This is a genomic window from Pseudomonas sp. NPDC089752 (assembly GCF_044748725.1).
Lineage (GTDB): Bacteria > Pseudomonadota > Gammaproteobacteria > Pseudomonadales > Pseudomonadaceae > Aquipseudomonas.
In genome coordinates this window covers 1-57,582 of sequence record NZ_JBIVGP010000021.1, presented here as the reverse complement: position 1 = coordinate 57,582, position 57,582 = coordinate 1, and the positions used below count along the sequence as shown (strand labels likewise).

General features: G+C 61.8%; 48 protein-coding genes and 2 pseudogenes. 28 read left to right on the top strand and 22 right to left on the bottom strand.

Annotation, left to right across the window (positions count from 1 at the left end):
* The first annotated feature begins 334 nt into the window (after nucleotides 1-334).
* Both rhtA and ACIPZF_RS24600 read left to right on the top strand, forming a co-directional pair.
* A complete protein-coding gene (rhtA, locus tag ACIPZF_RS24605; RefSeq protein ID WP_400804287.1) occupies nucleotides 335-1,222 on the top strand; it encodes a threonine/homoserine exporter RhtA in 888 nt (295 codons plus the stop codon).
* Between the two features lie 187 nt (nucleotides 1,223-1,409).
* A complete protein-coding gene (locus ACIPZF_RS24600; RefSeq protein WP_400804284.1) occupies nucleotides 1,410-1,691 on the top strand; it encodes a hypothetical protein in 282 nt (93 codons plus the stop codon).
* Nucleotides 1,692-1,744: 53 nt separating this feature from the next.
* On the opposite strand, the gene ACIPZF_RS24595 is transcribed toward ACIPZF_RS24600, so the two are convergent.
* Nucleotides 1,745-3,553, bottom strand: coding sequence for an aminopeptidase P family protein (locus ACIPZF_RS24595; protein ID WP_400804283.1), 1,809 nt, complete (start codon nucleotides 3,551-3,553; stop codon nucleotides 1,745-1,747).
* 220 nt (nucleotides 3,554-3,773) lie between these two features.
* Between ACIPZF_RS24595 and ACIPZF_RS24590 the strand changes: the two genes are divergently transcribed.
* Nucleotides 3,774-4,892 (top strand): DUF3182 family protein, encoded by a 1,119-nt coding sequence (locus tag ACIPZF_RS24590; RefSeq protein WP_400804281.1) that lies wholly within the window; start codon nucleotides 3,774-3,776, stop codon nucleotides 4,890-4,892.
* Nucleotides 4,876-5,646: an alpha/beta hydrolase family protein gene (locus tag ACIPZF_RS24585; RefSeq protein WP_400804279.1), complete on the top strand. Its 771-nt coding sequence runs from the start codon at nucleotides 4,876-4,878 to the stop codon at nucleotides 5,644-5,646. Before ACIPZF_RS24590 ends, ACIPZF_RS24585 begins: the two co-directional genes overlap by 17 nt.
* On the opposite strand, the gene ACIPZF_RS24580 is transcribed toward ACIPZF_RS24585, so the two are convergent.
* Nucleotides 5,625-6,005 carry an antibiotic biosynthesis monooxygenase gene (locus tag ACIPZF_RS24580; protein ID WP_400804276.1) on the bottom strand — a complete coding sequence of 127 codons (381 nt, stop codon included), beginning with the start codon at nucleotides 6,003-6,005 and terminating at the stop codon, nucleotides 5,625-5,627. The genes ACIPZF_RS24585 and ACIPZF_RS24580 overlap by 22 nt on opposite strands.
* 85 nt (nucleotides 6,006-6,090) lie before the next feature.
* Between ACIPZF_RS24580 and soxR the strand changes: the two genes are divergently transcribed.
* Nucleotides 6,091-6,543, top strand: a complete 453-nt coding sequence (gene soxR / locus ACIPZF_RS24575) for a redox-sensitive transcriptional activator SoxR (RefSeq protein WP_400804275.1) — start codon at nucleotides 6,091-6,093, stop codon at nucleotides 6,541-6,543.
* A 15-nt stretch (nucleotides 6,544-6,558) separates the two neighbouring features.
* Here the strand turns inward: soxR and ACIPZF_RS24570 are convergent, their stop codons facing one another.
* Nucleotides 6,559-7,122 (bottom strand): helix-turn-helix domain-containing protein, encoded by a 564-nt coding sequence (locus ACIPZF_RS24570; RefSeq protein ID WP_400804273.1) that lies wholly within the window; start codon nucleotides 7,120-7,122, stop codon nucleotides 6,559-6,561.
* Between the two features lie 83 nt (nucleotides 7,123-7,205).
* Between ACIPZF_RS24570 and ACIPZF_RS24565 the strand changes: the two genes are divergently transcribed.
* The 7 genes from ACIPZF_RS24565 (at nucleotide 7,206) to ACIPZF_RS24535 (ending at nucleotide 14,358) form a co-directional block, all read left to right on the top strand.
* Complete coding sequence (locus tag ACIPZF_RS24565) at nucleotides 7,206-8,150, top strand: DMT family transporter (RefSeq protein ID WP_400804270.1); 945 nt, start codon at nucleotides 7,206-7,208, stop codon at nucleotides 8,148-8,150.
* A gap of 150 nt (nucleotides 8,151-8,300) precedes the next feature.
* A complete protein-coding gene (locus ACIPZF_RS24560; protein WP_400804269.1) occupies nucleotides 8,301-11,216 on the top strand; it encodes a monovalent cation/H+ antiporter subunit A in 2,916 nt (971 codons plus the stop codon).
* On the top strand, nucleotides 11,216-11,560 hold the full coding sequence (locus ACIPZF_RS24555; protein ID WP_003250128.1) for a Na+/H+ antiporter subunit C: 345 nt from the start codon (nucleotides 11,216-11,218) through the stop codon (nucleotides 11,558-11,560). The genes ACIPZF_RS24560 and ACIPZF_RS24555 overlap by 1 nt, the downstream gene beginning before the upstream one ends.
* Nucleotides 11,557-13,236: a monovalent cation/H+ antiporter subunit D gene (locus tag ACIPZF_RS24550; protein WP_400804267.1), complete on the top strand. Its 1,680-nt coding sequence runs from the start codon at nucleotides 11,557-11,559 to the stop codon at nucleotides 13,234-13,236. The genes ACIPZF_RS24555 and ACIPZF_RS24550 overlap by 4 nt, the downstream gene beginning before the upstream one ends.
* Nucleotides 13,233-13,721 (top strand): Na+/H+ antiporter subunit E, encoded by a 489-nt coding sequence (locus tag ACIPZF_RS24545; protein WP_400804265.1) that lies wholly within the window; start codon nucleotides 13,233-13,235, stop codon nucleotides 13,719-13,721. The genes ACIPZF_RS24550 and ACIPZF_RS24545 overlap by 4 nt, the downstream gene beginning before the upstream one ends.
* Complete coding sequence (locus tag ACIPZF_RS24540; RefSeq protein WP_110639073.1) at nucleotides 13,718-13,996, top strand: K+/H+ antiporter subunit F; 279 nt, start codon at nucleotides 13,718-13,720, stop codon at nucleotides 13,994-13,996. Before ACIPZF_RS24545 ends, ACIPZF_RS24540 begins: the two co-directional genes overlap by 4 nt.
* Nucleotides 13,993-14,358 (top strand): Na+/H+ antiporter subunit G, encoded by a 366-nt coding sequence (locus tag ACIPZF_RS24535; protein ID WP_400804262.1) that lies wholly within the window; start codon nucleotides 13,993-13,995, stop codon nucleotides 14,356-14,358. Before ACIPZF_RS24540 ends, ACIPZF_RS24535 begins: the two co-directional genes overlap by 4 nt.
* Before the next feature lie 52 nt (nucleotides 14,359-14,410).
* On the opposite strand, the gene ACIPZF_RS24530 is transcribed toward ACIPZF_RS24535, so the two are convergent.
* The 3 genes from ACIPZF_RS24530 to ACIPZF_RS24520 form a co-directional block, all read right to left on the bottom strand.
* Nucleotides 14,411-14,881 (bottom strand): hypothetical protein, encoded by a 471-nt coding sequence (locus ACIPZF_RS24530; RefSeq protein ID WP_039602828.1) that lies wholly within the window; start codon nucleotides 14,879-14,881, stop codon nucleotides 14,411-14,413.
* A gap of 361 nt (nucleotides 14,882-15,242) precedes the next feature.
* Nucleotides 15,243-15,437 carry a hypothetical protein gene (locus tag ACIPZF_RS24525; RefSeq protein ID WP_400804259.1) on the bottom strand — a complete coding sequence of 65 codons (195 nt, stop codon included), beginning with the start codon at nucleotides 15,435-15,437 and terminating at the stop codon, nucleotides 15,243-15,245.
* A 183-nt stretch (nucleotides 15,438-15,620) separates the two neighbouring features.
* On the bottom strand, nucleotides 15,621-16,025 hold the full coding sequence (locus ACIPZF_RS24520) for a TraR/DksA C4-type zinc finger protein (RefSeq protein WP_027596552.1): 405 nt from the start codon (nucleotides 16,023-16,025) through the stop codon (nucleotides 15,621-15,623).
* Nucleotides 16,026-16,356: 331 nt separating this feature from the next.
* On the opposite strand from ACIPZF_RS24520, the gene ACIPZF_RS24515 reads away from it, so the two are divergent.
* On the top strand, nucleotides 16,357-20,913 hold the full coding sequence (locus ACIPZF_RS24515; protein WP_400804256.1) for a hypothetical protein: 4,557 nt from the start codon (nucleotides 16,357-16,359) through the stop codon (nucleotides 20,911-20,913).
* 35 nt (nucleotides 20,914-20,948) lie between these two features.
* Here the strand turns inward: ACIPZF_RS24515 and ACIPZF_RS24510 are convergent, their stop codons facing one another.
* From ACIPZF_RS24510 to ACIPZF_RS24475, 8 genes are all read right to left on the bottom strand, one after another.
* Nucleotides 20,949-21,722, bottom strand: coding sequence for an enoyl-CoA hydratase (locus ACIPZF_RS24510; RefSeq protein ID WP_400804254.1), 774 nt, complete (start codon nucleotides 21,720-21,722; stop codon nucleotides 20,949-20,951).
* Between the two features lie 13 nt (nucleotides 21,723-21,735).
* A complete protein-coding gene (locus tag ACIPZF_RS24505) occupies nucleotides 21,736-22,863 on the bottom strand; it encodes an acyl-CoA dehydrogenase (RefSeq protein ID WP_400804251.1) in 1,128 nt (375 codons plus the stop codon).
* A gap of 8 nt (nucleotides 22,864-22,871) precedes the next feature.
* Nucleotides 22,872-24,065, bottom strand: coding sequence for an acetyl-CoA C-acyltransferase (locus ACIPZF_RS24500; protein WP_400804249.1), 1,194 nt, complete (start codon nucleotides 24,063-24,065; stop codon nucleotides 22,872-22,874).
* Nucleotides 24,066-24,076: 11 nt separating this feature from the next.
* On the bottom strand, nucleotides 24,077-24,844 hold the full coding sequence (locus ACIPZF_RS24495; protein WP_400804247.1) for an SDR family NAD(P)-dependent oxidoreductase: 768 nt from the start codon (nucleotides 24,842-24,844) through the stop codon (nucleotides 24,077-24,079).
* Between the two features lie 13 nt (nucleotides 24,845-24,857).
* Nucleotides 24,858-26,504, bottom strand: a complete 1,647-nt coding sequence (locus ACIPZF_RS24490) for an AMP-binding protein (RefSeq protein WP_400804244.1) — start codon at nucleotides 26,502-26,504, stop codon at nucleotides 24,858-24,860.
* 138 nt (nucleotides 26,505-26,642) lie between these two features.
* Entirely contained in the window at nucleotides 26,643-31,175 is a 4,533-nt protein-coding gene (locus ACIPZF_RS24485; protein WP_400804242.1) for an NEL-type E3 ubiquitin ligase domain-containing protein, read from the bottom strand.
* Nucleotides 31,176-31,240: 65 nt separating this feature from the next.
* Entirely contained in the window at nucleotides 31,241-32,278 is a 1,038-nt protein-coding gene (locus ACIPZF_RS24480; RefSeq protein ID WP_400804240.1) for an AraC family transcriptional regulator, read from the bottom strand.
* Between the two features lie 63 nt (nucleotides 32,279-32,341).
* Nucleotides 32,342-33,205: a LysR substrate-binding domain-containing protein gene (locus ACIPZF_RS24475; RefSeq protein ID WP_400804238.1), complete on the bottom strand. Its 864-nt coding sequence runs from the start codon at nucleotides 33,203-33,205 to the stop codon at nucleotides 32,342-32,344.
* Between the two features lie 112 nt (nucleotides 33,206-33,317).
* Between ACIPZF_RS24475 and ACIPZF_RS24470 the strand changes: the two genes are divergently transcribed.
* Both ACIPZF_RS24470 and phnX read left to right on the top strand, forming a co-directional pair.
* Complete coding sequence (locus ACIPZF_RS24470; RefSeq protein ID WP_400804235.1) at nucleotides 33,318-34,424, top strand: 2-aminoethylphosphonate--pyruvate transaminase; 1,107 nt, start codon at nucleotides 33,318-33,320, stop codon at nucleotides 34,422-34,424.
* 34 nt (nucleotides 34,425-34,458) lie between these two features.
* Nucleotides 34,459-35,286, top strand: a complete 828-nt coding sequence (phnX, locus tag ACIPZF_RS24465) for a phosphonoacetaldehyde hydrolase (protein ID WP_400804228.1) — start codon at nucleotides 34,459-34,461, stop codon at nucleotides 35,284-35,286.
* A 47-nt stretch (nucleotides 35,287-35,333) separates the two neighbouring features.
* On the opposite strand, the gene ACIPZF_RS24460 is transcribed toward phnX, so the two are convergent.
* Nucleotides 35,334-35,894, bottom strand: a complete 561-nt coding sequence (locus tag ACIPZF_RS24460) for an NADPH-dependent FMN reductase (RefSeq protein WP_400804227.1) — start codon at nucleotides 35,892-35,894, stop codon at nucleotides 35,334-35,336.
* Nucleotides 35,895-36,052: 158 nt separating this feature from the next.
* Here ACIPZF_RS24460 and ACIPZF_RS24455 point away from each other — a divergent pair, with 158 nt between their 5' ends.
* Nucleotides 36,053-36,271 carry a hypothetical protein gene (locus ACIPZF_RS24455; RefSeq protein WP_400804224.1) on the top strand — a complete coding sequence of 73 codons (219 nt, stop codon included), beginning with the start codon at nucleotides 36,053-36,055 and terminating at the stop codon, nucleotides 36,269-36,271.
* On the opposite strand, the gene ACIPZF_RS24450 is transcribed toward ACIPZF_RS24455, so the two are convergent.
* From ACIPZF_RS24450 to ACIPZF_RS24435, 4 genes are all read right to left on the bottom strand, one after another.
* Nucleotides 36,255-38,504 (bottom strand): Orn/Lys/Arg decarboxylase N-terminal domain-containing protein, encoded by a 2,250-nt coding sequence (locus ACIPZF_RS24450; protein ID WP_400804290.1) that lies wholly within the window; start codon nucleotides 38,502-38,504, stop codon nucleotides 36,255-36,257. The two genes, ACIPZF_RS24455 and ACIPZF_RS24450, sit on opposite strands and share 17 nt — an antisense overlap.
* 171 nt (nucleotides 38,505-38,675) lie before the next feature.
* On the bottom strand, nucleotides 38,676-39,434 hold the full coding sequence (gene dnaQ / locus ACIPZF_RS24445; RefSeq protein ID WP_400804222.1) for a DNA polymerase III subunit epsilon: 759 nt from the start codon (nucleotides 39,432-39,434) through the stop codon (nucleotides 38,676-38,678).
* A 51-nt stretch (nucleotides 39,435-39,485) separates the two neighbouring features.
* Entirely contained in the window at nucleotides 39,486-39,932 is a 447-nt protein-coding gene (gene rnhA / locus ACIPZF_RS24440) for a ribonuclease HI (RefSeq protein ID WP_012315304.1), read from the bottom strand.
* Between the two features lie 13 nt (nucleotides 39,933-39,945).
* Nucleotides 39,946-40,719 (bottom strand): class I SAM-dependent methyltransferase, encoded by a 774-nt coding sequence (locus ACIPZF_RS24435; protein WP_400804219.1) that lies wholly within the window; start codon nucleotides 40,717-40,719, stop codon nucleotides 39,946-39,948.
* A gap of 85 nt (nucleotides 40,720-40,804) precedes the next feature.
* Between ACIPZF_RS24435 and gloB the strand changes: the two genes are divergently transcribed.
* From gloB to ACIPZF_RS24385, 10 genes and pseudogenes are all read left to right on the top strand, one after another.
* Nucleotides 40,805-41,584, top strand: coding sequence for a hydroxyacylglutathione hydrolase (gene gloB, locus ACIPZF_RS24430; RefSeq protein ID WP_400804216.1), 780 nt, complete (start codon nucleotides 40,805-40,807; stop codon nucleotides 41,582-41,584).
* Nucleotides 41,585-41,684: 100 nt separating this feature from the next.
* Entirely contained in the window at nucleotides 41,685-43,115 is a 1,431-nt protein-coding gene (locus ACIPZF_RS24425) for a transglycosylase SLT domain-containing protein (RefSeq protein ID WP_400804214.1), read from the top strand.
* Nucleotides 43,116-43,339: 224 nt separating this feature from the next.
* Nucleotides 43,340-45,169: an extracellular solute-binding protein gene (locus ACIPZF_RS24420; protein ID WP_400804212.1), complete on the top strand. Its 1,830-nt coding sequence runs from the start codon at nucleotides 43,340-43,342 to the stop codon at nucleotides 45,167-45,169.
* On the top strand, nucleotides 45,166-47,001 hold the full coding sequence (locus ACIPZF_RS24415) for an extracellular solute-binding protein (protein ID WP_400804210.1): 1,836 nt from the start codon (nucleotides 45,166-45,168) through the stop codon (nucleotides 46,999-47,001). The genes ACIPZF_RS24420 and ACIPZF_RS24415 overlap by 4 nt, the downstream gene beginning before the upstream one ends.
* 1 nt (nucleotide 47,002) lies before the next feature.
* Entirely contained in the window at nucleotides 47,003-48,076 is a 1,074-nt protein-coding gene (locus ACIPZF_RS24410) for a microcin C ABC transporter permease YejB (RefSeq protein ID WP_400804207.1), read from the top strand.
* Between the two features lies 1 nt (nucleotide 48,077).
* Nucleotides 48,078-49,097 carry an ABC transporter permease gene (locus ACIPZF_RS24405; protein ID WP_400804205.1) on the top strand — a complete coding sequence of 340 codons (1,020 nt, stop codon included), beginning with the start codon at nucleotides 48,078-48,080 and terminating at the stop codon, nucleotides 49,095-49,097.
* Nucleotide 49,098: 1 nt separating this feature from the next.
* Nucleotides 49,099-50,709, top strand: a complete 1,611-nt coding sequence (locus ACIPZF_RS24400; RefSeq protein ID WP_400804202.1) for an ABC transporter ATP-binding protein — start codon at nucleotides 49,099-49,101, stop codon at nucleotides 50,707-50,709.
* 760 nt (nucleotides 50,710-51,469) lie between these two features.
* A pseudogene (locus tag ACIPZF_RS24395) lies at nucleotides 51,470-51,712 on the top strand (hypothetical protein).
* Between the two features lie 81 nt (nucleotides 51,713-51,793).
* Nucleotides 51,794-52,060 carry a DUF3077 domain-containing protein gene (locus ACIPZF_RS24390; protein WP_400804200.1) on the top strand — a complete coding sequence of 89 codons (267 nt, stop codon included), beginning with the start codon at nucleotides 51,794-51,796 and terminating at the stop codon, nucleotides 52,058-52,060.
* A gap of 50 nt (nucleotides 52,061-52,110) precedes the next feature.
* Nucleotides 52,111-52,338: pseudogene (locus tag ACIPZF_RS24385) on the top strand (excisionase family DNA-binding protein); the annotation flags it as partial.
* A 59-nt stretch (nucleotides 52,339-52,397) separates the two neighbouring features.
* Here the strand turns inward: ACIPZF_RS24385 and ACIPZF_RS24380 are convergent.
* The 3 genes from ACIPZF_RS24380 to ACIPZF_RS24370 form a co-directional block, all read right to left on the bottom strand.
* On the bottom strand, nucleotides 52,398-53,114 hold the full coding sequence (locus ACIPZF_RS24380) for an SDR family NAD(P)-dependent oxidoreductase (RefSeq protein WP_400804197.1): 717 nt from the start codon (nucleotides 53,112-53,114) through the stop codon (nucleotides 52,398-52,400).
* 69 nt (nucleotides 53,115-53,183) lie between these two features.
* Nucleotides 53,184-55,376 carry a TonB-dependent receptor gene (locus ACIPZF_RS24375; protein ID WP_400804195.1) on the bottom strand — a complete coding sequence of 731 codons (2,193 nt, stop codon included), beginning with the start codon at nucleotides 55,374-55,376 and terminating at the stop codon, nucleotides 53,184-53,186.
* A 317-nt stretch (nucleotides 55,377-55,693) separates the two neighbouring features.
* A complete protein-coding gene (locus ACIPZF_RS24370; RefSeq protein ID WP_400804194.1) occupies nucleotides 55,694-56,089 on the bottom strand; it encodes a GFA family protein in 396 nt (131 codons plus the stop codon).
* 219 nt (nucleotides 56,090-56,308) lie between these two features.
* Here ACIPZF_RS24370 and ACIPZF_RS24365 point away from each other — a divergent pair, with 219 nt between their 5' ends.
* Nucleotides 56,309-57,268 carry a hypothetical protein gene (locus tag ACIPZF_RS24365; protein ID WP_400804191.1) on the top strand — a complete coding sequence of 320 codons (960 nt, stop codon included), beginning with the start codon at nucleotides 56,309-56,311 and terminating at the stop codon, nucleotides 57,266-57,268.
* Nucleotides 57,265-57,582: toxin VasX (locus tag ACIPZF_RS24360; RefSeq protein WP_400804189.1), on the top strand; the 318-nt coding region annotated here is incomplete at its 3' end. The genes ACIPZF_RS24365 and ACIPZF_RS24360, both read left to right, overlap by 4 nt.

Genomic DNA, 57,582 nt, shown 5'->3' with positions numbered 1-57,582 from the left:
TCAAACACTTGGCTCGCTGCGATCTCTCGTAGCGGGAGGCGAATTCTACAGCGTTTGGAAGCGCTGTCAACCACCATTTCAACCGCTTGCGATCAAATCGATAGGAGCGCTTTCAGCAGCTTCGGTATTAAGTAACTAATTGAATTTCAAGAAGTTTCTCGTTCCGATGTCGCTGGAAGTGGGGCGCATTATAAGCGGATTCCGGGGTGTGTCAATGATTGATTTCACAAAAGAGAAACCAGGGAAGGCGATGCACATGCCTTGCGCCGCTGCGTCGTAATTGCGCACTATATTGCACACACTCGCCCCCCCGTTAAAGGAATGCCGCCCACCCATGAACACCCAGCCCCGCAGCCTGGCCGCTACGCTGTTTCCCATAGGCCTGTTGCTTATCGCCATGGCATCGATTCAGTCCGGCGCTTCGTTGGCCAAAAGCATGTTTCCCATCATCGGTGCACAAGGCACCACGACCCTGCGCCTGGTCTTCGCCAGCATTATCATGCTGCTGATACTGCGCCCATGGCGTGTTCGCATGACGGCCGGCACGCTGCGCAATGTGATCATCTATGGCATGGCGCTGGGCGGCATGAATTTCCTCTTTTATATGGCGCTGCAGACGACGCCGCTGGGGATCGCGGTAGCGCTGGAGTTCACCGGCCCGCTGGCGGTGGCACTGTTTGCCTCGCGGCGCGCTATCGACTTCCTGTGGATTGCCCTGGCAGTTGCGGGTCTATTGTTGCTGCTTCCCGTCGGCCATGGTGGCCAGCCACTCGATTTGCTGGGTGCCGCCTACGCGCTCGGTGCGGGTGTATGCTGGGCGCTGTATATCCTCTTTGGCCAACGCGCTGGCGCGGAGCATGGCATCCAGAGCGCAGCACTCGGCGTTGTGGTCGCAGCCGTCTTCGTCGCTCCAATTGGCATCGTGCATGCAGGGAGCGCGTTGCTCACTCCAGCACTCATCCCGCTAGCGCTGGGCGTCGCCATACTTTCCACTGCCCTGCCTTATAGCCTCGAAATGGTCGCGCTTACCCGAATGCCAGCGCGAACATTCGGCACCCTGATGGCGATTGAGCCTGCCATCGGCGCATTGTCCGGCCTGTTGTTCCTCGGTGAACTGCTGAGCGTTACCCAGTGGCTGGCAATTCTCGCAATCATAGCCGCGTCGGCAGGCGCTACGCTGTCTCTGCGCAAAGAGGTGAATCCACCGGTAGCGGCTGACTGATTTGAGAAATATTTACATTTGAGGCAGTAATTATCGTTGTGATGACCCGCCTCGCTGATTAAGCTGTCACAAAATCATAATCTTCAAGCTATCTACTTGACTGAACATGGACGCTGGGGAAATTCAGGAAGAACCGATACGATAACGACAGGGTCTGACTACTGATCAGCTCTGCATAAGGACAGGAATGAAACGTATTTTGCTCATCCTGGCCGTCTTGGCCATTGCCGGATGCGCCGCAACGGCCAAGACCGAGGTCAAACAGGGAAAGAAGGGTGTGCATATCAATTGCTCAGGCCTTTCCTCCTCATGGGACAAGTGCTACAGCAAGGCCGCCACGTCTTGCAGCAAGCGCGGCTATAGGGTGATCGCGCGTTCCGGAGACACCGACGAGGAGCCAGGTGATTACCTGTTCGGCATCAACCCGGCCGGCTATACCAGCCGCAGCATGATCGTCATCTGCAAGTAAACGAAAGGGCAGCCCGTGAGCTGCCCTTTTTCATACCCGGCAGTCTCGGCCGATCACAGCGATACCGTGCGGGCTTCGAGCCAGACCAGCGCATCGCCGGTCAGCAATGGTGCAAGACGCTCCCGCACCGTTGCATGATACTGGTTAAGCCAGTCGCGCTCATCCTTCGCCAGCAAGTCTGCATCCAGGCAACGGGTATCTATAGGGCACAGCGTCAAAGTCTCGAAATTGAGAAAATCGCCAAACTGCGTCTTGCCGAGCTCGCGATTGACCACCAGGTTCTCGATACGTACCCCCCAAGCGCCTGGACGATAAGTGCCTGGCTCGATCGAACTGATCATCCCCACCTGCATGGCGGTCTGCGGCGTGGTTGCAGCCTGATAGGCAATGACCTGCGGACCTTCGTGCACATTCATGAAGTAACCCACGCCGTGACCGGTACCGTGACCATAGTCGACCTGGTCCGCCCATATCGGCGCCCGCGCGATGGCGTCAAGCAGCGGTGAAAGTATGCCGCGGGGGAACGTAGTGCGTGACAGCGCGATCATGCCTTTGAGTACCCGCGTGCAATCCCGTTTCTGCTCGTCGCTCGGGCTCCCTACCGGCACCATTCGCGTAATGTCGGTGGTACCACCCAGATACTGCCCACCCGAGTCGATCAACAGCAAACCGTCGCCCTCGATCACCGCATGGGACTGCTCGGTGGCACGGTAATGGGGCATCGCGCCATTGCCATTGAATGCTGCGATGGTAGAAAAGCTGAGAGACACGAAGCCGGGCCGACGCGCGCGCGCGGCACTCAGCTGCTCATCGATGGTCAGCTCGGTGATCACCTCCTCGCCCTGCCGTGCTTCAAACCAGGCGAAAAATTCGCACAAGGCCGCACCATCCTGTTCCATGACCTGCCGGATATGTACCAGCTCGTCTTCGCGCTTGCGTGATTTGCTCAAAGTGGTCGGGTTAAGCCCTTCGATCAACTCGACCTCAGCACCCAGGTTACCCAACAGGCCGCAGGTCACCCGCGCAGGGTCCAACAGCAATCGACTGCCAGGCGCAATCCCCGCAAGCGCATTGGCTACCTCAGCATAATCGCGCACTTCAATGCCATCGACTTGCAACACGTGGCGCAAATGGTCATCAACCTTTTCAGCCCCAATGAACAAGGTCGCCCGGCCTTTACTGATCAACGCAAAGGATACGAACACCGGGTTGTAGGACACGTCACTGCCACGCAGATTGAACAGCCATGCGATGTCATCCAGCGTCGCAATGAAGTGCCAGTCCGCGCCCTTCTCTGCCAAGGAACTACGCAGCTGGGCAAGTTTCTCGGCCCGGCTGACGGTGGCATGGGGCGGCAAGTGTTGATAAACAGGATTACTCGGCAGCGCTGGACGCCCGACCCAAACTTCTGCCAGCAAGTCACGATCAGTGCGCAATCGGATCTCGCGGGCTTTCAAACGCTCTTCAAGCTGACGTGCCGAGGCCAGGGCCATGACTGCGCCATCCACCGCCACTACACCGCTAGCCCGAACGTTATCCCCCAGCCACTCAAGCGCACCCGGTTTGCCTGGGTGCAGCTTCATCAGCTCGATGCCACTTCCCGCCAGCTCCCTGTCAGCCTGCTCCCAATAACGGCTGTCAGCCCACAAACCAGCGAAGTCGGCAGTGACTACCAGGGTGCCCACCGAACCATCGAAGCCAGACAACCACCTACGCCCTTGCCAGTAACCCGGCAGGTACTCGGAAAGATGAGGGTCAGCCGAAGGCACCAGCAAGGCATCGACATCCTCCTTGGCCATTACCTCGCGCACACGCGCCAGGCGCTCGGGTACACGCTGCTCGATGGGGGTCTGAACGTTCATGCGCACTCCTGCGGTCACATCTTGGTTGATCCAGAGGCACGATAATGGAGCAGCCACCATTGCCCTGCAATCGCAACGGCCAAGTTACGGCATGCAATGCCCATGACGTCACCTGCAATCAAGACGCTTCCTACAAGTGGCCGGAGACCATCGATCACCTCCAGCTGAACTTCCCGCTTGTCGGGGCTTCACAACCAATACATTCATTGCCGACAGGCAGATGCCCATGCCCAACGCCTGCGAAGCCAAGAATGGTGTCGTGCTGCTGGACACCCGCGAGCACACGCCGGAGCATGAACATGCAGTGCACCTGAAGATGGCCACTGGGCTGGCTGAGCTACTGGGTTGCGCCCACGTTCATCCCGACCAGCCTCCCACTGCAGCCGACAATTTCTATTACCTTCCTACCGAAACCTTGATCGACCCGCAGCGCCACGCATCGATGGGCATCTGCACCGTACAGGACTTGTTCGGCGGTTTGGTCAGCCAGCCTTACATGGCGACCAAGGCAATCTCACATCCGCTGCCAGCCAATGCCAGCTTTCCACCCGGCTGGACCGATGCATTCGCTCGACAGGCAAGCGATGCTCTGCTGCGCGGCTACACGGTGTTCAGCAAAGCCGATGCCCGTCGAGCCGCCCAGCTGCTGATGGGCGACGGCCCCTTGCGACTCAAACCGGTCTTGGCCTGCGCCGGACGCGGGCAACAGGTCATCGAGGAAATGGACGAGTTGGAACCCCTGCTGGCGGGCATGGATGACCAAGATCTGGCGCTATGGGGGCTGGTGCTTGAGGAAGACCTCAGTGAGGTTGAGACTTTCAGCGTCGGCCAGGTCCGCGTCGCCGGCCTGACCTGCAGCTACCACGGTACCCAGCAACTGACCCGCGACCACCAGGGCACGGAAGTCTACGGCGGATCCGACCTGGTAGTGGTGCGCGGCGATTACCAGGCCCTGTTGCAGCTCCCACTGGAAGATCACCTGCGCTTGGCGATTACCCAGGCCATGATTTATGAACAGGCGGCCGAGCGGCACTTTCCCGGCTTTGTCGCCTCTCGCCGCAACTACGACATCGCCCGCGGCACCGACCCGCAAGGCCATCTGCGCAGCGGCGTGCTAGAGCAGTCCTGGCGAATAGGCGGGGCCAGCAGCGCTGAACTCCTGGCGCTCCAGGCGTTTGCCAAAGACCCGGCACTGCAGCGTGTGCGCACCTCCACCCATGAAGTGTTTGGCACGCCCGACCTTCCCACTGACGCCACCCTCTTCTACCAAGGAAACGACAGTGAACTCGGACAACTCAGCAAATTCGCGCGGATCCGCGAGCATGACCATCCAGAGTGAAACCGTAGAGCTGCAGGTCGAAAACGACAGCATCGTCGGTACCCTGGTCAGCCCCGGCAGCAAGATGCCCGGCATTTTATTCGTCCATGGCTGGGGCGGCAGCCAGCAACGCGACCTGGCCCGAGCCCGCCATATCACTGGCTTGGGCTGCGTGTGCATGACCTTCGACCTGCGCGGCCACGAAAAGACCGAGAGCCAACGCCTCACCGTGACTCGCGAGCAGAATCTTCAGGACCTGCTGGCCGCTTACGACCGCCTGGTCAACCATCCGGCCGTGGACAGTAGCGCGATCGCTATCATCGGCAGCAGCTACGGTGGCTACCTGGCCACATTGCTCACCCTGCAACGGCCAGTAAAATGGCTGGCATTGCGCGTACCGGCGATGTACTGGGACGACGAGTGGGACACCCCTAAGCAGACACTCGACCGTCAGCGCTTGAACGCCTACCGCCAGCGCTTGCTCGGCCCGGCCGACAACCGCGCGTTGGCCGCCTGTGCCGAATTTGCCGGCGATGTCCTACTGGTGGAGTCGGAGCAAGACGACTATGTACCGCACACTACGCTGATGAGCTATCGCTCGGCTTTCGTCAACGCCCATTCGCTCACTCACCGCATTGTCGATGGTGCCGACCACGCGCTTTCCAGTGAACAAAGTCAAAAAGCCTATAGCTCAATACTTGCTTCGTGGGTCGGTGAGATGGTGGTCGGCGCCCGCCTGGATCGCTATCCGCATTATGCACCCTGGTATGCCTGAGGCTCGCCGACCTGGCAGTGCAAGCCACCGTCGGCCGTGTAAACCAAACTGCGCAGCGCCTGATATGCAGCGAAATTGACGCTGCGCGCCTGATGCACCCGCACCAGGTCGAGAAATGGCTCTTCGACAAAACGTTCCGCTGCCGCCGCCCACGCCTGGCGCGATTGCCACTGCAAATACTGCAGAACACGGCTGCCGTCATCGCTGGCCTGAATGCTGACCCCTTGCAGGCCCGCGCAGCGCGTGGCCAGTTCTTCACTGCGCAGGACCAGCGCTTGGGCCAGCGCTGCCTGGCGCGAAGCAGGCACCTCATACTCGATCATCTGGGTGAACCACAGGGGATGCGGCGCGGCGATCATGAACAGTCTCCTTGCTTCGGACGCTTGCAGTGTGATGGCCTGCAGGGTAAACCTCCAGTTAACTCAAGGTCAAGAGCTTTTTCACATGCCCAGATCAACCCTGGTCGCTCCGGACAAACTGCTCAGTGTCGGCCAGCTGGCCACACGCAGTGGCGTGGCCGTGACCGCCCTGCACTTCTATGAAACCAAGGGGCTGATCCACAGCACGCGCAACGCAGGCAATCAGCGCCGCTATCCGCGAGCTATGCTGCGCCGTGTGGCTGTGATCAAGATGGCACAGCGCCTGGGCATCCCGCTGGCCGATATCGCATCGGCCTTGTCGGCACTGCCCAATGACCATATCCCTACAGCAGAGGATTGGCGACGATTGTCGCAGGGTTGGCGGGCAGACCTCGATCGCCGTATCGACGAGATGATTCGCCTACGCGATCAGTTGGACGGCTGCATCGGTTGCGGTTGCATGTCCCTGAAGGAATGTCCGCTACGCAACAAGCAGGATCACCTGGGTGATGAAGGGCCTGGTCCGCATCTACCCTGAGCGCTGCATGCCCGCTCAGATCACTACATTGCGCACAAAACGCGTAGGCACGGCGCCGTCATTGCGGTAGGCGTAGCGGCGGTTGCTGGGAAAGACATGGAACTGACCGACGTCAAGGCGATGCTCGGCCCCTTCTATGATCAACGTCAGTTGCCCTTCAGCTACGTAAATTTGCTCGCGCCAACCTTCAGCATCGGCTTCGCTGGCGTAGCATTCGCCCGGTGCCAGGGTCCATTCCCAGATCTCCACCTCTCGCCGAGCGCTGCTGCTGGCCAGCAGAACCGCCTTGCTCTGCGGATGCTCACCCGCCCAGGCCAGTTCGTCGATACGGCTGGTATCGCGCTGGTCGGGTGCCTGGATCAACGTGCTGAAGGCCACCCCCAACGCTTCGGCGATCAGGTCGAGCGTGGTCAGGCTGACATTCTTTTCACCCGCTTCAATCGCCACCAGCATGCGCCGACTGACCCCAGAGCGCTCAGCCAGCGCGGTCTGGCTCATCCCCGCGGCATTGCGCAGGCTTCGGACATTGAGGCTGACATGCTGCAAAACCGAGGCCCGGTGCATGGAATCTTTGTGCACTATATTGCTCACTTGTACGGGTTGCGCAGTATACTGCCCACTTTGCGGCGATTGTGCGCCGCCCCCGTTGAGTGCGCAAGACCATGAGCCAACCGACCAGCAGCCAACAGCCCGCCCTGTCATTGCGCCTTAGCAAGGCCGAGATGGTGCTGGTATTCATCACCATGCTCTGGGGCGGCACCTTCCTGCTGGTGCACAATGTGATGACCGTAAGCGGCCCGATGTTCTTCGTCGGCCTGCGCTTCGCAGCTGCTGCGTTATTTGTCGCAATGGTCTCAGGGCGCGCACTGTCAGGCCTGACTGTCACCGAACTGAAGGCCGGCGTGCTGATTGGCGCCTCCATCATGCTCGGCTACGGCCTGCAGACCATGGGCCTGCAGACCATCAGCAGCAGCCAGTCAGCCTTCATCACTGCACTTTATGTGCCTTTCGTGCCGCTGTTGCAGTGGCTCGTGCTCGGCCGGCGCCCAGGACTGATGCCCAGCCTGGGTATCTGCCTGGCATTCCTCGGCTTGATGCTGCTCGCCGGCCCCGAGGGCGGCAGCCTGCATTTGAGCGAAGGTGAAGTGGTGACACTGGTGAGCGCCGTGGCCATCGCCGCCGAGATCATCTTGATCAGCCGCTTTGCCGGCCAGGTCGACGTACGCCGCGTGACCGTCGTGCAACTGGCCACCGCCTCGTTGCTGTCGTTCCTGATGATCGTCCCGACCCAAGAGCGCATCCCCGACTTTTCCTGGTTGTTGCTGCTCAGCGCACTGGGCCTGGGCGCCATGAGCGCAGTGATCCAGGTAGCGATGAACTGGGCGCAGAAGTCGGTTTCGCCGACCCGCGCCACGTTGATCTACGCAGGTGAACCAGTATGGGCAGGGATCGTCGGCCGTATCGCCGGCGAGCGCTTGCCCGGAGTGGCACTGATCGGCGGCCTGCTGATCGTCATCGCGGTGGTGGTCAGCGAGCTGAAAATCCGCCGCGTCGGGCCTGCAGAAGAATCACTCGAAGCGCAGGCCGAGCGCGAAGCCGGCCTGTAAAATCGCCAACAACGGCTATGCTCTGTAAAAAACTGTTATAAAAAAACAGCTTGTAACACCCTGTTTGTACGATTCTGCGACAGCTTGCGTGTTGGTGATCAACTGCCCGGCACGTATGATCCTTGGCAAATCTTTCCAGAATAGAACGCTATGTCCTTGATAGTGCTACTGCTTCTGCCGTTCGTGGGCAGTTGCCTGGCAGCCGTGCTGCCGCACAACGCACGTAACGCCGAGTCCATATTGGCGGGGCTCGTGGCCTTGGTCGGCACCGTCCAGGTAGCACTGCTATACCCCCAAGTCGCCCACGGCGGCGTGATTCGCGAAGAATTTCTCTGGCTGCCCAGCCTCGGCCTGAACCTGGTCCTGCGCATGGACGGTTTCGCCTGGCTGTTCTCGCTGCTGGTGTTGGGCATCGGCGCTTTGGTGTCACTGTACGCGCGCTACTACATGTCGCCACAAGACCCAGTGCCGCGTTTCTTCGCATTCTTCCTGGCATTCATGGGGGCAATGCTTGGGCTGGTGATCTCCGGCAACCTGATCCAATTGGTGTTCTTCTGGGAACTGACCAGCCTGTTTTCATTCCTGCTCATCGGCTACTGGCACCATCGCGCTGACGCGCGTCGAGGGGCCTACATGGCATTGATGGTCACCGGCGCAGGTGGCTTGTGCCTGCTGGTCGGGGCGCTGCTTCTGGGCCATGTGGTCGGCAGTTACGACCTGGACAAGGTTCTGGCTGCCGGTGACGCAGTCCGCCAGCACGCGCTTTATCCCGTGCTGCTGCCGCTGATCCTGATCGGCGCACTGAGCAAGAGCGCGCAGTTTCCCTTCCAGTTCTGGTTGCCCCACGCCATGGCGGCACCCACCCCGGTTTCGGCCTACCTTCACTCCGCGACCATGGTCAAGGCCGGGGTGTTCCTGCTGGCGCGGCTCTGGCCGGTGCTGTCGGGCAGCGAAGAATGGTTCTGGATCGTCGGCGGTGCCGGCGCCATTACCCTGCTGCTGGGTGCGTTCGCCGCGATGTTCCAGAATGACCTCAAAGGTTTGCTGGCCTACTCCACCATCAGCCACCTGGGCCTGATAACCTTGCTGCTGGGCTTGAACAGCCCATTGGCAGCCGTCGCCGCCGTGTTCCACATTCTCAACCACGCCACCTTCAAGGCCTCGCTATTCATGGCTGCCGGCATCATCGACCATGAGAGCGGCACGCGCGACATCCGCCGCCTCAGCGGCCTGATACGCCTGGTTCCCTACACGGCGACATTGGCCATGGTGGCCAGCGCCTCAATGGCGGGCGTACCGCTGATGAACGGGTTCCTGTCCAAGGAGATGTTTTTCGCCGAAACCGTGTTCATCTCCTCTACCGCCTGGGTCGAAGCGACCTTGCCAGTGATCGCCACCCTCGCAGGGACGTTCAGCGTCGCCTACGCCCTGCGCTTCACCGTCGATGTGTTTTTCGGCCCTACCGCGCAGGACTTGCCGCACACGCCACACGAGCCACCACGCTGGATGCGCGCGCCGGTCGAGCTGCTGGTACTCACCTGCCTGGTAGTCGGCATCTTTCCTGCCCAATCGGTCGGCCCGCTGCTGGCCGCCGCAGCGCTGCCAGTGGTGGGTGGCACGCTGCCGGAATACAGCCTGGCCATCTGGCACGGCTGGAACGCCCCGCTGATCATGAGCCTCGTGGCCATGAGCGGCGGCATCATTCTATACCTGCTGCTACGCAACCAATTGCGCCGCGGCCGGTTCCCCTATCCGCCACTGATCGAGCGCTTCAATGGCAAGCGTCTGTTCGAACAAGGTCAGGTGCGTCTCATGCTGCTGGCCAAGCGCATCGAGGGCCTGCTCACCACGCGCCGCCTCCAGGCACAACTGTTCATGCTGGTATTGGCGGCATTCCTCGCCGGCCTCACGCCGCTGCTGTACAGCGGGTTGAGCTGGGGCGACCGGCCAAAAATCCCGGGTTCCGGTGTATTCGTCGCGCTGTGGCTGATAGCGATAGCCTGCGCCCTCGGCGCCGCCTACCAGGCCAAGTATCACCGTTTGGCGGCGCTTATCATGGTCGGCGTCTGCGGCCTGATGACGTGCATCACCTTCGTCTGGTTCTCCGCCCCGGATCTGGCCTTGACCCAGCTGGTGGTCGAAGTGGTCACCACGGTACTGATCCTGCTCGGCCTGCGCTGGCTGCCACGGCGAATCGAAGGCGTCTCGCCGCTGCCAGGCAGCCTCGACCGCGCCCGCATGCGCCGCCTGCGCGACCTCTTGCTGGCTGTTCTGGTCGGCGGCGGCACGGCAGTGCTGTCCTACGCCATGCTGACCCGGCCCACGCCAAACGACATCTCCTCCTTCTACCTGAGCCGGGCGCTGCCCCAAGGAGGCGGGACCAACGTGGTCAACGTGATGCTGGTGGACTTCCGCGGCTTCGATACACTTGGCGAAATTACCGTGCTGGTAGCCGTGGCCCTCACCGTATTCGCCCTGCTGCGCCGCTTCCGCCCGCCCAAGGAAAGCATGCAACTGCCCGCCCAGCAGCGGCAGCTGGCACCCGATGTGGTCACTGACCTGGTCAACCCACGGCACGCCGCCGACACCGCGCTGGGCTTCATGATGGTGCCTGCCGTGCTGGTGCGTCTGCTTCTACCGATAGCAGTACTGGTCTCGATGTACCTGTTCATGCGCGGCCACAACCAGCCGGGCGGCGGCTTCGTCGCAGGCCTGGTGATGTCGGTGGCGTTCATCCTCCAGTACATGGTTGCCGGCACGCAATGGGTCGAGGCGCAGATGAGCCTGAGGCCGCTGCGCTGGATGGGTACCGGGCTGTTGTGCGCGACTTTGACGGGGGCAGGCGCCATGCTGCTGGGCTACCCATTCCTCACCACTCATACCGCCCATCTGCACCTGCCGTTGCTCGGCGACCTGCATGTGGCCAGTGCACTGTTCTTCGATATCGGTGTGTACACCGTGGTGGTCGGCTCGACCCTGCTGATTCTCACCGCATTGGCGCACCAGTCGGTGCGCGCCTATCGTCCGGGCAGTTCGTCGAAACCCAGCCAAGCAGGAGCCGCCTGATGGAAGAAGTCATCGCAGTCGCCATCGGTGTACTGGCCGCATCAGGGGTTTGGTTGATCCTGCGCCCACGGACCTATCAGGTGATCATGGGCCTGTGCCTGCTGTCGTACGGGGTCAACTTGTTCATTTTCAGCATGGGCAGTCTGTTCATCGGCAAGGAACCCATCATCAAAGACGGCGTAACCCAAGACCTCTTGCACTACACCGACCCGCTGCCCCAGGCCCTCGTGCTCACCGCCATCGTCATCAGTTTCGCCATGACTGCCTTGTTCCTGGTAGTACTGCTGGCATCGCGCGGTCTCACCGGCACTGACCACGTGGATGGCCGGGAGCGTGACGAATGAGCGTGATGAGCCAACTGATCGTCGCGCCCATTCTGTTACCCCTGGTGACTGCAGCTGTGATGCTGCTGCTGGGCGAGAAGCACCGGCAGATCAAAGCACGCCTCAACCTGCTGTCGACCTTCGGTGGTTTGGCCATTGCCGTCAGCCTGCTGCTGTGGGTGCGCAGCCAAGGCCAGGCCGAATCCATTGGGGTCTACTTGCCCGGTAACTGGCCCGCGCCCTTCGGCATCGTGCTGGTACTGGACCACCTTTCGGCACTGCTGCTGACCTTGACCGGGGTCATCGGCATCAGCGCCCTGCTGTTCGCTCGCGCCCGCTGGGACAGCGCAGGCGCCAGCTTCCATGCGTTGTTCCAAATCCAGCTGATGGGCCTTTATGGTGCCTTCCTGACCGCTGACCTGTTCAACCTCTTCGTGTTTTTCGAAGTGCTGCTAGCCGCCTCCTATGGCCTGCTGCTGCATGGATCGGGGCGGGCACGAGTGCGCGCCGGGCTGCACTACATCGCTATCAACCTGTTCGCCTCGTCGCTGTTCCTGGTGGGTGCTGCGATGCTGTACGGGGTGACCGGGACGCTGAACATGGCTGACCTGGCACTGAAGGTTCCATTAGTTCCAGAAGCGGACCGCGGCCTGCTGCACGCCGGGGCGGCGATCCTGGCGATTGCCTTTCTGGCCAAGGCAGGTATCTGGCCGCTGAACTTCTGGCTGGTACCAGCCTACGCCTCTGCCAGCGCGCCGGTGGCCGCCTTGTTCGCCATCATGACCAAGGTTGGCCTGTATGCCGTGCTGCGCCTCTGGACCTTGCTGTTCTCCGGCCAGGCGGGTGCTTCGGCCCACTTCGGTGGTCAATGGCTGATCTATGGCGGCCTGGTCACCCTGGCTTTGGCTGCCGTGTCGATACTGGCAGCGCAACGCCTGGAGCGGATGGCGGCGCTGAGCATCCTGGTATCCGCAGGTACCCTGCTGGGCGCGGTCGGCTTTGCCCAACCGGCATTGACCGGCGCGGCACTGTTTTACCTGGTGAACTCAACCCTGGCGCTGTGTGCACTGTTCCTGCTCGCCGAACTCATCGAGCGCTCGCGCTCGGCCAACGAAGCGCCGCTGGACGATGAAGAAGAACCGATGCCTTCGCCGCTCGAATCGCTTCATCCTCCCAAAGGTACCAACCTGGACGATGAACAGAAGGCCGTGATCGGTCAGATCATCCCTTGGACCATGGCCTTCCTCGGCCTGAGCTTCATTGCCTGCGCATTATTGATCATTGGCATGCCACCGCTGTCCGGCTTCGTTGGCAAGCTGAACTTGATCAGTGCGCTGTTCAACCCACTGGGGCTGGGTGTTCCGGCCGAGCAACCGTTGTCCGTAGCCGGTTGGGCGCTGGTTGCTTTGCTGATTGTCTCAGGCATGGCCTCGTTGATCGCCTTCGGCCGGGTGGGCATTCTGCGGTTCTGGAAGCCCGAGGAGCGACCTTCGCCGCTGCTGCGTCGCTACGAATGCCTGCCCATCGTCATTCTGCTCGGGCTGTGCATCATCCTCAGCTTCAGAGCCGAGCCATTGCTGCGCTACACACAGGACACCGCCGCCAGCCTGCAGTCACCCAATACCTATATCCAGGCAGTAATGGCTGCACGGCCCGTTCCAGGGCCGACCACACTCGACGTGGAGGTGCAGCCATGAGCCGGCTGTTCCCCGCGCCGTTGCTGTCCATTGCACTGTTCGTGCTATGGCTGCTGCTGAACTTGTCGATCAGCCCCGGCAATCTTTTGCTCGCCGCCGCCCTCGCCGTCGTCGCCCCTTTGCTGATGGCTCCCCTGCGCCCGCAGCGTGCACGGGTAAGCCGGCCGCTGGTGGTGGCAAGGCTGATCGGTCGGGTGGGTATTGATGTCATCCACTCCAATTTCCTGGTGGCGATTGGCGTGCTTCGCGCCCGGCAAAAGCCGCCTCGCTCAGCCTTCGTGCACATCCCCCTGGACCTTCGCGACGCCCATGGCCTTGCTGCGCTGTCGATGATTACCACCGTGGTACCCGGCACGGTCTGGTCGGAACTGGCTCTGGACCGCAGCATGCTTTTGCTGCATGTGTTCGACCTGGAGGATGAGAAGGCCTTTATCGAGCACTTCAAACATACCTATGAACGTCCGTTGATGGAGATCTTCGAATGACAGGCCTGCTCGCCAACGCAGTCCTCGCCAGCCTGTTCATCTTCGCCCTGGCCATGGGGCTGGCGCTCATCCGGCTGTTCCGCGGCCCTTCCGCTCAGGATCGGGTACTGGCGCTGGACTATCTCTATATCCTGGGCATGCTGATGATGCTGGTACTGGGCATTCGCTATGCCAGTGACACTTATTTTGAAGGCGCCCTGTTGATTGCCCTGTTTGGTTTTGTCGGCTCGTTTGCCTTGGCCAAATTCCTGTTGCGTGGCGAGGTGATCGAATGAACCAAACACTTGAACTTCCGCTTTGGCTCGAACTGGTCACCGCCGGACTGTTACTGCTCGGTAGTCTCTTTGCCTTGATCGGCGCCATTGGCTTGCTGCGCCTGAAGGATTACTTCCAGCGCATGCATCCACCCGCGCTGGCCTCGACCATAGGCGCCTGGTGCGTCGCGCTGGCTTCGATCATCTACTTTTCGTGGCTCAAGCAAAGTCCGGTACTGCATGCCTGGCTGATCCCTATCCTGCTGTCGATCACCGTGCCGGTCACGACGCTGCTACTGGCAAGGGCAGCGCTGTTTCGCAAGCGCATGGCCAAGGAAGAGGTCCCCGACGAGGTCAGCAGCGGTCGGGACCGCGGCAACTGATCAGCGAAGCCTCAAGCGTGGCTGAGGCACTGCCATTAGCGTTTCAGGTCGATCATTCACTGGCCTTGAAGGTGGTCAGCTCGCCCTTGCGCCACTTCGCTACTTTGCCAGTCACGGCCTTGAGCAATTTGCCCAGGCCCTCCTGCACTTGCTGTTGAGCGGCGAACACCAACATGACACCTTGCCCCTCGCGAAACACGATTCCCTCACCTTCGGGCACCGACACGAACGCGTAGTCACCTACACCATACACATTCAACTTGATCTCGCGAAAGCGCATTTCCAGTTTGCCGCCTTCTCGGCTGGGCAACACGGCCGCGCGAAAATGATCGCCGACCTTCAACTCCAAGCGCTGCTTGTCATCGACCACCAAGGCACTCTCGGTATCGATCTCGGCCATATACAGGCCCTCAGGGTTCTGTTCGGTGACATACACGAAACGGCCCTGAAACAGCTTGGCCAACTTTCCACGCAAGTCACCCAGGGCGAACAGGGCGTGGGTATCCAGAGTACTGACTGCCAATGACGTAATCCTCAAACCGGTGGCATCCGCTCTCACGCGCAATCGGTGAGACACGGTCATTTCAATTCGATAGGCGCAAAGAGTAATAGTGCGACGAGCCATACGTCTCTGCCTGCTGCCGACGGAGCTTGCGGGAAAATTTACTCACACTCGCCAGACTTAACCTATACAACGGCGTTAGACACATTCCCGATAGGTATGCGCACTGTCTTACAACTCATCGCCAGGAAGATGTGATAGATATCGGCAGCACCTGCGGAAACGGGCCGAGAAAATCCATCAGCGTATGACTAAGGAAGAAATATGCACGAAAACACTGAAATCCGTCGAGAGGCAATCAGCATTTCTTGACGAGCAATGCTCAGGCAACCTGCCCCGCTTTCAATTGCTGCAACCAATCAGCCTGACACTCAAGCGCTTCGCCTCGTGTGGCAAATGCAGTTCCCCGACGCTCGCCATCGACCAGCACCACCCAACATACCCGTCGGCCCATCGCCTGTAGAGATGGGGGTAAGCTTGAGCCAATCATCACGGCGACATCCACCCGGCAATCCATCACTCTCTCCGACCATTAATTAGCAAGCTAACGATATAGCTATCATACCTCTGTCAAAACTCAGAAAACAGCCGACATCGGTAGAGGAGACTTGCACTAACTGCAACAAATCTGGTCATGCTCAGGGCCAAGAAACGCAAAAAGCCCCTGGGATCGCTCCGAGGGGCCTGGCACCTGGCGCTATCAGACCTGTCGCTGGTGGCGATCGAGCTGTTCGTGGCGCTCCTGGGCTTCAATGCAGTACTTAGTGGTCGGGCTGATCAGCAGACGCTTCAGGCCAATCGGCTCACCGCTGTCGTCGCACCAGCCGAAGCTTTCGTCGGCAATGCGGTCCAGGGCCATTTCCAGCTGAGGCAGCAAGCGCTGGTCGCGGTCAATTGCGTTGACCAGCCAACTGCGCTCTTCCTCGACCGAAGCCACGTCGGCAGGGTCCGACGGGGTGTCCAGGCCTTCGATGGTGGCACGGCTCAGCTCGATGCGCTCATGGGTTTCGACTTTCATCGACTGCAGCAGGCCCGTGAAGAAGGCCAGTTGATCAGCGTTCATGTAGTCATCGGCCGACATGGCCAGCAACTGTTCCTTGGTCATCGATTTCTCTATGAAAAAATGTGCATTTGGGGCGATTCGGGTGTCGCCGACGCCTCGGCATCGGTAACAGAATTTTTCAAGCGCCAAGCGGCACTCTTTTACAGGGGGCGGCAGTCTAAGGCGCCGCGCGGCAACGGGCAATACATAACACCGAGGAATTGGCTGAAAGTGCGAGGAATCCGCCCATTGGTGCCAATTGGCAATAGGCTGCAACACCTGCCGCATCCACGCCGGGCCAGGCAAGCCACGGGCCGTCGACGTGGTAACCCGCTAACGCCCGCCGAGCCGCTAGAGGTCGTTTGATTGCATCTTTCACCTCCCGGTACAGGCCATGAGAGACAGTTCCCTGCAACGCTTCCCCCGCTCCAACACCCTGAACTGTAAAGTTGCGCGACGCTTCGTTGACCGACCCGCACTGCTGGACACCGCCGATGAAATCCTCGCAGAGCTATGGGCGCAATACCTTCCGAACGATGGGCATAACCCGCTTGAGCTCTATCTGGCCAGTCATCAGGCAAATGCGGGCAACACCTGGACGCGCCCACTCTCGCAAGTACTCGTGGAACGTTACTGCCAGCGCACTACGCTCAATCTCACCGACGGTATCGACTACCTCACCACCCATGTGGATGCAGATCCTGCATGGCGTATCGATATCGACCTGCACGTTATCGAAACGTTGATCAACGACGCGGCGCCGTTGCTGGTCGATGCCTTCAAACAAACCCTGACGAGCTACTGGAGCCGCTTCGATACCAGTGGCACAACCCCTTGGGGTTGGTACGCGCAGTTTATGAAAAAACAACTGCACGCTGCGATCGAAAGTCACCGCAACGCCGGTACCCTGAGTGGATTCGCCCTGGCGGCCGCAGGGGTGGTGCATAGCCATCCTGACGCTACCGCGCGCAGTGCCTGGGAGAACACCCTCGGTCTGCAGGTCTCGCACCTTGTCGTGGATCTTTCGGCGGTTGGCATCCTCGACCCCGATCTGTCCAGCGCGTTGCTCATTGAACACGCCGATGGAAATCCAGATCGCGACCTCACTCTTCTTTATACCCTCAATGGCAAGCTGCACAGCTTCGACTCTCGGCAGCGTCTGCTTGAAAGCATCGCGCGCTACTGGCCAGACCGCTCAGATAAAGCGAGCAACACAGTGACCATCGCGGCCATTGCCGGGGACGCTTTCGAAACCCAGGCGCTGGGCCTGCTTGACCAGCAGTTGGGGGTTATCGATTATCTCGCCCAGTTGTACCAGTCCAGGCTGGGAGCACTCAACATGAACCTGGAGCTGGACCGGCTGACCTCGGCGCTCAACCTTTGTAGCGACGCCGAAGCGGTCCAACGCAATGTACTGACGGAACAACTGCCAAGTTGGCTGCGCAATGCTCACGGCGGCCCTTTGATGCGCTACAGCAACCTGCTGCTGGATGTCGCCCAGGCTTACCAGAACGCGGACGGCAAATTTTGGCTTGACGGCATCGACGACGCCGAGAATTTCAGCTATCGCCAGCTGACCGCCCGCTTCGACGCAGACTACCCTGGCAATTCGCTGAACGTTCGGCAAGTCAGGGTCATCAATTACCAAACCACCGCCACCGCCGCGGCTGGCCAGGGTACGATCGTCACGTCCGGCGAGGTAACCACGGTCACCTACACCCTGTCGCAACTGGCGATCGGCAATCTCGGCCTGCTCAAACCAGGGCGAGTGGCGTTGCAGTCTGCCGCCGCTGAACCGTTGCCCGCCTGGCTGGACGAGCACTACCTACGCGCCGTGATCAGTGAGCTGGACATCGGCGCCAGCTACCCTGCCATGCTCCGCCGCGAGCTTCTGGCAGACTCGCCTCAGCACTTGACGCGCCAGCGCTTGCTGGTCGAACAGTTGCAAAATCAACTGCCAGCCCTGGCACAGGAGCTGTACTTGCGTGGTGCTCTTCCCGATGAGAGCGGCGCCGAGCACATTGCCGAGGTCTTCTCCGCGTCCGCCGACGACGAAGCTGGCCAGCATTGGATCATGCGCCCGCTAGGTTTCATCAAAGCGCCCGGCTCGACAATCGATCACCCGCGCAATACCTGGCTGATCGAGCCCCAGGCGCCGCTTGCCGAGACTTGCCTGCTGTATCGTCCGTTGCATGCTGATACCTTGCTGCAGTTCAAGGACCGAATGGCGTTGTTCGACGCAATCAGTACCCCTGGCAAACTGCAGGACGATCTGCTGCAACGCCTGCCTGAACAAGACCGGCGGTTTTACGCCCACGGCGGCTTTCTTGAACCTCATCTGTTCGTAATTCTGACCGACACCAGCGCCGTCCCGTTCGGCGCCCCTGCCCCGGTGCAACTGGCCCTGGAGGCGCCCGTCAGCGATCCAGGCGAAGCGCTCTACCGGGCCTGTGTCGAGGAGTCGATCCACAATTTCGAGGACCGTGCTGCAACCACTGCGCAAACCCGTTGGGAGCGCTGGAAGGCGTTGGGCTGGTTGCTGTTCAACACCTTGCTGCCTTTGGCAGGCCCCTCGTGGAGCAGGGTCGCGTGGCTGGCTCAAATGGAGGTGGCGCTTAACGAGTATGTCGACTCAGATGCCAGCACCCAGCCAACCGGGGACCGACTGGCGCTGGTCAACCTGCTGGTCAATATCACCCTGTTGCTGTTTTCCCATTCAACGTTCCGTTTTCGCGTAGAGGCGGGTGAACCGCCGGCGTTCCCCGGCCCAGACATTGCCGTGCAAACGGATCGGCAGCCTGCCCCGGTGCCCCCGGCGGTAAAAAGTGCCGCTGCCAGCCAGATCGAATTCGGCTGGTCGGGTCCGAGGCAACGTTTGTCATTCGGCCAGCGCAAGGCAATGCACGATCTGCTTGCCCACATCACAGTCGACACGCTTGGTAGCGCAATACCCGCCGGGCCTTGGCGAGGGATGTATCTGCACGACGACAAGATGTATGCCCGATTGGATGACGAGGTGTATGAAGCGGTCGTCGACCTGTCACGAGACCAGCCGCGCATCGTGGCACCGCACCGCGCACTCGGCCCTTGGCTGCGCCGGGATGAGGTGGGCCGGTGGGTCGTGGACTTGCGTTTGCAACTCAAGGGCGGTATGCCGTTGTCCGGGCGCATTCGCGATCTGCAGCTGGACAGGGCGAATACCTTGAAATCCGTCGAGGACCGCATACAGGCTGACAAAAACGCCTTCACTGCCACTATCAAGCAGCAGACGACCATTGAAAGCCTGGTGTCCGCGATCCCTGATGATGCCAACCTGCAAAAGTATCAGGACAAGATCAACGTCCTTTCCACTTTCTGGACCACGCACATCGAGCATCTGAAAACTCGCAACGCCCTGGAGCCGATCAAGAATTTCAAGACGTTCCATGCCTATGCCCTCTATCAAGACAGCTATTGCCAACGCGTGCTGCGCAAGATCCTGCACATGCGCTACCAACCTGAACGAGACCAGTTGCTGCAACTGGTGAATGAGCAATCGCAAGGCGAAGCGCTTTCGGATGATGACGTCCGTATCGCCGCCACGCGTCTGGACCGGCTGGTACCGCTGATCGAGGCGATGATCGATAACAATGTCCATCTGCGCCAGTGCCAGCAAGGGCTTGGCAAACTGGCGACGCCACAACAACCGCAAATATTGGAGTGGCGCAATCTGGCCAACCAGATGCCGGCAACGGTGGAGCGCGATCTGAACTTGCGATGCCTGCGCATCGAAGGGCTGGTCAACCGTGTGTCCCTCCTTCACCAGTTATCCGATGAGGCAGGGCATTGGCGCGACCGATTCTGGAGCACCTTGCAACTGGCCATCGCTCAGCGTAGCAAGCTGCTGAAAATGGGCGATATCGACCAGGAAGTCAGCGCAAGAGTATTACGCAGCATCCTCGAACAGTTTGAAGCCGCCGCTCGCAACTTGAACCATTTTGTCGAGCACATCGAAGCAGACTCGGCGTTGCAAACCAGTCAGCAACTCCAAGAGCAGCTGGACTGGCTGTTGTCACGCGCCCGTGAGGATGTCGCCGAGCTACCGGACTACCCGCCCGTGAGCACGTTCCAGCAACTGCGCAACAAAGTCCCCGGGTTGATCGAAACCACCGAGCAAGGGCTACTGCTGGCCGAGCCACACAGCGACGACCCCAGCACCTACGTTATCGAAGGCCCCGACAGCAAAACGCCCTCTCGCACGTACCATTTCGCCAAAGGCGAGTATGTCGAAAGCAAGCCCGCCACTACCCAGCGCCTGCCTACGGCGCGCAGCCTCAAACGCTTGCTCAAGGGCAGCGATCGACTGATGAAGGAGGCCCGTGAAAAGGTCGCCAGCCTGCACAAAGCCATTACCCGCTACTGGCCAGGCGACCTTGAGAACCTGGTGCTCGACCAGCGCACGCGGCTGCTCAACGAAGTCGAAGCCATCGAATCGCGCCTGACCGCCGACAACGAAACGGACGAAGCCCAGGTCGGCAAGGATGCCGAGCTGGTCGCGCGTAACTTGCGCCTGCTGGCCGATGAATTTCAGCGGCAAGCCACGCAGATGCGTATCGCTGCGGCGCTCGCGCAGCCGCCACGCATGGGCGACGTGATGTTTCTGCTGGAACAGCGACAAATCCAGATCAGCCCGGTGGGCAGCCGAACGCGGTTGGCCAGGGTCAAAGGCCGGCCAGCGGACTTTCTCGACGAATACGTCATCGACTACCAGGGCCAGGCGCAGTGGTACGCCCACTTTCACTATCCAGCGATGAACACAGGCAAGGTCGACTTTACCGCTGGCCACCTCAAAACCACCGCGCAACGCTTCATGCGAGGTCAACGTTACACAGACAGCAGCGGCCACACGGTCGAGGTGTACCGCGCACCGATCACCGGGGCAAAAGCCGCTGAGTATTTTTTCAATCTCTGAGCCGAAGGGCGCGGCCGCTGCCGCGCCCTTGCCCATCAACGATCCTTGAACTGAGCCTCGCGCTTGGCGATGAAGGCTGCCATGCCTTCTTTCTGATCCTCGGTGGCGAATGCGGCGTGGAACACCCGGCGCTCGAAGCGCACCCCTTCGCTCAATGTCACTTCGAAGGCGCGATTGACGCTCTCCTTCACCATCATGCTCACAGGGATCGATTTACTGGCAATGGTGGCCGCCACCTTCAAGGCTTCTTCAAGCAGTTCTGCCTGCGGTACCACGCGCGCCACCAGGCCAGCACGCTCCGCCTCTTCGGCGCCCATCAAACGGCCGGTCAGACACAACTCCATGGCCTTGGCCTTGCCCACCGCCCGGGTCAGGCGCTGGGTGCCGCCCATACCCGGCAGCACGCCCAGGTTGATCTCCGGTTGGCCGAACTTGGCGTTGTCGGCGGCGAGGATGAAGTCGCACATCATCGCCAGCTCGCAGCCACCGCCCAGGGCAAAGCCGGAAACCGCCGCGATGATCGGCTTGCGACGGTTGGCGACACGGTCGGCGTCGCTGAACAGATCGTCCACGTAGATCTGCGGATACTGCAGCTCGGCCATTTCCTTGATGTCGGCGCCTGCGGCAAAAGCCTTGGCCGAGCCGGTCAGCACCACGCAGCCGATGTTGGGGTCGCGTTCGAGTTGATCCAACGCCTGATTGATCTCGCTGACGATCTGCGCGTTCAACGCATTGAGCGCCTGTGGACGGTTGAGGGTAATCAGGCCAACCTTGCCGTGGATGTCCAACAGGATGGTTTCGAATGCCATGCAGTCTGCTCCTTCAAAGATTGCGCGCAATGACCATGCGCTGAATATCGCTGGTGCCTTCATAGATCTGGCAGACCCGCACGTCGCGGTAGATCCGCTCCAGCGGGAAGTCGCTCAGATAGCCATATCCGCCCAGGGTCTGCAAGGCATCCGAACAGACCTTTTCGGCCATTTCCGAGGCAAACAGCTTGGCCATCGACGCCTCCACCAGCGCCGGGCGCCCGGCATCGCGCAGTGCGGCGGCATGCAGCACCATCTGCCGGGCCACGGCAATTTTCGTGGCCATGTCTGCCAGGCGGAAGGCCACGGCCTGGTGTTCGATCAAAGCCTTGCCGAAACTGTGCCGCTCTCTGGCGTAATCGCGGGCCACTTCAAAGGCAGCACGGGCCATGCCCACGGCCTGCGAGGCGATCCCGATGCGCCCGCCTTCAAGGTTGGCCAGGGCGATCTTGTAGCCTTCGCCCTCCTCGCCCAAACGGTTGGCCACAGGCACCCGCACGTCATCGAAGACAATCTGACAGGTGTCGGAGGCATGCTGCCCGAGTTTGTCCTCTACCCGCGCCACCTGATAACCCGGCGAATCAGTGGCTACGATAAACGCGCTGATGCCACGTTTGCCGGCGTCGGGATCGGTAACGGCGAACACGATGACCACCCCGGCGTTCTGGCCGGAGGTGATGAACTGCTTGCTGCCACTGAGCACGTAGTGGTCGCCATCCCGACGCGCACGGGTCTTGAGGCTGCTGGCATCGGAACCGGCCTGGGGTTCGGTCAGGGCAAAAGCACCGAGCATCTCCCCACTGGCGAGGGGGGCCAGGAACGTCTGCTTCTGCACTTCGCTGCCGAATTTGAGGATCGGCACGCAGCCTACCGAGTTATGCACGCTCATGATGGTCGAGCAGGCGCCGTCACCCGCAGCGATCTCTTCGAGCGCCATGGCGTAGGCCACATACCCGGTGTCACTGCCGCCGTACTGTTCCGGCACCAGCATGCCGAACAGGCCGAGCTCGGCCATTTCCTCGATGGCCTCTTTGGGAAAGCGATGCGCCTTGTCCCACTGTTCGGCAAATGGCTTGAGCCGCTCCTGGGCAAAGCTGCGCACCGCGTCGGCGATCTGTTGTTGCTCGTCAGTTACCAGCATGGTTCACCTCAGTACAGGCATTCGACAGCCATGGCCGTGGCTTCGCCACCGCCGATGCAGATGGCCGCCACGCCACGGCGCAGGTTGTTCTGGCGCAGGGCCGACAGCAGGGTCACCAGGATGCGCGCGCCCGAGGCGCCGATGGGGTGGCCCAGGGCGCAAGCGCCGCCATGGATGTTGACTTTGTCATGGGGCAAGTCGAGGTGTTTCATGGCCGCCAGCGTGACCACGGCGAAGGCCTCGTTGATCTCGAACAGGTCAACTTCGCCCAGGTTCCAGCCGGTGCGCTTCATCAGCTTGTCGATGGCACCGATTGGCGCGGTGGGGAACAGCGCCGGGGTGTCGGCGAACGCCGCATGGCCGTGGATCAGCGCCAACGGCTTGAGGCTACGCTTGTCGGCTTCGGAGCGGCGCATCAACACCAAGGCGGCTGCACCGTCGGAGATCGAGCTGGAGTTGGCCGCCGTTACCGTCCCGCCCTCGCGGAAGGCCGGCTTGAGCTGGGGAATCTTGTCCAGACGCGCCTTGGGCGGCTGTTCATCATCCTTGATAACGCGTTTTTCCTTGCCTTCAGTTACCTCCACCGGAACGATTTCAGCGGCGAAACGACCGCTTCGGATCGCTTCCTGAGCACGGGTCAGCGAGGTGATGGCGAACTGGTCCTGCGCTTCGCGGCTGAAAGCATGGGCCTGGGCGCAGTCCTCGGCGAAAGTGCCCATCAGGCGGCCTTTGTCGTAGGCGTCTTCCAGGCCGTCCATGAACATATGGTCGATGATCTTGCCATGGCCCATGCGGTATCCGCCACGGGCCTTGTCCAGCAGGTAAGGCGCATTGCTCATGCTTTCCATGCCACCGGCCACCACCACGTCAGCGCTGCCGGCCAGCAGCAGGTCATGGGCCATGATCGCCGCCTGCATGCCCGAGCCGCACATCTTGTTCAGGGTGGTGCAGGTGGTGTGCTTGTCCAGCCCGGCGCCCAGCGCCGCCTGGCGCGCCGGGGCCTGGCCCTGGCCGGCCGGCAATACGCAGCCGAACAGCACCTGTTCGACGCTCGAAGCATCGATGCCGGCACGCTCTACCGCAGCGCGAATGGCCGCGCTGCCCAGTTGCGGCGCGGTCAGGCTCTTGAGGTCGCCCTGCAGGCCACCCATGGGCGTGCGCACAGCGCTGACGATGACGATGGGGTCGTTGATGAGGCTCATGTGCGATCTCCTTACTTGGCAGCCATGCGCAGCGCGCCGTCGAGGCGGATCACCTCGCCGTTGAGCATGCTGTTCTCGATGATGTGTCGGGCCAGCGCGGCGTATTCCTGCGGGCGCCCCAGGCGCGGTGGGAACGGCACGCCGGCCGACAGCGAAGCGCGAACCTCATCGCTCATCCCGGCCATCATCGGCGTCTCGAAAATACCCGGGGCGATGGTCATCACGCGGATGCCGAAGCGCGCAAGCTCCCGGGCGGCCGGCAAGGTCAGGCTGGCAATGGCACCCTTGGAGGCAGCATAGGCGGCTTGGCCAATCTGCCCATCATAGGCGGCGATCGAAGCGGTGTTGATGATCACCCCCCGCTCGCCACCTTCATCGGCCGGCCCTTCTGCCATGGCCGCTGCCGCCAGGCGCAGGAGGTTGAAGCTGCCGACCAGGTTGACGTTGATGACCTTGGCGAAACTGGCCAAACCATGTGGGCCTTGCTTGCCCAGCACTTTCTCGGCACCGACGATACCGGCGCAGTTGACCAGCCCGTGCAGGCTGCCAAAGGCCGTGACGGCTGCATCGACCGCAGCCTGCGCGGCCTGCTCGTCACTGATGTCGGCCACCGCGAATCGGGCATTGTCCCCCAGCTCGCGTGCCTTGGCCTCGACAGCCTGGGCATTGAGGTCGACCAGCATGACCTTGGCGCCGGCCTCGATCAGCATCTGTGCGGTGGCGGCGCCCAAGCCGGAAGCGGCGCCGCTGACGATGAAGTGTTTGTTGGCTATGTGCATGATCGTTTCCCTTTCAGGCGCTGGCAGGGGTGGCCTGCTGCGCGTGTTGTTTGGCGACTTCCTGGTTGCGCAGGATGAAGCGTTGCAGCTTGCCGCTCGGGGTCTTGGGCAGCTCGCTGACGAATTCGATTTCTCTAGGATAGGCATGCGCGTACAGCCGCTGGCGCACGTGCTGGCGCAAGCTTTCCTCCAGCGCTTGGCTACCTGGGTAATCCTTGGCCAACACCACGAAGGCCTTGATCAGTTCGGTGCGCTCCGGGTCCGGCTTGCCGATCACCGCCGCCTCGATCACCGCCGGGTGCTCGATCAGCGCGCTTTCCACGTCGAATGGGCCGACCCGGTAACCGGAGGTGGTGATCACATCGTCACTGCGGCCAACGAAACTGATGCTGCCGTCCTCGTTCAACTCGACGGTGTCGCCACTGAGGTAGTACTTGCCGACGAAAGCCTTGGTCGGCACGCCGTGGTAGCCGCCGAACCAACATAAGGGTGACTGCTCACGGTCGACGGCGAGGATGCCCGGCTGGCCAGCCGGCAGCTCCTGGGCCTGCTCGTCCAGCACCACGATGCGATGGCCGGGGATGGCAAAGCCGGCGGAGCCCAGGCGCACTGGATGCTCCAGGCCATGATGGTTGCACAGGACCATGCCCAGTTCGGTCTGGCCATAATGGTCGTGAATACTCACGCCCAGCTCCTCGGCAAACCAGCGAATCACCTGCGGGTTGAGGGGCTCGCCGGCGCTGCTGACCACCCGCAAACGGCCCTTGATCGGGGCCGAGAACTGCTCGCCAGCGGCAATCAGCAGGCGGTACGCGGTGGGCGAGCCGGCAAGGTTGGTGATGCCCAACGTATCAATCAAGCGCGCGCAGCTTTCGACGCTGAACGGGCCATCGTAAAAGGTGGTGGCATGCCCCAGCGACAACGGGCCGGTCACGGCGTAGTACAGGCCATAGGCCCACCCTGGGTCGGCCAGGTTCCAGAAGTTGTCTTCGGGGCGCAGATCGATGGCCTCGCGCATGTAGCCCTGGAAGGCAACGATGGCGCGCAGCGGAACTTCCAACGGTTTGGCAGGCCCCGTGGTACCTGAAGTGAACATCAGCAGGAACGGGTCGTCGCCCGAACGCATTACCGGCTCACAGACATCCGCCGCGCTTGCAAGGCACTGTTGAAAATCCAGTTCGCCGTTGCCGGCGTTGACCGTAATGATCGTCGGGCAAACAGGCAGCTCGTCCAGCTTGGTGCGGTTATGACTGTCGGTGACAACCACGCGGGCATGGGACTGTTCCAGGCGATGCTCGATGGCCTTGGGCCCGAAGGCGGTGAACAAGGGTTGGTACACCGCCCCGAGGCGCCAGGTGGCGAGGATGGTGATCAACAGCTCCGGCGTGCGCGGCAGCAGCCCCGCTACCCGATCGCCGGGAGCCACGCCTTGGGCCCTGAGCACATTGGCGAAGCGGGCCACCAGCGGTTGCAGTTGATCGAAGCTGTACTGTGCGCTGCTGCCCTCACGGTCTACATGGCGCAGTGCCAGCCTGGCGCCGCCCACATGGCGATCACAACACTCGACACAGGCATTGAGCGCTTCGAGATTGCCATGCAGCGCCGCAGCAGCGGCCTTGCCATGGTCGAACAGACGAACGGCCTCGGCGTAATCACGCATCGTCGGACTCCTGGTTTGTTGTTTTTGGAGTTAACCATCGGTCCGACGATGTTCGCGCTGCCCAGCGCTGGCGACAATGGCCAAAGCTGTCAATCTGGATGACCGGTTTGGCCGCTGCCGGTGATTGAACGGCCTGCCTCAGCCTGGGTGGGCCACCTCACGGCCTAGTGCTTCCTGGGTCAGTAGCAGCGCCAGTGCCTGCAACCGGCCATCGCGCTCGATGCGCAGCTCGTTCCAGCGTTGCCGATAAGCTTCACTGGACAACTCGCCCTGCTGCCCGTCCAGTTCGCTGCCCCGATTGGCGAAGTTTTCCTCGATGGCCGCAAAGGCTCGTGGATGCTCCGCGCGCAGATAACTCAACCAGAATTCGCGCTGACTGATGCTGCGCGCCAACGCCCGAGTAGCTTCGGCCGCGCGAACCCGTTGCACTGCTTGTTGCAATTGCGTGTTGGAGACGCGGGCAAGGCTCTCGAACTGCATGTGCCGTGGTTGCAGCGGCAAGTCCAACTCGGTTGCCAGGTGCACCCGGTAGTGCAGGTCGATCTCGATTTCATCGATTTGGGCTCGGGCACTCGCATAGTCGGGAGCGTCGGCTGGCGGTAACTGCGCGATGCGCTCGGCTATATCGCCACGGGCATAGCGACCCAGCTCATCCAGTCTAAACAGCCGGCGACCCAGGCCAAGCAGTTGCATGCCACGCGCATCGCCCGCACCGTTGCCGTCTGCCTGGTGGATCAACATGAGCACCTGGAGGTCGCTGAAGCGGGCCGCTGCACTGTCCACGCAGGTAACCTCCACCCGCGCACGATCGAAGACTTGCAGGCGCAACACCTCGTCCGTATCGATGGCGCGCAACAGCGCCCAGACTTGATCCCCCAGGTGACCGGCGGCCACTCGATACTCTTGAGTGTGCTCAAGGTCATCCAGCAATTCAAACAGGCCATCCCCCTCTGGCATCGCCGACAACCTGTCCCAGGCCTGCAAATTCGCATCGCGTGCTGCCTCTGCCCCCCTCTCAAGCCAGCGGCTACGAAGTTGCACAGCGTCGGGCAACAGGGCCGGCGGCGGCGCAACGGCCTCATGCGGATGCGGGCGATCGGCGTAAAATCGATCCCGTTCAACCGTGCTGATCGGGTTGTCGGCGATCTGGAAGGACCGGCGATAGGCTGGCGGCATCTGCATGACGCTGTCGGGTATCCGGGCAATCTGGTTTTGACGAAGATCGGCACTGTCGAGGAAACCACAGATTTCCAGCCCTTCCGGCCACGTCAGCAGGCCGCAACGACGCAACCTGATCGACCTCAGTTGTGGCAGCTGATTGAAGCGCATGACGACCGAGCCCAGCGGATTGAAGCTCAGGTCCAGGTATCTCAGGGCGTTCAGGCGTGCCAACGATTGAACACCGTCCAGGTCCAGGCGAATCCGGTTGCCGGCCAGGCGAAGTTCGGTCAGCTGGCCGAGCCGGCCCAGCCCGGCAGGAAGACGCAACAGCAGATTGTGATTGAGGCTCAAGCGGCGCAACGCACTGAACCCGTTCAAGAATGTCGTCGGTAGGCCGTCCACCTGCAAGCCGCCCAGGTTCAACTCGCTCACATCACCAAAATCTGCCTGGGCCGGCAGTTCAGGCAATGTTCGCAGCGGCAGGCCGCTGAGGTCCAGGCGCGCACCATCCACAGCGCCGTCCGCGCTCTGGGCCCGCTCGCCCTGCATACGCCAGGCACGCCGCATCAGCCCAGCCGTGAGCTGGCGCACCCCCCGCCGCCTATCGTTCAGTTCGGCACTGGCCCAGCGGTTGAGTGACACGTCGATTTGATGGTACTGGGTTTCCAAGCGGAGCAGGTTCTCGAAGGGCGAGCCGGGCAGCAGCAGTAGCCGGTGCAAGAAACTGTCGACCTGCGCCTCGCTCAAGCCCCAGAACAGTTCGCGGATGCGGTCGCGCAGGGTCCATTCGACCGCGCGTTGGCCGCTGCCGCGGCCGCTGAGCGGGTATCCGATACGGCCATTCGACAACCGCTGCGGCGCCACTGAACGGGGGTTGCTTGGGCGCCAGCCAAGCAGGATGCACAGGTCGGTCCGCTTGCCTGGCAGGCGCGAAACAAGACGCGTGCGCAGCGCCTGCGCGGGGTTATCACCCGTCAGTTCCAGGCGCGCCAGTTCCTCCGGCGTCAGGCATGCAATGATGCCTTCGAAGAGCCCTCTGGGGGCGGCGACAGGGTTGTCGAGTTCAAGCCCCCGGTGATCGTACAGATGAAACTCGCCATCGCTGTACACCATGATCGTGGTAGCCTGCTCATCCACCTGAGGGTTGAGCAGCGCCACCCTGCGGCCGTTTTCAGTCCCCTGACGCAGCTCCAGATTCAGCCGACGGGGCCAATGCGGCAGGCGCGAAAGCATGGCCAGTACCAGCTCCCCGGTCTGATCACTGTAGCTGTTAGGCAAATAGAGCCCCTCGATGGCGCGACTCAGGCGCACCTGCAACAGCAGTTCACGTGCCTGGGTAGCCAGGCTCATGGGCAGGCGCTGCTCGAGTACAGCCAGGTCACGTTGAGCTTCGGCCACATCCTCGATCAACGCTGCCGCGTAGGCAGGCGGTAGGCCGGGGAAGTCGCGACGGACCAGTTCTCGCAGAGGGTCGGGTGCCAGCTCGGTCTCGGTCAGGTGCGACATCAGCTGCTCGCGCAGGGGCGCTTGAAGGGCCAGCACACGCTCGCGCAAGGCCTGCGCATCCAGCCCTTGCAGATCAGGCTGAGCCAAGCACCATCGCTGGATATCCTGGTCGTCGCTTGCCGGTACCTGGCGGTGCATCTGCTCGAAGAACGCCTCGATGCGGGCATCGGCTTGGAAACGGCGCAAGCTTTCACGCAGGTTGACCGGCGGCCGATGGCCGGCCACCAGCAACCCACGCAACTGGGCAGTGTCGGTTCCAGCAACCGCCAGCACTTCACCGGCTCGCTCGCTGCTCAAGGGCTCGCGCTGCGGCCAGAGCAGGTCAAGCAGGCGGGCGCTGTCGCGAATTTCCAATGGCCGCTCGTGACGCAAGCGCCAGCCCCGATCGCCATTGAACTCGACCTGCGGCCCGAATGCATCTTCGCGTCGTGCATGACGCAGGCGCCACGGGCCTTGCGCGTCGGGGCGATGCACCCGGTAGTAGCGCTCGCCAACACGAATGCACTGATGATCCCCTTCGGCGAACAGGCCATTGGCGCCCTGGGTGGTACTGACGGGCGTGATCTCGTATTCCTTCAAGTCGCGCTGCCACAGGCGTGGCTCGCCGCCTTCCAACGTGACCGGTTCGAGGCCATCGACAAAAGCGCTGCGTTGAAACCCACGCGCGACCAGCCCCGCCGCGGTGCCCACAGCGGCTGCCACTGCCAGCGCTTCGGCCACCCCGAGCATATGCTCCAATGCTTCGTGTTGATGCCCGTGGTACCAATCCACCGCGCCTTCATAGACTTCCGACAGCGTTTGCACCACGAACTGCCCCAGCAGAATCGCGCCGACAACCGGAATGAACATCCCGGCGAGGTTCAACAGCCCGAGGCCTGCGTCTTTCCATGCCTGCAACCTGTCTTTGGTCGCCTGCAGGTCGACGTCGCCAGTGGGCACCAGCAGCAGTCGGGCGTCATCCTTGACCCGTTTCACCTGCAGTGCCACCAAACGTTCGAAGACTTCGCCCTGGTCGGTCGCGGCATCCAGCTGAAGGTCCGGTACCGTGTCCTTCAAACGTGTTTCGAGGGTGCCCAGGAAGCTTGGCCGCGCTTTGAGTTCGACCAGCTGGCTGAAGTAGTTACGGTAGCTCTCCTGCCGCAAGGCTTCGGTCATCGCATCATTGAGGTCAGCCCAGGTTTCGAAGTATCGGAAGGCGTTCTTGGGGTCACTCGGCAAATACAGCACCACTCCGCTATCCTGCCCCTGCTCGTTACGCAGCTGGAAGGCCAGCGCGTCGCTGATCGGGCTGCCGAGTGCCGTCAATAGCCCGGGGTAGGCACGCAGGGTGTTTTCCGGGTGGGCCTGGATGACAGCGCGCAGCGCGGCCTCGGTTTCGCTGTCCAACTCGCCCTTGAGCGCGGCGATATCTATCGCCAACAGCAAACCGGCACGCTTGTCCTCCGCCAGTAACGTGCACGTAGCGGGTGTGAAGACCTGGTCCAGCAGCGCTTGATAACGTGCGCCTATATCCCAGCTGCGGCAGTCATCGGGCAGTTGCTGCGGATCACGCAGCAGCACAGCGTCACTATTGGGCAGGACCAGCCCGGAACCTGTGAGTACTTCGGCATCCTCATGGAAGTTCTGCATCAAGCGCAGCAGCGCCGGTTGGCGATCCTCAATCGGCCCATAGCTCGGCCAGTGCAAAACGGGCAGGTGAGCGAAGCCCCGCCGTACCTGTAACCAATGCAGCGCCTGCAGATCGGTACCCACCGGCAGGCGGTCAGCCAGCAAGCGGCCGAACTGCTCGGCAGCGAACTGTGGCAAAGGGATCAATGCCGCTGTTGCGGCACGCAGCGGACCCTGGCTGGCCTGGTGCCGCTTGAAACTGTCGCGCAGGCGATTGATCTGCGCCGGCTTGGCATTTTTCAGCCAATCAGGTAGCACGTATCCGATAAAGCTGTCGGTCGCCTTGCTGAGCTTGGCGCCAGCCGGACCTGGAGCGCTTGGGGAGTCCTTGGACATGTCTATTCCTTTGGGTGATGAAGACCCAAGCCTGAATGACAGCCCTTGCAGACAGCAGTTGGAAATCAGCCTCCCTCTGCGCCAACCTGCCCCTCGCGCGCCAAGGCGAATTGCCGGTATTGTCCTGGGTTGCAGCCGAACCACTTGCGAAACGCCTTGTAGAACGAACTGCCATCGGCAAAACCGAGGGCGGCGGCGATATCCTGCATGCTCAAGCGATCCTCGGCCAGCCAGGCGATCGCCAGTTCGCGGCGCACGCTGTCCTTGAGCCCCTGATAGGTCTGGCCTTCTTCAGCCAAGCGGCGGCGCAAGGTCGAGGCCGACAGGCACAAATGACGTGCCAGGCTGTCGGCATCAGGCCACTGGGTGGGTTCCAGCGCCAACAGATCGTGGCGGATTCGCCGCCCCAGGCTTGCCGGGTCACGATAGCGCACCAGGATATTGCCAGGGGCCTCGGCGAGAAAGCGCTGAAGGTCCAAGGCCGTGCGCCGCAGTGGCATGTCCAGGCTGTCGGCGGAGATGATCATGCGCGTGCGCGGGCGCTGAAACTGCAGATTCTCCGAGAACATCACCCGATAGTCGTCGCAGAACGGCGGTTCATCACAGCGCAGGTCGATGGCCATGATGGGGATGCGACGACCCGCGAGCCAACAGGCCACGCCGTGCACGATCATCCAGAAGGTGAAGTAGGTAAAGGCCCTGCGAGGTAGATCTCGCGGCTCATTGATGACGATTTCGGCAAGGCCTGGCTGACGTACCAGGCTGGGCTGGAGGTCTTCGAGCATCAGGCTGAGGAACTCCAGCGCGACCTCGAGGCCATCGGCCAAGGTCGGCTGCGCCATGGCCGCGCGGCAGAGCAAGGCCAGGCTTCCGCTGCGCAGACCTCGCGGGTCCATGGCAAAGAACTCGTCATTGCAGCGACGTGCCAACAGCCGCCACAACCGTGCATAGGCCTCGGCACTGACGCGCGCCTCGGGACGTGCGAGCTGGCTGGCATCGATGCCGGAACGCCCGAGCAGCACGGCATCGGCCGCGCCATCGGGGCATGTCTGCAGCAGCGCCTCACGCACCAACTGCATGGAAATGGTGTCTTTATCGCTCATCGACTACCCGCATTGCGCTGTGTCGGCCACCTTAGGCCGCGCGGTGAATATACCAGCCAAGGCTCATGCACCGACGGCCAGCCCGAGAAACGCCTGGATCAAACGCAACTCGCGACGCCGCTCCAGGCAGCCGACCATGTGCTGGTTGACCAGCCCGGCGCCGGCCAGCGGCCTTGCCACCACCCGCGGGTCATTGGCCACTTCGGTAGACGAAACCACGCCGATCCCCAGCTGCGACGCCACCGCCTCGGTCACCGCCTCGCGGCTGTCGAGCTCCAGCAGCACCCGCGGCTGAATGCCGGCGGCACTGCAGGCCTTGTCGAAGGTGCGCCGGGTGGTCGAGCTGGGCTCACGCAACACCATGATCTGCTGGTGCAGCTCGGCCAACGGTAGATCGCCTTGCCCCTGCGCCCAAGCGTGGCCCGCTGGCAGCAAGGCGCATAGATGCGACTGGCAAAGGCTCTGCAAATGCAGGCCCTTGCGCGGCTCGATCTCGGTCAGCACCGCCACGTCGGCATGCTCCGACAGCAGTGCGCCGAGGGTTTCCTGAGCATTGCCCAGGCGCAGATTGACGGTGATGCCCGGAAAGCGTTCGCGCAGTTGCGCCAGCATCGGCATGACCCGATGCGGGCCATCGGCCGCCACCTCCAGACGCCCGGTCAGCAACTGGCGGTTGGCTTCGAGCATGGCCTGGGCTTCTTCTGCCAGGCCGAACATGGCGCGGGTGATGGCCGCCAGCCGGGTCCCCTCCTCGGTCAGCTCGACCCGCCGTGCGGTGCGCCGCAGCAGGGTGATCTGGTAGTGCTCTTCCAGTGCCTTCACGTGCCCGGTGACCGCCGGCTGGCTGATGAACAGGCGCGCAGCGGCGCGGGTGAAACTGCCTTCGCGCGCGACGGCATCGAAGGCGCGCAGCTGGAAGAGATTCATATGTATCGGCCTGACTTATAGCTGAGATAACGACAAACAATTTGATTGATGACAGCGCGAATTGCAACCTAGGCCCCATAGTTTCAGCCCACCGCTTGTGAGGAAAAACGGAATGAGCAACGCCCCGATCCTGCTGACCCCTGGCCCCCTGACCACTTCACTGCGCACCCGCCAAGCCATGCTGGTGGACTGGGGCTCCTGGGACCGCGACTTCAACCAACTGACCGCCAGCGTCTGTGAACAGCTGCTGGCGATCATCGACGGCAACGCCAGCCACCACTGCGTGCCCCTGCAAGGCAGCGGCACCTTCGCCGTGGAAGCCGCCATCGGCACCCTGGTGCCACGTGATGGCAAGGTGCTGGTGCTGATCAACGGCGCCTACGGCCAGCGCCTGGCGAAAATCTGCAAAGTGCTGGGCCGCACATACAGCACCTTCGAAACCGCCGAAGATCAACCAACCACCAGCGCCGATGTCGACCGCCTGTTGGCCGCCGACCCTGCCATCACCCATGTGGCGCTGATCCACTGCGAAACCAGCACCGGTATTCTCAACCCGTTGCCGGAAATCGCCCAGGTGATCAAGCGCCACGGCAAACGCCTGATCATCGATGCCATGAGCTCGTTCGGCGCACTGCCTATCGATGCCCGCGAGATTCCCTTCGAAGCGCTGATCGCCGCTTCCGGCAAATGCCTGGAAGGCGTACCCGGCATGGGTTTCGTGTTCGCCGAGAAAACCGCCCTGGCCGCCGCTGAGGGCAACGCTCACTCGTTGGCCATGGACCTGCACGATCAGCATGCCTATATGGCCAAGACCGGCCAATGGCGTTTCACCCCACCGACCCACGTGGTCGCCGCTCTTCACGAAGCGCTGCAACAGTACAACGAGGAAGGCGGCCTGCCTGCCCGCCATCGACGCTACGCCGACAACTGCAAGACCCTGCTCGACGGCATGGCCGCGATTGGCCTGCGCAGCTTCCTGCCGGCCGAGATCCAGGCACCGATCATCGTCACCTTCCACGCACCCAACGATCCCCGTTACCAGTTCAAGGACTTCTACGAGCGCGTCAAGGCCAAGGGCTTCATCCTTTATCCGGGCAAGCTGACCCAGGTCGAGACCTTCCGCGTCGGCTGCATCGGCGTGGTCGGCCCGGACGGCATGCAGGCCGCCGTGAATGCCGTGGCCGACGTGCTGCGGGAAATGGAAGTGCTGGACATCTGACCCTTTGCCCACCCGAATCCAGGAATTAGCGCACATGAACTACAGCAACCCTACCCAGCTGCAAGCCGCCATTCTCGACTGGGCCGGCACCGTGGTCGATTTCGGCTCGTTCGCCCCAACTCAGATTTTCGTCGAGGCCTTCGCCGAATTCGACGTCCAGGTTTCCATCGAAGAAGCTCGTGGCCCGATGGGCATGGGCAAGTGGGACCACATCCGCACCCTGTGCGACGTGCCGGACATCGCCGAACGCTACCGCAAGGTGTTCGGCCGCACCCCGACCGACGACGACGTCACTGCCATTTACAACCGCTTCATGCCGCTGCAGATCGAGAAGATCGCCGTGCACTCGGCGCTGATCCCCGGCGCCCTGGACACGCTCACCGGCCTGCGTCAGGACGGGTTGAAAATTGGCTCGTGCTCGGGTTATCCGAAGGTGGTGATGGACAAGGTCGTGGAGCTGGCCGCACAGAACGGCTACGTGGCCGACCATGTGGTGGCCACCGACGAGACCCCGAACGGCCGCCCGTGGCCTGCCCAGGCACTGGCCAACGTGATCGCGCTGGGCATCGATGATGTGGCCGCCTGCGTCAAGGTCGACGATACGGTGCCGGGCATCCTCGAAGGCCGCCGTGCCGGGATGTGGACCGTGGCCCTGGTGTGCTCAGGCAACGCCCTGGGCCTGACGTGGGAAGGTTACCAAGCGCTCGGCGCCGAGAAGCTGGAGAGCGAACGCAAGCGCATCCACGCGATGTTCGAAAGCTCGCGTCCGCACTACCTGATCGACACCATCAACGATCTGCCGGAGGTGATTGCCGATATCAACCGGCGCCTGGCCAAGGGTGAGATGCCGCAGGCCTTCTGACAGGATCGTGCAGGTGCCATCGCCAGCGGACCGGCGATGGCACCGACTCACACGGCCCGGTTCAGCTTCACCCAGGAGGCGAACTTGTCGATGAAGCCTTGCAGAAATGGCCGGGTCTTGTCGCTGAGCTTGCCACCTTCGTCGAACAGGCTTGCCGCCCCGCCAAGGTACGCCTCCGGCATCTGCATGCACGGCATGTCCAGAAACACCAGCGACTGGCGGACCGCATGATTGGCACCAAAGCCACCGATAGCACCGGGCGACACGCTGGCCACCGCCGTCGGTTTGCCACTCCAGGCACTTTGGCCATAAGGTCGCGACCCTACGTCAATGGCGTTTTTCAGGCAGCCCGGCACCGAACGGTTATATTCCGGCGTAACGAACAGCACTGCATCGCTGCGCCGGATCTCATCGCGAAAGCGCTTCCAGGCCTGGGGCACGCCTTCGGCCTCGACATCTTCGTTGTACAACGGCAAATCGCCGATCTCGACAATCTTCAGGTCAAGGCTGGACGGCGCCAGCTCCGCAAGGGCGCGGGCTACCTTGCGGTTATAGGACTCCTTGCGCAAGCTGCCGACGACGACCGCTACCGAATACACCTGGCTCATGGCGATTTCCATCCTTTGCTGGGAAAAGAGACTGAATAGTTATAGATGACCGTTCCTCGGCGCCGTGGTTTTTTTTCCCTCGGGCGGAAAACTTCCCGGTACATTTGGCGGTCTATCCACTCAGACATTTCCTACGCAATTCAGAGGTTTTCACCTAAATGGCAGCAGTAATGGTCGGCCAATTCCACGCCCGTGACGCCGAAGGCCGTATCTATCCCGTTCACGAATTCCAGGAATCCACCCTGCAGACCGACGGCAGCACCCTGGGCGCGCCCATCACCACCTACCGCCTGGCCATTGGTGACCGAGTCAACCACTTGGGTGAAGACCGTTTCGAACTGGTGCAGAGCGGCGTCGAGATCATTCGCATTCCTTGACGCAGTCCACCGTGTAAGTGCCGGTTTCATTCTGCAGGCCATGCACGTCCGCGACGAAGCCCGGGAAGCCACTGTTGAAGGCACGGGCGAAGGCCAGGTAGTCGAGGATCGAGCGGGTCGCCTCGGTGAATCGCTCGCCCGGCATGATCAGCGGTATGCCTGGTGGGTACGGCACCAGCATCACTGCCGCAACACGGCCAAGCAATGCCTCGATCGGTACCGCTTCCACCTCCCCCCGCACCATCTGGTCGTAGGCCCGCGCCGGGCTCAATGCCACTTCCGGTAAGCGGCTGAATAGCTTTTTCAGCTGCTTGGCCGTGGCATTGACGCGATAGCAGTCATGCAACTGATCACACAAATCGCGCAAGCCCAGGCCCTGATAGCGCACCCTATCGACGGAAACGATGCTGGGCAGGCACAGACTCAGCGCGGTATTACCCTCGTAATGGCGCTTGAACTCCAGCAGTTCGGTCAACAGCGTGCTCCACTTGCCCTTGGTGATGCCCATGGAAAACAGCACCAGGAAGCTATACAGCCCGGTTTTTTCCACCACCAACCCGCGCTCCCACAGAAATTTGCTGACCACCGCCGCCGGAATGCCATGCTCGCCCAGCAACCCTTCAGCACTGAGCCCTGGCATGACCAACGTGACCTTGAGCGGGTCCAGCAGCACGTAATCGTCGGCCACATCGCCAAAACCATGCCACTGCGCTCCCGGTTGCAGCAGCCAGTCCTGTGCGGCCAGCCGATGGATGCCCTCGGCCGCTGGCGGCTGCCAGATGCTGAACCACCAATCGTCTGCGGCGATGTGTTCGCGAAGGTTGGCCAGGGCGCGACGAAAACTCAGCGCCTCGTCGAACATTTCCTGCAGCAATGAGCGCCCGGCCGGGCCTTCCATCATGGTCGACGCCACGTCCAGAGACGCCAGGATGCTGTACTGGGGCGACGTGGAAATATGCATCATGAACGCTTCATTGAAGCGGTCACGGTCCAGTTGTCGCTGCGCACCGTCCTGTACATGGATCATCGACGCCTGGCTGAAGGCCGCCAGCAGCTTGTGCGTGGAATGGGTGCTGAACACCAGCGGGCTGTCTTCGCTGCACGCCGTACCCATCGCGTAGCGGCCAGTGAAGAACTCATGAAATGCCGCATAGGCAAACCAGGCTTCGTCGAAATGCAGCACCTCGGCGCTGCCGCCCAGGGCCTGTTTGATCAGCCCGGCGTGGTAGCACAGGCCGTCGTAGGTAGAGTTGGTCACCACCGCCAGCTTGATGCGCGGCTCGCGCCCCTTGGCCAGAGGGTTCGCTTGGATTTTCGCCTGGATCGACGCGGGGCTGAATTCGCTGAGCGGAATCGGCCCGATGATGCCCAGTTCGTTGCGCTCCGGGCACAGATAGATGGGAATGGCGCCCGTCATGATGATCGCGTGCACCACAGACTTGTGACAGTTGCGGTCCACCAGCACCAGATCGTCGCGCCCGACCATGGCATGCCAGACGATCTTGTTGGCGGTGGAGGTGCCGTTGATGACAAAGAACGTATGGTCGGCGCCGAAGTTGCGCGCAGCGCGTTCTTCAGCCTCGGCCAAAGGGCCAGTGTGGTCGAGCAGCGAGCCTAGCTCCGGCACCGAAACCGACAAGTCCGAACGCAGGGTGTTTTCGCCAAAAAACTGATGGAAAGCCTGGCCCACCGGGCTTTTGCGGTAAGCCACACCGCCGCCATGGCCGGGCGTGTGCCAGGAATAGTTGGACTGCGCCGTATGCTGCACCAGGGCTTTGAAGAACGGCGGCAGCAGGCCATCAAGGTAACTGTGCGCAGCTCGCGCCACCTGACGGGCCAGGAACGGGACCGTGTCTTCAAAAAGATAGAGAATGCCGCGCAGCTGGTTGAGCTCGCTCATGGCCTCGGCCGGGGCATTTTCCAGGGTAACCTGCTCGCCCAGGGCGAAGATCGGCAGGTTCGGCGCACGCTGGCGGGCCAGGCGAATCAGCTCGGCCATGTTCTGCAGCAGGTGAGTGTTTTCACCGATGCCTTCGGCGGCGATCAGCATGCAGGCCAGGCCGTGGTGGGTGGCGGCGACCAGGCGTGCCTCGGCATTGTCCGCAGCGGCGAGGATGGCGAAGCCGTCCTGACGCAACTCCTCGGCAATCCCGCGCACGCGCTCGCCGGCGACGCTGTCGGCCTTGATGGCGCGGTGGACGATGAGGATAGGGAACTTGAGGTCCTTGTACATCAGGCGGCTACCTCCGCAGGACAGATCGTCACTCTCAGGGTAGTTGAGCTTGATGTTGTCAGTGCCGGCCTCTTCGCGGGGCAAGCCCGCTCCCACAGGGCCAGGTTCAGTGTTGAAGCTGCCGCTGTGGGAGCGGGCTTGCCCCGCGAAGAGGCCGGCACTAACTATGAATTAACCGGCAGGCGCCTCGGTCAAGGCCTGCCACATCGAAGGCCCGCCGGCGGATTTGGCGATGGCCGCCAAGCGCTCGGCGTGCGCTTCCAGCTCCTCGGCACTGGCCATGATCACCCGCCCCGGTGCACGCCCGGTAATCCGCCGGATCTCACTGCCCCCCGTGCCCTGCCCATCAGCCTCACTGTCTTGCCCATGCCCGGCCAGCGACAGGGTGGTCTGGCCACCGGTCATCGCCAAATAGACGTCGGCCAGCAATTCCGAGTCGAGCAAGGCGCCGTGCAGGTCACGGCCGGAGTTGTCGATGTCGTAGCGTTTGCACAACGCATCGAGGCTGTTGCGTTGCCCCGGGTGGCGGGCACGGGCAAGCAGCAGGGTATCGAGGATGGTGCAGTGCTGCGAGAGGTCGGCGCGGTCACCCTGGCCCAGCAGGGCGAATTCGTTGTTGAGGAAACCAACGTCGAACGCCGCGTTATGGATGACCAGCGTGGCGCCCTGGATGAATTCGAAGAATTCCTCGGCCACATCGGCGAAGCGCGGCTTGCCGACCAGGAACGCATCGGTGATGCCGTGGACGTTGATCGCGCCCTCGTCACTCTCGCGGTCAGGCTGCAGATAAACGTGGTAGTGCCGCCCGGTCAGGCGCCGGCCAATGACCTCGACGCAGCCGATCTCGATGATCCGATGGCCTTCGCTGACTGGCATGCCCGTGGTTTCGGTATCGAGAATGACAAAACGCTTATCTTGCTGCTGCTCCACGCGGGGCGCTCCAACTTGCATCAGTTACAAAGCCGGGGATTGTACCCCAGCTCAGCGCTTGGCGCGCACCTCGTCGACGCCACGGTTGGCCAGTTGGTCGGCGCGCTCGTTGCCGGGGTGGCCGATGTGCCCGCGCACCCACTTCCAGGTGACCTTGTGGCGGTTGACCTGCTCGTCCAGCTGCTGCCACAGGTCGGCGTTCTTCACCGGTTCTTTCGCGGCGGTCTTCCAGCCGCGTTTCTTCCAGTTGACCATCCACTCGTTGATGCCCTTCATCACGTACTGCGAGTCGGTGGTCAGCACCACCTCGCATTCGCGTTTGAGCGCCATCAAGCCCTGGATCGCCGCCATCAATTCCATGCGGTTGTTGGTGGTTTCGCGCTCGCCGCCCCACAGTTCCTTTTCCACGCCCTTGTAGATCAACAGGACGCCCCAGCCGCCTGGGCCGGGATTGCCCTTGCAGGCACCATCGGTATACAGCTCGACGCTATCGCTCATGTACCACTCATGTTCAGTGCTTGTCGGTATCCGGGCTGGCCGCCGTGCGGTTGACCTTGGCCAGTGGCAGCGGCAGCAGCTTGCCCATTGGCTCGCGGCGCTCCTGGCGCAGCGGCCTCAAGCCGACCACCATCTTGCGCGCCACCAGCAGATAGACGCCGCCACCAGAGCTCTGCCAGCCGCCGGCCACCCGTTCCCAGCCCGCCAGGCGTTGTTGCCAGGCCGGCGAGGCAAGCGGCGGACGATAGCACCCGAAGCGGCGTTTCTCCAGCGCAAAGCCCAGCAGGTTGAGCCAGTCGCCGACCCGTGACGGCGAGATGCAACGGGCCTTGCGCAGCGCGCCGTGGCTGAAGAAGTGGCGCATGCCCCAACTGCTCCAGGGGTTGATGCCGACGATCAGCAGGTGCCCGCCCGGGCGCACCGCGCTGGCCGCCTCGCGCAGCAGGCCATGGGGTGACAGGCTGAAGTCCAGGCCGTGCTGCAGCACCACCACATCGGCGGCGTGCTCGCTCAAGGGCCAGGCCTGCTCTTCGCAGACGATCTCCACGCCCGGCAGCGGCGCGCCCAGGCGCACGTTGCGTTGCACCTGCGGCGCGCTGGGCGGCGCCTCGGCGCAGGGGCCGTAATGCACAAGATAACCGCCAAAGAAGCGCCCCAGCTCTTCTTCCAGCAGCTTTTCCTCTTCCTTCAGCATCAGCTGGCCGAGTGGGCCGTGGAACCACTCACGGGCCAGGCTGATCAGCTCGACCCAATCCGGGTCGGCCTGGGCAAAGGCTTGGTCGGTCATTGCGCTCTCCCTCGAAGGTTCTCGCACCGCGCCATCGCGGCTAAGATGGCCTCATGTGCCACCCTTGGCGATACGGATCCGCACCATGATACAGATCGATGCTCTCTCCGCTTTCTCCGACAACTACATCTGGTTGTTACAGGATACTGCCAAACGCCGTTGCGCGGTGGTCGATCCCGGTGATGCCGGCCCGGTGGAAGCCTGGCTGGCGGCCAACCCCGGCTGGGTGCTGGAGGATATTCTGGTGACGCACCATCACCATGACCACGTCGGCGGTGTCGAGCGCCTCAAGCAATTGACTGGCGCCCGTGTCTGCGGCCCGGCCAAGGAGCATATTCCCTCCCGTGACCTGGCTCTGGACGACAACGACAAGGTCACCGTACTGGGTGTGGAATTCCAAGTGCTGGCCGTGCCGGGGCACACATTGGGACATATCGCCTTCTTCAGCGATCAGCCAGCTACGCCTGTCCTGTTCAGTGGCGACACGCTGTTTGCCGCCGGCTGCGGGCGCATGTTCGAAGGCCAGCCGGAGCAGATGCAGCCTGCGCTCGCCCGCCTGGCAGCGCTTCCCGAGCAGACCGAAGTCTATTGCGCCCACGAATACACCTTGAGCAACCTGCGCTTCGCCAAGGCGGTGGAACCCAGCAATCCAGACGTTGTGCAACGGTTCGAAGAAGTTACCCGGTTGCGTACCGAAAATCGCATCACATTGCCATCAACCATAGCCCTGGAACGCCGGACCAACCCCTTCCTGCGCACCTCTGAAACATTAGTTAAACAAAAAGCAGACGAATGGAAGGGACATTCAAACGAGACGCAGGTCACTGTTTTTGCTGCTTTGAGGTCTTGGAAGGACACCTTCTGATAACCTCAAGATATATCGCAAGCGGTTGTCAACGGTTGACCCAGGCGGGTGCGGTTTCTAGAATCGCCGAAATATTTTGCCCGGATACCCGTCCCCGCCGATGTCTTCTCGTAGCCGCAGAACCGCTCATTCAGTCGCCCTGACGCGCCTGGCCCAAATCAGTGCGCTGGCGCTGGCCGCCACCCTGGTGGGCTGCCAGAGCACCCGTCAGGTCGACGAATCCGACAGCGTTCGCGCGCACAATTATCAGGCGCGGATCAAGCACAAACCGGCCCCGCTCGCGATCAAACCCGTCGAGCAAGCGCCACGAGATGTGTGGGAACGCATGCGCCAGGGGTTCGCCCTGCAAGACAGCATCGACGTGAACCCGCGTATCGAACAACAGCGTCTGTGGTTCGCCAGCAATCCGACGTTCATCGAAAGCGCGGGCGAACGCGGCAGCCTTTATCTGCATTACATTGTCGAGCGCCTCGAAGAACGCGACATGCCGCTGGAGCTGGCGCTGCTGCCCGCGATCGAAAGTGCCTACAACCCGATGGCATATTCGCGTGCCAGCGCTGCAGGCATGTGGCAGTTCATGCCGGCGACCGGCCGTCACTTCAACTTGCGTCAGACCAACTTCTATGACGGCCGCCGCGATGTCACCGCGTCGACCAATGCCGCTCTGGATTACCTCACCCGCCTGCACGACATGTTCAACGGTGACTGGCTGCTGGCCCTGGCGGCCTACAATGCCGGTGAAGGCACCGTTAGCCGGGCCATCGAGCGCAACGAGAAGCTCGGTCTGCCGACCGACTACTGGAACCTGCCGCTGCCGCAGGAAACCCGCGACTACGTGCCCAAGCTGTTGGCCCTGTCGCAGGTGGTTTCGACCCCCGAGGCCTACGGTGTAAACCTCAGCCCGATTGCCAACGAACCTTACTTCGAAGCGGTCGCCATCAATGACCGCCTCGACCTGTCGCGGGTCGCCGCCTTCGCCAACATCGACGAAGACGAGCTGATTCAGCTCAACCCGGCATTCAAGAAGCGCATGACCGTGGATGGCCCCAAGCAACTGCTGGTGCCGACCGCCAAGGCGCAGCTGCTGTCTGCCAGCCTGTCCAACCTCAAGCCCGAGCAACTGCTCAGCCTGCAGCCGAACAAGGCGGTGTTTGCACGCGCTGTAGCCGAGGGCAAGGCGCCGGTAGCCGCGCGCAGCTACCGCGTCAAGCGCGGCGACAACCTGAGCACCATCGCCAGGGCCAACCGGGTTTCGGTCAAGGACATCCAGCGCTGGAACAAGCTGCCGGGCAACCGCGTCAAGGCCGGCCAGGTGCTCGCGCTGCGCGGCGGCAAGGCGCCGAGTGCGGCGGGCAACCGAGTGGCTGCCTCGGGCAAACGCTCCACTCAGTACAAGGTGCGCAAAGGCGACTCGCTTTACTTGGTTGCCAAACGTTTCAACGTCGAGATGCAGCACCTCAAACGCTGGAACCCGCGCAGCGGGCATGCCCTCAAGCCTGGTCAGACCTTGACTGTCTACCTGTCGCATTGACGTGACCTCTGGGGCCGCTTCGCGCCCCATTCGCGGGGCAAGCCCGCTCCCACAGATTGCTCGCCAAGCTCAAGAAATGCGAAGTACCTGTAGGAGCGGGCTTGCCCCGCGAATGGGGCGCGAAGCGGCCCCGTACGATCCCGCCTGACACACCCTTTTTCCAACCCCGCCAAGCTGTTACTGTACCCCGACCAAAGCCCAACGCCTCTGGATCGGATGCCGACTTGATACGTCCCCTCCTGCTGTCACTCAGCCTGGCCTTGAGCTTTCCCGCAGCCGCGATGGTGAGCGAAAGCCACGGATACGCGCAGTTCGGCACGCTCAAGTACCCAGCCACATTCACCCACTTCGACTGGGTCAACCCGCAAGCGCCCAAGGGCGGTACCTTGCGGGCCATGGCATTCGGCACGTTCGACACGCTCAACCCCTACACCTTCAAGGGCACCAGCCCGGTCACCACGCCGAATTTCCTGCAGTACGGCGTCAGCGAGCTGAACGAGACGCTGATGGTCGGCACTGGCCAATACGACCCCTCGGGCGACGAACCCACGTCAAGTTACGGCCTGATCGCGCGCTCGGTGGAGTACAGCGAAGACCGCAGCTGGGTGGTGTTCAACTTGCGCCCGGAAGCGCGCTGGCATGATGGCCGGCCGATTACCTCGGCGGACGTGGCTTTTTCCTACCGCACCTTGCTCAAGGAAGGCCACCCGATCTACCGCACCAACCTGCAGGAAGTGCAGCGTGTCGACATTCTCGGCCCGCTGCGTATCCGCTTCGTCTTCAAACGCGCCGGCAACCCGCTGTTGATCCTGCGCCTGGGCGAAATGCCGGTGCTACCCAAGCACTACTGGCAAGGCCGAGATTTCCAGGCCACCACTTTCGAGCCGCCACTGGGCAGCGGCCCCTACCGGATCACCCAGGTGCAGCCAGGCCGACGCCTGATCTTCGAGCGGGTGAAGAACTACTGGGGCAAGGACCTGGCAGTCAACCGCGGCAAGTACAATTTCAAGCGCGTCGAGTTCGAGTTCTACCGTGACGCCACGGTGGCGTTCGAAGCCTTCAAGGCTGGCGAGTTCGACATCTATATCGAACACCAGGCGAAGAACTGGGCCAACGGTTACAACTTCCCGGCCGTACGCCGTGGCGAGGTGATCAAGGCGCAGATCCCGCACCGTATCCCGACCCAGACCCAGGGCCTGTTCATGAACAGCCGGCGGGCCACCTTCAGCGATGCCCGGGTGCGCCAGGCGCTGGGCCTGATGCTCGACTTCGAGTGGACCAATCGCGCCTTGTTCAGCGATGCCTACCGACGCTCGACCAGCTACTACCCCAACAGCGAATTCGCAGCAAGTGGTCTTCCCACGGGCAAGGAGTGGCTACTGCTGGCGCCGTTCCGCGACCAGTTGCCGGAAAAACTGTTCACCCATCCCTATCAGGTCAGCCACACCGACGGCCGCGGCGTCAGCCGCCAGACCCTGCGCCAGGCACTGGCCCTGCTCGGCCAGGCCGGCTGGAAGCTCGACGGCCAGCGCCTGGTGGACAAGAAAGGCCAGCAACTGCGCATGGAACTGCTGCTGGTGAACCCCAACCTCGAACGCATTCTGCAACCTTATGTCGAAAACCTGGCAAGCATCGGCATCGACGCCCATTTGCGCACCGTCGACCGCGCCCAGTACAAACAACGCCTGGACCAGTTCGACTTCGACATGATCCTGATGACCCTGAGCCAGACCCTGAGCCCCGGCCTCGAACAGTGGCTGTACTTTCATTCCAGCCAAGCCGCGACCAAGGGCAGCAAGAACTATGCTGGGGTCAAGGACCCGGTGGTCGACCACCTGCTCGACACCTTGCTCGCCGCGCGCACCCGCGACGACCAGGTCGCCGCCGCCCGCGCCCTGGACCGCGTGCTTTCATGGCAGTACTACATGATCCCCAACTGGTATCTCGACAATCACCGCCTGGCCTACCGCAACCGGTTCGGCTTCGTCACCACGCCGCCCTACACCCTCGGGCTGAACAGCTGGTGGCTCAAGACTTCGGAGAAAGCCCAATGATGCCCAGCAACCGCCTGCGCCAGCTGGCTGGCAGCCTGTTGCTCGCCTGCCTGAGCCTGCCGGCCCTGGCCGCGCCGCAACACGCGCTGACCCTCTACGACGAGCCGCCGAAGTATCCGGCCAACTTCAAGCACTTCGACTTCGTCAACCCCGACGCGCCCAAGGGCGGCACCTTCCGCCAGTCCAGTTTCGGCAGCTTCGACAGCCTCAACCCGTTCATCAACAAGGGCGTGTCGGCCGACAACCTCAGCATCATCTACGACACCTTGATGCGTCAGAGCCTGGACGAGCCTTTCACCGAATACGGCCTGGTCGCCGGCAAGATCGAAAAGGCCCCCGACAATAGCTGGGTGCGTTTTTACCTACGCCCCGAAGCGCGTTTCCACGATGGCCACCCGATGCGCGCCGAGGACGTGGTGTTCACCTTCAATGCCCTGATCAAGGACGGCGCGCCGTTGTACCGCCAGTACTACAGCGACGTCGCCGAAGTCGTGGCCGAGGACCCGCTCAAGGTGCTGTTCAAGTTCAAGCACACCAACAACCGCGAGCTGCCCTTGATTCTCGGCCAGCTGCCGGTGCTTCCAAAGCACTGGTACGAGACCCGCGAATTCACCCGTGGCAACCTCGAGCTGCCGCTGGGCAGCGGCCCGTACAAGGTCGCCGAGGTCAAGGCCGGGCGCTCGATCCGTTACGAGCGGGTCAAGGACTACTGGGCCAAGGACCTGCCGATCAACCGCGGTTTCTATAACTTCGACGCCATGACCTACGACGTCTACCGCGACAACAACGTAGCGCTGGAAGCACTGAAAGCCGGTGCCTTCGACTACGAACTGGAGATGAGCGCGAAGAACTGGGCCACCGCTTACAACACCCCTGCCGTGCGCGATGGCCGCTTGATCAAGGAAGAAATCCCCAACGGCAACCCGGTCGGGATGCAAGGTTTCATCTTCAACCTGCGCAAGCCTGTGTTTCAGGACATCCGCGTGCGCAAGGCACTGAGCCTGCTGTTCGACTTCGAATGGACCAACAAGCAGCTGTTCAACGGTGCCTACATTCGCACCGACAGCTACTTCGAGAACTCCGAAATGGCTGCCAGCGGCCTGCCCTCGCCTGCCGAGCTGAAGATTCTCGAACCGCTGCGCGGCAAGGTCCCTGAGCAAGTATTCACTGAAGCCTTCGCCAACCCGGTCAGCGATGGCAGCGGCATGATCCGCGAGCAACAGCGCCAGGCCTACAAGCTGCTGCAGGAAGCCGGCTGGAAGATCGTCGACGACAAGATGGTCGACAAGGATGGCAAGCCGGTCAGCATCGAATTCCTGCTCGCGCAAACCCAGTTCGAGCGCGTGCTGCTGCCGTTCAAGCGCAACCTCGCCGATTTGGGCATAGGCTTCGAGATCCGCCGCGTGGACGTCTCGCAATACATCAACCGCCTGCGCTCGCGTGACTTCGACATGATCGTCGGCGGTTACCCGCAATCCAATTCGCCCGGCAACGAGCAGCGCGAGTTCTGGTCCAGCGCCGCCGCCGACAACCCTGGCAGCCGCAACTTCATCGGCCTGCGCGACCCGGCCATCGATCAACTGGTGGAAGCGCTGATCAACGCCGACTCGCGCCAGAGCCTGGTCGAGCACTGCCGCGCCCTCGACCGCGTGCTGCAATGGGGCTACTACGTGGTGCCGAACTGGCACATCAAGACCAACCGCGTGGCCTACTGGAACCACATCGGCCATCCCAAGGTGTCGCCCAAGTACGACGTCGGCATCGACACCTGGTGGATCAAACCCGACGTCACGCCAGCCGTGACCGAAGCCCCCGCGCAAGAGGCCAACTGACATGCTGGCCTACATCCTGCGCCGCCTGCTGCTGATCATCCCGACCCTGTTCGGCATCCTGGTGATCAACTTCCTCATCGTCCAGGCTGCCCCCGGCGGCCCGGTCGAGCAGATGATCGCCAAGCTCGAAGGCTTCGAAGGCGCCACCAGCCGCATTGCCGGCGGCGGCGCCGAAGTGTCCGTGGCCGGCTCCAACTACCGGGGTGCGCAAGGCCTTGACCCGGCATTGATCGCCGAAATCGAGCGCATGTACGGCTTCGACAAATCGCCGCCCGAGCGCCTGTGGATCATGGTCAAGAACTACGCCCAGCTGGACTTCGGCGAAAGCTTCTTCCGCGATGCCAAGGTCATCGACCTGATCGCCGAAAAGCTGCCGGTGTCGATCTCGCTGGGGCTGTGGAGCACGCTGATCATGTACCTGGTGTCGATCCCGCTGGGGATCGCCAAAGCCGTGCGCCACGGCAGCCATTTCGATGTCTGGACCAGCTCGGCGATCATCGTCGGCTACGCCATCCCCGCGTTCCTGTTCGCCATCCTGCTGATCGTGCTGTTCGCTGGCGGCAGCTATTTCGACTGGTTCCCGCTGCGCGGCCTGACCTCGAACAACTTCGACGAGCTGTCCACCACCGGCAAGGTGCTCGATTACTTCTGGCACCTGGTGCTGCCGATTACCGCGCTGGTGATCGGCAACTTCGCCACCATGACCTTGCTGACCAAGAACAGCTTCCTCGACGAGATCAACAAGCAGTACGTGGTCACCGCCAAGGCCAAAGGCCTGAGCCGCCCGCGCGTGCTATACGGCCACGTGTTCCGCAACGCCATGCTGCTGGTGATCGCCGGCTTCCCGTCGGCGTTCATCGGCATCTTCTTCACCGGCTCCCTGCTGATCGAGGTGATCTTCTCCCTCGACGGCCTGGGCCTGATGAGCTTCGAAGCGGCGATCAACCGCGATTACCCGGTGGTGTTCGGCACCCTGTTCATCTTCACCCTGCTCGGGCTGGTGGTGAAACTGATCGGCGACCTCACCTACACCCTGGTCGATCCGCGTATCGACTTCGCCAGCCGGGAGCACTGACATGGCCTTGTCCCCTCTCAACCGACGGCGCTTCGAGCGCTTCAAGGCCAACCGGCGCGGCTGGTGGTCGCTGTGGCTGTTCCTGATTCTGTTCGGCCTGAGCCTGGGCGCCGAGCTGATCGCCAACGACAAGCCGATCGCCGTGCGCTACGACGGCGAGTGGTATTTCCCGGCCTTCAAGCGCTACCCGGAGACCACCTTCGGCGGCGAATTCCCGCTGGAAGCCAACTACAAGAGTCCCTACATCCGCGAACTGCTGGCCAACAAAGACAGCTTCGTACTGTGGGCGCCGATCCCGTTCAGCTACCAGAGCATCAACTACGACCTAAGCGTGCCCGCCCCGGCGCCACCCTCGGCGGACAACCTGCTGGGTACCGACGACCAGGGCCGCGACGTGCTGGCGCGGGTGATCTACGGTTTCCGTATTTCTGTGCTGTTCGCCCTGACGCTGACGATCCTCAGCTCCATCATCGGCGTCATTGCCGGCGCCTTGCAGGGCTTTTACGGTGGCTGGGTCGACCTAGCCGGTCAGCGCTTCCTGGAAATCTGGTCGGGCCTGCCGGTGTTGTACCTGCTGATCATCCTCGCCAGCTTCGTGCAGCCCAACTTCTGGTGGCTGCTGGGCATCATGCTGCTGTTCTCGTGGATGAGCCTGGTGGACGTGGTGCGCGCCGAGTTCCTGCGTGGGCGCAACCTCGAATACGTACGCGCCGCCCGTGCGCTGGGCATGCGTAATGGCGCGATCATGTACCGGCACATTCTGCCCAACGCGATGATCTCGACCATGACCTTCATGCCGTTCATCCTCACCGGCGCCATCGGCACCCTCACCGCCCTCGACTTCCTCGGCTTCGGCCTGCCCCCCGGCGCGCCGTCGCTGGGCGAGCTGGTCGCCCAGGGCAAGTCCAATCTGCAGGCGCCTTGGCTGGGCATCAGCGCCTTCGCCGTACTGGCGATCATGCTGAGCCTGCTGGTGTTCATCGGCGAATCCGCCCGCGATGCCTTCGACCCGAGGAAGTGAAATGAGTGAACAGAACCTGATCGAAGTGCGCGACCTGGCGGTGGAATTCGTTACCGGCGACCAGGTCAACCGCGTGGTCGACGGCATCAGCTTCGACATCCGCAAGGGCGAGACCCTGGCCCTGGTCGGCGAAAGCGGCTCGGGCAAGTCCGTCACCGCCCACTCGATCCTGCGCCTGCTGCCCTACCCGCTCGCGCGCCACCCCAGCGGCAGCATCGGCTACGAAGGCAAGGACCTGCTGCAGCAAGGCGAAAAGGCCATGCAGCGAATTCGCGGCAACCGCATTGCGATGATCTTCCAGGAGCCGATGACCTCGCTGAACCCGTTGCACTGCATCGAGAAGCAGATCAACGAGATCCTGCTGATTCACAAAGGCCTCACCGGCAAACAAGCCACGGCGCGCACGCTGGAATTGCTGGAGCTGGTCGGCATTCCCGAGCCGCGCAAACGCCTCAAGGCCCTGCCCCATGAGTTGTCCGGCGGGCAACGGCAGCGGGTGATGATCGCCATGGCGCTGGCCAACGAGCCGGAGCTGTTGATTGCCGATGAACCAACCACGGCGCTCGACGTGACCGTGCAATTGAAGATTCTCGACCTGCTCAAGGAGCTGCAGTCGCGCCTGGGCATGGCACTGCTGTTGATCAGCCATGACCTGAACCTGGTGCGGCGGATTGCGCACCGGGTGTGCGTGATGCAACGCGGCAAGATCGTCGAAGAAGCAGATTGCGCCACTTTGTTCAGCGCGCCTCAACATCACTACACGCAGATGCTGATCAATGCCGAGCCTAGTGGCGGGCCTGCACATAACCCCGTCGGCGCGCCATTGCTGGAAGTGAACGACCTGAAGGTGTGGTTCCCGATCAAGAAGGGCTTGCTGCGGCGCACGGTTGACCATGTGAAGGCGGTTGACGGCATCAACTTCAGCCTGCCGCAGGGGCAGACACTGGGGATCGTGGGTGAGTCCGGGTCGGGCAAGTCCACGCTCGGCCTGGCGATCTTGCGCTTGATCTCAAGCCAGGGCGGCATCCGCTTCCACGGGCAATCACTCGAAGGCCTGAACCAGAAAGAAGTGCGGCCGTTGCGCCGGGAAATGCAGGTGGTGTTCCAGGACCCATTCGGCAGCCTGAGCCCGCGGATGTGCGTGGCCGATATCGTTGGCGAGGGGCTGCGGATTCACAAGATCGGCACGCCTGCCGAGCAGGAAGCGGCGATTGTTGCGGCGTTGGAGGAAGTGGGATTGGACCCGCGCACTCGGCATCGATACCCGCACGAGTTCTCCGGTGGGCAGCGCCAGCGGATCGCTATTGCTCGAGCATTGGTATTGAAGCCGGCTTTGATTTTGCTGGATGAACCGACCTCAGCGCTGGACCGGACAGTACAACGGCAGGTGGTGGAGTTGCTGCGTAATCTGCAGCAGAAATACAACCTGACGTACCTGTTCATCAGCCATGACCTGGCGGTGGTCAAGGCGCTGAGCCACCAGTTGATGGTGATCAAGCACGGGCATGTGGTCGAGCAAGGCAATGCACAGATGATCTTCCACGAGCCGCAGCATCCCTACACTCGCCAGCTACTCGAAGCCGCGTTTCTGAAAGTTGAAGCTGTCCAGTGATCAACAAAGGCCCCTGTGGGAGCGGGCTTGCCCCGCGAACACGGGCGAAGCCCGTGCCATCCACCGCCTGAAAAAATCAGACTTCACCCCTTCCTTGTAGTCCATTTCCCAAAGATACTCTTGCCGCCTATTTTCCGTTGCGGCTGCTCAAGTAGCCCACTAGTCTCGGCAAGTCGCTGAACACAGCGATCGGCTTTGACAGGCCGCGACGGTACATGGTTATCAGCTCGTCTTTATGGCGGCTGTGCGTGGGGCACGCTTGCGTGCGCCGGAACTTACTATGTCCGCCGGTCTGTCAACCCACGTACAGCTGCCACCCTGGCCGTGGTGTCGGTACGGGCCTCATCGCGGATGAATCCGCTCCTACGGGCACCCCGCAATGCCCGGGAATTATGCAATTCCCGTAGGAGCGGATTCATCCGCGAACACGGGCGAAGCCCGTGCCATTCACCGCCTGAAAAAATCAGACTTCCCCCCTTCCTTGTAGTCCATTTCCCAAAGATACTCTTGCCGCCTATTTTCCGTTGCGGCTGCTCTGGCTGGGCACTAGTCTCGGCGTGTCGTTGCTCATCAGCGACACAGCTTTGACAGGCTGTGACGGTTAATCGGATGCGGTCGCTGTTATGGCGGCTGTACGTGCGGGCACGCTTGCGTGCGCCGGAGCTTTTGTCGATTTTCCGCCGGTCTGTCAACCCACGTACAGCTGCCACCCTACTGTTTGACAGCAGGCCGGTGGAGGCCCGAAAAACGGTAAATCGATATGTTAAAGATCGTCCCCGATCCACCCCACAACCGCCACTCCCTCGAAGACACCCTCATCCAGGCCACCGAGTACGCCCTGTGCGCACAGACCGTGACGTAACAGGCAATCGCACTGCAGCCCCTAACACCGGCCTCGGTCTTGATGCTGGCCTCCATGCATGAACTCGAAGCATTGCGCGTGCTGCTTGAGTCAGCGTTGATCCAGATGCAGATGCCGGCGGAGCCGCGCATGCGGCACTAGGCGTTGGCCGTGTGGTGCCTGTTTGGGCCTCATCCGCGATAGAGCCCGTACAAACGACAAAAATTTCAGGGAGATCAAGCAATGCCCACAGACACCCCAACCATCAAAACCACCGCCGGCAAAACCAAGTTCTACCAAGGCGAAAACAAACAACCCCTGTTCTGCATCGAACCGGGCATCCCCTGCCAGGAAGCCCGCGAACAAGCCTCGGAGCTGATGGGCTGCGTACGCGACCTGACCATCGCCGGCCTGATGGATGACAACCCACAACTGATCTGGGCCACCTACTACCTGAGTGCTTTGGTCAAGGCGCTGATGGATGACGCTGAATTGGGAATGAAGCATTGAGGCAGGTTCTACACCGGCATGCTACGCGTTTCGTTTATTGCGATTGTCGTCATGCAGAGCTAACCACCCTGGAAGCTGCCGACTTGCTTAACGTATCGCGCCCGCATTTGGTCAAATTACTCGACGAAGCTGTCATCCCACACACCAAGACCGGCCGCCATCGACGGGTGAAGTTCTCTGACTTGGTTGCCTACAAGGACAAACGTGGCGAGGTCAGTCGCTCCGCAATGGACGCTCTGGCTGCTCAGGCACAGGAGCTGAGGATGGGGTACGAATGAAGCACTCGCCCTTTACTGCCTTCTGCGACGCGAACCGCCGCTCAAGCTGCGTCTCTTCATCAAAACCGCTCATCAGCAATCGCCGGCATGACCAGCTCACGCACGAACGAAGCATCCGACAGACGTAACAGCGCATCGACCATGGTCACCACATCGTGCACGGGCACCCACTGACCGCCCCCACGCTGCCCAGCGTCCTGCAGCGGCGTGGACAGCGGATCATCCGTGTTCAGGTAGCCAAGGTGCAGCACGGTCACGGCCAGCTTCTGGTGCCTGAACCCTTCTCGTAGCGCATCGGCCATGCCATTGAGGGCAAACTTGGAGGCACCGAATGCCACCTCTGGGCGCCCGCTCTGTCGCAGGGCCGAGGTGGAACCGGTCAGGATGAGTTGCGGCCTGGAAGAGGTGAGCAGTTTGGGAACCAGGCGCTTGAGCAGCAGGAGTGTGGCGGTGATATTTACATCGACCAGCTTTCTGATCGACGCATCGCTATCGTCGAGAAAGCTGTACTGCTCGTTAAACGCCTGCTCTTCCCAGATGCCAACGTTGTAGATCAGCACATCCAGGTCGTCAGGCGTCTGTGACGCGATCTGTTCGACGGCGGCAACAGGCTCGCCAAGGTCTGCCTCGATCCAGCTGAGATTTATCCCTGGCACAAGCACCAGGCCCTCCGGCTGCGACCGCGACACCCCTATCAAGCGATCCCCTGGCTTGCCAAGCCCCTCGATCAGCGCACGGCCCAACCCCCTGCTGCCACCGACTACCATCGTCTTCATGCTGTCGCCTTCCTTGTGAGATGAGACGACAGCCTAGTACCTCAGGTTAACTTGAGGTCAATCCCTGAATCAGAAATCGATCGTGCCCGAGAACTTCACCAGGCGTGGGTCGCCTTGGGTCATGTAGCCGCCGTTGGCCGAGGCCCAGTAGTTCTTGTCGGTGAGGTTTTCCACGTTCACACGCAGCGTCAGGTCTTTATCCGAGACCTTCAGCTTGTAGCGCGCACCCGCGTCAAAGCGGTTCCAGGTCGGCAGGCTGAGGTTGTTGGCGGCATCGACGTACTGGCCACCGGTGCGCAGCATCCGGGCATTGAGCGCCAGGCCTGGTACGCCGGGTACATCCCAATCGACACTGGCATTGAGCTGGAACGTCGGTACGCCGATGGCGTGGTTGCCGTCGTTGGTGCCGTTCAGGGTCTTCTTCTGCTCGGACGTCATGCGGGTGCCGCCCGCCATCAGGCGCAGGCCCTCGATTGGCTCGCCGAAGACGCTCAGCTCGATACCTTTGTTGACCTGTTCGCCGTCACGGATGTAGGTCACGCCTTCGGTGTAACCATCCGAAGGCTTCTCGATGCGGAACACGGCAAGGTTTGCGCCATAGGTCTGCTTGTCGAGCTTGATGCCCGCTTCAAGTTGCTTGGTGCGGCCAGGCGGGAACATCTGACCAGCGTTCACGGTATTGGCCGGCGCGGTCGGGCCTTGAGCCAGGCCTTCGATACGGTTGGCGTACAGCGAGATGCTGTCGGTCGCCTTGAACACGATGCCGTAGACCGGTGTGGTCACGCTCTTCTCATAGGGGTCGCCATTGCGGCTGCCATCCTTGGAAGGGTTGGTGGCGCTGTTGGGTGTTGTGCCGTCGTAGAAGTAGTTCTCGACGCGTAGCTGTTGACGGCGCACGCCATAGGTCAGCAGCAGGCGGTCGTCGAAGATACCGACGGTATCGGAGATGGCGATGCTGCGGTTACGGACCTTGCCGGTTACACCCGGGTCGCCCATCTCTCCCCCTGTAAGGCTGACGTCGGTCGGCCGGGGCAGCGGAGTGGGGTTGTAGATGTTGGTATTGCCAGCTGTGGAGCGATAGAACGTGTAGGCATTTTCTGCCTGGGTCCACATGGTATTGGCGCCCACCGCGATCTGGTGGCTGAGCGGGCCGGTCTGCAGGCGGCCATTAAGGCCTGCGCTGAAGCTGGTGTTGTCTTCGCCGTGAACGATATCCGAGCCGGAGAGTGTGGCCAGGCCGCTATTGCCGACCAGCACCGGCGTGCCGTAGGTGCCGTGCTCACGGGTGTGGCGCGCACCGCCGGCCAGGTAGGCGGTCCAGCTTTCATTCAGGTCCCATTCGCCGCGGATCATGCCGAAGGTGTCTTCCGACTCGCTGTAGGTCCAGTCCTGGCCGTAGTTGCGGCTGGCATCCGGCGCGGTAGGAATTTTGGTTGCGGAGCCAGGACGCACCGAGTTGCGCAGGTGGTTGATGCGCTGCTTCTGGTAGCCGAAGTCGGTGGAGACGCGGAAATCGTCGCCACGGTAGTCCAGGCCCGCAACGAACAGCTTGGTGCGCTGATCCTGATCGTCGACCGCAGTTTCACCTTCGCGCTGGCTCAGGTTCAGCCGCGCGCCGAAGCGGTTGTCTTCGCCGAAGCGCTGGCCGATATCCAGGTGCTCGCCGATACGCCCATCAGAGCTGATGTCCTGGGTGTAGCGACGGGTCGGCTCGTCACCGGCACGCTTGGGCTGCAGGTTGACGTTGCCGCCCAGGCCAGTACCGGTCGGGCTCACGCCGTTGAGGAAGGCATTCGGCCCCTTGAACACTTCGACACGCTCCACCCCGTCGGTGGACATGATCTGACGCGGTAAAATCCCGTACAGGCCATTGAACGCAATATCGTCCCCAGCCAGCGGCAGGCCACGAATCACGAAGACCTTGGACTGGTTACCGAAACCGTACGACTCGCGCACAGACGGGTCATTGGCTAGCACATCGCCGATGTCCTCGGCCTGCTGGTCCTCGATCACCTTGGAGGTGTAGCTGGTCATGGTGAACGGGACATCCATGTTGTCCTGGTTGCCCAGCACACCCATCTGCCCGCCGCGCGCAACCTGGCCACCGGCGAAGGCCTCGGGCAGCGCGTTGCGTTGGGGTTTGACGGCGTCGGCGTTGACGTCGGTCGCCTCCAGCTGGATCGGTTCGGCTGCATGTGCCATCAAGGTTACGGAACAGCAGAGCGCCAGCAAGGCTGGGCGTGACGGAAAGCGGGACGCCATAATACGGATCCTGGACAGGGAATGGAGGTAAGCGCGAGGGCGCAAATGGTAATGCTTCCCATATCCAAACATCAACCTGCAATGAGGCTAATTGCCATCTGGCGGACAAGCGGCGTGTTTGAGCCTTCGCGGGCCTGCACGCTAGAAATTTCGGGGCACTGGGTCTTGTAGCGATGTGCTCTGTTGAGGGGAATTGCTCAACCCTGGGATACAAAATTTAAAAAATTGCGCGATCCCTGTGGGAGCGGGCTTGTCCCGCGAACACGGGCGAAGCCCGTGCCATCCAGGCCGCTCCCACATCGATTACGCTGCCTTTTTCAGGCGTCACCCGGCGCGCCAAGCATCAGCCAAGGAACGGCAGAAGCCAAATGAGCGTTCTTCTGTTCGTGGGGCTGGAATGGCGTATCAAGTGTTCCCAGCGCAATTGAAATCCAACCCGCGTATTCACCCTGCGAGCGCGACCAGAACAAGCTTGAACCGCACTGTGAACAGAACTCGCGCCTTATCGATGCTGAGGATGCAAATGCACTGAGGTAGTCAATGCCACTCACGATCCGCAACGCCTCACGCGGCACGCTGCCGTACGTGGCAAACGCAGCGCCATGGCCTTTTCGACACTGGCTGCAGTGGCAATGGGTTACCGCTTTTGGAGTGACGACCAGCTCATACTTGATGCACGAACACAGGCAACTGCCTTGCAAGACGTTTGTCACGTGACCTTCAATCCTTGAAAAAATGAGTTAAAACCGGTTCGGCTCGCTTCAAATTATCGCTGCAAGAAATCGTGACGAAACTTCCTACAACGCTTTAGGAAAGCATCAACTCCCCCGCGAATCGCTTCCTCGTTAATGTTCAGGTCCTCGCTCGCCGGTCGTCAACCACCTTGTTCTGGCTGACCGGCGCCGCCATTCATTGGTAGACAGGGACTTCTCATGCCAAACCCGTCCGATCCGGACCATGACTCCACGCCGCTTGCCCCTAGCGCGAGTGAACTGCCTGGACCCGCAGAAAACCTGTTCCTGCTCATCAACCCCATGGGTGACTGCAAAGAAGACCATCCCCTGAGCATTGCATCGCTGACCGAAGCGCTCGGTAGCGAAGCCATCGTATGTGTTACTCGCGACGATGTCGCTTTTCCGCTTTTTTGGCCAACCCTAGTCCAGTTCCCCGCTGACGACGCCACGGCGGCAGATCTACTCAGGCTTTCCCAAGCCTACGCATCTCGTGAGATGGCAGCCAGAACGCACTACGTCTGCGGCTGGCTGAGCAGTGAACAGCCCGGCGCGATCATCGGCCAGCACATCACCCAGCTGTGCCAGGCACTACGCCCTGCGGATAAAGCGACCGCGGTGCCCTGGTTCGAACCCGTGCGCGTGGCGCTGCTGCGCGCGGCAATGAAAGATGCAGGCAAGCTCCTAGGGCCCATACGGTCCTGGTTTCATCCCGAAGTCGACGGCGGGATCGCGCAGTTCAAAGGCAGCCCTTCGACGAGTGAGCTTGGCGTGCCGGAAGTCGCCAGGCAGGTTCAGCAGTTGGCCCCGCACGTTTCCCACTTTCTAACGGCATGGCGTGAGTTGAACAGGTCGGTGAAAGCCTATGCCCCCTGGCGCTGGTCAGGGCCTACCGGGCTGCCCAATGAGGCGCCAACCCACGCCTGGAACCTTATCCGCGATGCTCACCAGCATGGGCTGCGCGATTACGCGGACATCCACTGTTTGAACCTGCATAGGGTGATGCTCCACCCGCTGCTGCTTTGCCATCCAGAGATTCAGAAGGATGTCGCACAAGTAGTGGCGGGCAATCGGACACTGAAATCACGCTTCGCCGCGTATGACGACCCTGCCTGGTCGCGGATCGTCGCCGCACTGCCACAGGCAAGGAGCTATTCATGAGTATCAGCAGCGGGATCGACCTCGCCATGCGCCAGGCGATCCCTAATCCAAAGCTTACCTGCAACACCTGCCGACGCTCCGGCCTGCCCATTCTGCTGTTGCGAACCGCCTACGCGCCGCACCCGCGCAAAACCCAGTCCTACCGCCTGGCCGTCGACAGCGAAATCACTCACCTGCCCATGCGCACCGAGCAGTTGCGCACCCTGCGCCAGGGCTATGTCTACGTCCTGCTCGACCAGCAGATCTGGCAGGCCTACCAGGTCACGCCTGAAGGCGCACTGCGCCAGTTCTCACCGCTACAACCGCCGCTGTCA

Bases quoted from the DNA above. Each gene is read 5' to 3' on its own strand.
- gloB (WP_400804216.1), top strand. From the start codon at position 40,805: ATGATACAGATCGATGCTCTCTCCGCTTTCTCCGACAACTACATCTGG.
- ACIPZF_RS24485 (WP_400804242.1), bottom strand. From the start codon at position 31,175: ATGTCCAAGGACTCCCCAAGCGCTCCAGGTCCGGCTGGCGCCAAGCTC.
- ACIPZF_RS24510 (WP_400804254.1), bottom strand. From the start codon at position 21,722: ATGGCATTCGAAACCATCCTGTTGGACATCCACGGCAAGGTTGGCCTG.
- ACIPZF_RS24380 (WP_400804197.1), bottom strand. From the start codon at position 53,114: ATGAAGACGATGGTAGTCGGTGGCAGCAGGGGGTTGGGCCGTGCGCTG.
- ACIPZF_RS24490 (WP_400804244.1), bottom strand. From the start codon at position 26,504: ATGCGTGATTACGCCGAGGCCGTTCGTCTGTTCGACCATGGCAAGGCC.
- ACIPZF_RS24520 (WP_027596552.1), bottom strand. From the start codon at position 16,025: ATGACCAAGGAACAGTTGCTGGCCATGTCGGCCGATGACTACATGAAC.
- ACIPZF_RS24590 (WP_400804281.1), top strand. From the start codon at position 3,774: ATGCCCATGCCCAACGCCTGCGAAGCCAAGAATGGTGTCGTGCTGCTG.
- ACIPZF_RS24535 (WP_400804262.1), top strand. From the start codon at position 13,993: ATGAACCAAACACTTGAACTTCCGCTTTGGCTCGAACTGGTCACCGCC.
- ACIPZF_RS24515 (WP_400804256.1), top strand. From the start codon at position 16,357: ATGAGAGACAGTTCCCTGCAACGCTTCCCCCGCTCCAACACCCTGAAC.
- ACIPZF_RS24560 (WP_400804269.1), top strand. From the start codon at position 8,301: ATGTCCTTGATAGTGCTACTGCTTCTGCCGTTCGTGGGCAGTTGCCTG.
- ACIPZF_RS24545 (WP_400804265.1), top strand. From the start codon at position 13,233: ATGAGCCGGCTGTTCCCCGCGCCGTTGCTGTCCATTGCACTGTTCGTG.
- ACIPZF_RS24405 (WP_400804205.1), top strand. From the start codon at position 48,078: ATGGCCTTGTCCCCTCTCAACCGACGGCGCTTCGAGCGCTTCAAGGCC.
- ACIPZF_RS24460 (WP_400804227.1), bottom strand. From the start codon at position 35,894: ATGAGCCAGGTGTATTCGGTAGCGGTCGTCGTCGGCAGCTTGCGCAAG.
- ACIPZF_RS24540 (WP_110639073.1), top strand. From the start codon at position 13,718: ATGACAGGCCTGCTCGCCAACGCAGTCCTCGCCAGCCTGTTCATCTTC.
- ACIPZF_RS24595 (WP_400804283.1), bottom strand. From the start codon at position 3,553: ATGAACGTTCAGACCCCCATCGAGCAGCGTGTACCCGAGCGCCTGGCG.
- ACIPZF_RS24600 (WP_400804284.1), top strand. From the start codon at position 1,410: ATGAAACGTATTTTGCTCATCCTGGCCGTCTTGGCCATTGCCGGATGC.
- ACIPZF_RS24495 (WP_400804247.1), bottom strand. From the start codon at position 24,844: ATGCACATAGCCAACAAACACTTCATCGTCAGCGGCGCCGCTTCCGGC.
- ACIPZF_RS24410 (WP_400804207.1), top strand. From the start codon at position 47,003: ATGCTGGCCTACATCCTGCGCCGCCTGCTGCTGATCATCCCGACCCTG.
- ACIPZF_RS24400 (WP_400804202.1), top strand. From the start codon at position 49,099: ATGAGTGAACAGAACCTGATCGAAGTGCGCGACCTGGCGGTGGAATTC.
- ACIPZF_RS24555 (WP_003250128.1), top strand. From the start codon at position 11,216: ATGGAAGAAGTCATCGCAGTCGCCATCGGTGTACTGGCCGCATCAGGG.
- ACIPZF_RS24470 (WP_400804235.1), top strand. From the start codon at position 33,318: ATGAGCAACGCCCCGATCCTGCTGACCCCTGGCCCCCTGACCACTTCA.
- rhtA (WP_400804287.1), top strand. From the start codon at position 335: ATGAACACCCAGCCCCGCAGCCTGGCCGCTACGCTGTTTCCCATAGGC.
- ACIPZF_RS24565 (WP_400804270.1), top strand. From the start codon at position 7,206: ATGAGCCAACCGACCAGCAGCCAACAGCCCGCCCTGTCATTGCGCCTT.
- ACIPZF_RS24505 (WP_400804251.1), bottom strand. From the start codon at position 22,863: ATGCTGGTAACTGACGAGCAACAACAGATCGCCGACGCGGTGCGCAGC.
- ACIPZF_RS24525 (WP_400804259.1), bottom strand. From the start codon at position 15,437: ATGGATTGCCGGGTGGATGTCGCCGTGATGATTGGCTCAAGCTTACCC.
- ACIPZF_RS24480 (WP_400804240.1), bottom strand. From the start codon at position 32,278: ATGAGCGATAAAGACACCATTTCCATGCAGTTGGTGCGTGAGGCGCTG.
- ACIPZF_RS24450 (WP_400804290.1), bottom strand. From the start codon at position 38,504: ATGTACAAGGACCTCAAGTTCCCTATCCTCATCGTCCACCGCGCCATC.
- ACIPZF_RS24375 (WP_400804195.1), bottom strand. From the start codon at position 55,376: ATGGCGTCCCGCTTTCCGTCACGCCCAGCCTTGCTGGCGCTCTGCTGT.
- ACIPZF_RS24390 (WP_400804200.1), top strand. From the start codon at position 51,794: ATGCCCACAGACACCCCAACCATCAAAACCACCGCCGGCAAAACCAAG.
- ACIPZF_RS24580 (WP_400804276.1), bottom strand. From the start codon at position 6,005: ATGATCGCCGCGCCGCATCCCCTGTGGTTCACCCAGATGATCGAGTAT.
- soxR (WP_400804275.1), top strand. From the start codon at position 6,091: ATGCCCAGATCAACCCTGGTCGCTCCGGACAAACTGCTCAGTGTCGGC.
- phnX (WP_400804228.1), top strand. From the start codon at position 34,459: ATGAACTACAGCAACCCTACCCAGCTGCAAGCCGCCATTCTCGACTGG.
- ACIPZF_RS24425 (WP_400804214.1), top strand. From the start codon at position 41,685: ATGTCTTCTCGTAGCCGCAGAACCGCTCATTCAGTCGCCCTGACGCGC.
- ACIPZF_RS24550 (WP_400804267.1), top strand. From the start codon at position 11,557: ATGAGCGTGATGAGCCAACTGATCGTCGCGCCCATTCTGTTACCCCTG.
- ACIPZF_RS24475 (WP_400804238.1), bottom strand. From the start codon at position 33,205: ATGAATCTCTTCCAGCTGCGCGCCTTCGATGCCGTCGCGCGCGAAGGC.
- ACIPZF_RS24415 (WP_400804210.1), top strand. From the start codon at position 45,166: ATGATGCCCAGCAACCGCCTGCGCCAGCTGGCTGGCAGCCTGTTGCTC.
- ACIPZF_RS24585 (WP_400804279.1), top strand. From the start codon at position 4,876: ATGACCATCCAGAGTGAAACCGTAGAGCTGCAGGTCGAAAACGACAGC.
- ACIPZF_RS24455 (WP_400804224.1), top strand. From the start codon at position 36,053: ATGGCAGCAGTAATGGTCGGCCAATTCCACGCCCGTGACGCCGAAGGC.
- ACIPZF_RS24435 (WP_400804219.1), bottom strand. From the start codon at position 40,719: ATGACCGACCAAGCCTTTGCCCAGGCCGACCCGGATTGGGTCGAGCTG.
- ACIPZF_RS24365 (WP_400804191.1), top strand. From the start codon at position 56,309: ATGCCAAACCCGTCCGATCCGGACCATGACTCCACGCCGCTTGCCCCT.
- ACIPZF_RS24500 (WP_400804249.1), bottom strand. From the start codon at position 24,065: ATGAGCCTCATCAACGACCCCATCGTCATCGTCAGCGCTGTGCGCACG.
- rnhA (WP_012315304.1), bottom strand. From the start codon at position 39,932: ATGAGCGATAGCGTCGAGCTGTATACCGATGGTGCCTGCAAGGGCAAT.